The sequence below is a fragment of the Comamonas sp. 26 genome (genome assembly GCF_002754475.1).
GTDB lineage: Bacteria > Pseudomonadota > Gammaproteobacteria > Burkholderiales > Burkholderiaceae_C > Comamonas.
The window spans coordinates 1,140,626-1,198,296 of the sequence record NZ_PEFL01000001.1 but is presented as its reverse complement, the minus strand read 5'-3'; the positions used below and the strand labels follow the sequence as shown (position 1 = coordinate 1,198,296).

Here is a 57,671-nt window from a genome sequence, read left to right as displayed (position 1 = left end):
AACCCGGTCAGTCAACATTTGTCGCAGCTGCGCAAGCCCTTGCCCAGAGCGAGCACTGACAAACACACGCGGCACTGAATCGCCATCAAGCTCGTACATATCCTGCAACTCGGCAGGCATCCGTTCGGGATCAATCGCATCCAGCTTGTTGAAGACCAGAATCTGCGGCACATCATCGGCCCCGATTTCCGCCAGAACTTTTTGAACTTGTTGTATTTGTTCCGGAAAACCTGGGTTTGATGCATCCACGACATGCAGCAGCAGATCGGCGTCAATCGCCTCCTGCAAGGTGGCCTGGAAGGCATCCACCAGACCGTGCGGCAAATCGCGAATAAAACCAACGGTATCTGACAGAGACACTGATTCCTCAGCCTCGACCAGATACATCTGTCGGGTTGTCGTATCCAGCGTGGCAAACAGCTGATCCGCAGCGTAGGCACGAGCCTTCACCATGGCATTGAACAGCGTAGATTTGCCCGCGTTGGTGTAGCCAACCAGAGAAATATTGAAAACGTCACGGCGCGAGCGCTGACGGCGCTGCGTAGTACGCTGCTTTTTGACCTTCTTCAAACGCTCTTTGGTGCGCTTGATGGATTCGTCAATCATGCGGCGGTCCAGCTCAATCTGCTTTTCACCAGGGCCACCGCGGCCGCCGATACCCCCGGCCTGACGCTCCAGGTGACTCCAGCGACGCACAAGACGGGTGCTGATGTACTGCAGTCTGGCCAGCTCAACCTGCAACTTGCCTTCGTGGCTGCGCGCACGCTGGGCAAAAATTTCCAAGATCAGCATGGTCCGGTCGTTGACCGGCATCTGGATATGTCGCTCAAGGTTGCGCTGCTGCGCCGGGCTCAGGGACTGGTCAAACCAGACCTCCTTGGCGCCGTGCATCTGGGCCAGCATGCGGATTTCATCCGCCTTGCCGCTGCCCACAAACAGTGCTGGATCAGGAGCTTTGCGCTTGCAGGTCAAGCGCGCCACGGGTTGCAAGCCAGCAGTCTGAGCCAGCAGGCCCAGCTCTTCCAGCTCGTCGTCGAAATGGGGAACGCCAAAATCCACGCCGACCAGCAACACTGGCGCAGACGCGGAACGTTCAAAGGATTCAGAACTCAAATACCTGTCCCGTAGGGTAAGCCGCGCCGGGCAAGCCGGCGGGCGTTGACGCAAAGCAGCTTAAGAAGCAGTTGCTTCGGCGTCGTTATCAGCCGGAGTAGCGGCCGAGAAGTTCACGGCACGGCCGGGAACGATGGTGGAGATGGCGTGCTTGTAAACCATCTGGGTTACGGTGTTACGCAGCAGCACCACGTATTGGTCAAACGACTCAATCTGGCCCTGCAGCTTGATACCGTTCACCAGATAGATGGAGACCGGCACATGTTCACGACGCAGTGCGTTCAGGAACGGATCTTGGAGGAGTTGACCTTTGTTGCTCACGATATTCTCCGTGTTCGAGGAGTGTTGTTGTAAACCGACACGTTACCACACCCCCTGAGAAAACCAGTCAAAAAAGGGTTTTCCCTAGGGTTTCGCGACAACAGTTAATCCTTGTCGGCGTAAGGATTATGAGAGGTTTTCAAGTCGATGCGCAACGGAGTTCCAACAAGATTGAATTCCTTGCGGAAACGACCTTCCAGGAAGCGCTTGTACGCTTCGGTGACATGTTCCAGCGAGTTGCCATGAATCACGATGATGGGCGGATTCATGCCGCCTTGGTGGGCGTAACGCATCTTGGGACGGTACGCGCCAACCTTCTTGGGCGTCTGGAACTGAATAGACTCCAGCAGAATGCGCGTCAGCACAGGCGTAGGCATCTTGCAGGTGGCCGCACGGTGCGCCTGAATGATGGACTTCCACAGCGGCTCGATACCCTGACGCTTTTGCGCAGAGATGAAGTGCATGGGAGCGAACTTCAGGAAGGACAGTCGCGTCTCAATGGAGCGCTCCAGCATCTGGCGTTGGTAATCGTCCACGGCATCCCACTTATTGATGGCCAAAACCACCGAGCGACCGCTTTCGAGAATAAAGCCCGCAATGTGCGCATCCTGATCAGTCACGCCAGCCGTGGCATCAATCAGCAGCAGCACCACGTTGGCGCCTTCAATGGCCTGCAGTGTCTTGACCACCGAGAACTTCTCAATCGCCTCAAACACCTTACCCTTGCGGCGCAAACCCGCCGTGTCGATCAGCTCGAACTTCTGACCATTGCGCTCAAACGGCACAGTGATCGCATCACGCGTGGTGCCCGGCATGTCAAAGGCCACCAGACGCTCTTCGCCCAGCCAGGTGTTGATCAGTGTGGACTTGCCTGCATTGGGGCGGCCAGCTACGGCCAGGCGCACGGGGCGCTGATCGTCATCACCAAAAATTTCTTCTTCGGGTTCTGGCAGATTGAGCAGGCCCAGAGCCATATCAACTAGGTCACGAACACCTTGGCCGTGAGCGGCAGACACTGCCTGAACCTCGCCCAGACCTAGTTCATAAAACTCAGTTAGCTGGAGACCGTCCTTCATGCCTTCGGCCTTGTTGGCCACCAACAGCGTGGGCTTGCCCAGGCGACGCAGGTAATTGGCGATCTCATGATCCTGACCGGCAAGACCGGCACGGGCATCCAACACGAAGATCACCACATCGGCTTCGGCGACTGCCTGCTGCGTCTGCTTGGCCATCTCCTTGAAGATGCCGCGCGATGCGTCAGGCTCGAAACCGCCGGTATCGATGACGATGTACTCATGCTTGCCCTGACGACCCTGGCCGTAATGGCGGTCACGCGTCAGCCCTGCAAAGTCAGCGACGATGGCATCTCTCGACTTGGTGAGTCGATTGAACAGCGTCGACTTGCCCACATTGGGGCGCCCTACCAGGGCAATAACTGGCTTCATTCCAAAAACAATCTATCAATCAGGCTTGAAGCCATACACCGTGCCGCTACGGCTGACGACCACCAAAGTATTGGCGGCAACAACCGGCGACGTGGCGACTCCCGCCTTGTCAGTTTCCAAACGGGCCAGTGCAGAGCCATCTTCACGCGAGAGCATGTGCACTGTCCCAAAATCATCAGCCAGCAGCACCGAGCGGCCCAGCACCAGTGGTGCGGTCAGCTTACGGTACTGCAATTTGTCGATGGACCACAGGCGCTGACCATCATTGCGGCTCCACGCCTGCACCGTGCCATTGCTTTCAGCACCAAACACGGCCTGCGCATCGCCAGCCACGCCGTCGCTGCCTTTGGAGCTTTGAGTCCAGCGCACGTTGGCATTGCTGACATCCACACACCCGACCGACGCTTGGAACGCGCGAGCGCAGACGCTGCTGTCAACACGGCTGACGGGGCCGACCAGATCCACCAGTCGCTCCACATCGTTCGTGCCGCGCGGTGCGGCCAGAGGCGCCATCCAGCGAACGGAACCATTGTCAGGATCGACTCCGACCAGACGGCCAGAGACACCTACAACCAGATTATTACCAACAGCCTGCAAAACGCCGGGCTGTCGCAAAATAAGCGGTTCGTTGCTGGGGCCTTCAACCGACCACAACTCGCGGCCGGTATTGCCATCAAATGCGGCCAGCGAGCGATCAGCTGCCATCACAAACACGCGGCCACCGGCCACCAGCGGTGGCGTATAGACTGCGGCATTCAGCGTCTGCTTCCACAGTTGCTTGCCTTCAGCAAACACTATGAGCTGGTTGCTGCGTGTGGCGACAGCGGTGCGCTGGCCATCACTGCCCACGCCCGTGGTCAGCGCTTCGCCCACGTTGAACTTGCCCACATGGCTGCCCGTGCTGCCATCCAGCGTCGTGACGCTGCCATCCTTGGTCACCACGATCACGTTATTGCCCTGCACCAGAGCAGGCATGGCCAAAGGCACTTCACTGCCCAGCTTGACCGTCCATGCCTGATGCACCGCAATCTTGGCGGGGTTAGGACCCAAGTCCTGAGGCTTGGGCTTGTCCTTGCCGCTGAACATTGAGCAGGCGGCCAGCGATGCGGTCAACGCAGTCAACATCAGCACGCGGGCTGCAGATTTCGCTGCGGGAGCAGCCGATTTCATGGGATGGGCAAAAGTCTTCAAAATTATTTCTCCGACGACGTTGTCTTGACCAGAGTGGCCGCTTCAGGAGCAGCACCCAGCGCATTGAGCTTGAACTCCACCAGATGACGGTAGTCCAGCTCCTTGTCCATCGCCTTGTAGGCAGACTGGTACTGAGCGATTGCCTCAGTCTGCTTGCCCAGCGCGGCATACAGATCACCACGGCGATCAGCCTGCAGACCGGCAAAGGACTCGGGCATGGAAGCCTCAAGCACCTTCAGACCTTCGTCATAGTTTTTTTGCTCTTCCAGCACAGCCGACAGACGCAGGCGCGCCAGAGCCTTGTAGCCCTCGTCGCCCTTTTCCGCCACCCAGCTCAGTTGAGCCTTGGCATCATCGAGCTTACCCGCCTCTACCGAAGCCTTGGCCATCTGCAGTGCGGTTTGCGCAGCCTGGGTAGTGCCAGCGAACTTTTCCTTGAGCTCGGCAAAAGCATGGTCTGCACGCGCAGCATCCTTGGCGAGCAGCGCCTCATCAACCGCATACTCCAGCGCCGAAGCCTGAACGGCCTGACGCTTTTGCCAGTACTGCCAGCCATTCCAGCCAGCCAGAGCGGCGAAGACCACCACCAAAATGGCGGTGATCAGAGTCCCCCAGGAGTTCCAAAAATGCTTGAGCTGCTCAATTTGCTCTTGTTCTTCAAGATCTAGATGGTTTGCCATGGCTACTTTGGTTGAATGGAACGCTGGTCAGAAAACGAGAAGCGGAGAATCAAACCGCTGATTTTAGGCTGTCAGCCCACTGGGCCACATCCGCCAGCGATTGCTGGGATTGCTGGCCTTCGCCATCGCGCAGCGACTTGACGGTGACCTTGCCCTGGGCCAGTTCATCGCTGCCGAAGATCAAGGCAAAGCGTGCACCCGATCCGTCGGCCTTTTTGAACTGAGATTTCATCGAGCCCATGCCTTCAGCCGAGCCACCTGCGGCAGCATGCATCTGCACGGCCACGCCGGCGCTGCGCAGCTGCTGCACGGTCTTGAAGACCTGAGGCAGCGACGAGGCATCGGGAATGATGGCGTAAACATCGGCGGCAGGCGCGGGGATCTCGGTGCCAATTTCCTTGAGCACTTCCAGCACGCGCTCAACACCCATACCCCAGCCCACGGCCGGAGCGGGCTTGCCGCCAATTTCTTCAATCAGATAGTCGTAACGACCGCCGCCGCAGATGGTGCCTTGCGAGCCCAGCTTGTCGGTAATGAACTCGAACACAGTGAGGTTGTAGTAGTCCATGCCGCGCACCAGACGCGGGTTCAGCGTCCAGACCACGTCGTTCGCGTCCAGAATGTCCTGAACGGCCTTCAGGTGCGCCTTGGAGGCATCACCCAGATAGTCCACCAGCTTGGGTGCAGCGTTGACCATGTCCTGCATGGCTGGGTTCTTGGTGTCCAGAACGCGCAGCGGGTTGCTGTGCATGCGGCGCTTGGCCTCTTCGTCCATCACATCGGTGTGTTGTTCGAAGTAGGCAATCAAGGCTTCGCGGTGGGCCTTGCGCTCATCGGGCTGACCGAGGCTGTTGAGCTCCAGGCGCACATCATTAATGCCCAGCTCTTTCCACAGCTGTGCAGCCAGCAAGATTACTTCAGCATCTAGCTCAGGACCCGCAAAGCCCATGGCTTCAACACCGACCTGGTGGAACTGGCGATAGCGACCGCGCTGAGGACGCTCGTGACGAAACATCTGGCCGATGTAGAACAGGCGCTTGCCGCCTTCATACAGCAGATTGTTTTCAACCACGGAGCGCACCACACCCGCTGTGCCTTCAGGGCGCAGAGTCAGGTGCTCGCCATTGAGTTTGTCTTCAAAGGAGTACATCTCCTTTTCGACGATATCGGTCACCTCGCCCAGACCACGCACAAACAGGGCGGTGGGCTCCACGATAGGCGTGCGGATATTGCGATAAGCAAAGCGCCCCATAAGGTCGCGCACCTTGGATTCAAACCATTCCCAGCGAGCCGAATCGGGCGGGAGGATGTCGTTCATGCCTTTGACGGCAGTCAATTTTTCGTTCTTGGCCACGTGAAATCTCACATTGGGGCTACTAGCAAAACAAGAGCATATTGCGGTTGGCAATCATGCTTTTTGCCTAGAAACCTTATTCAAATCCATACAGATAGTGCGCGAGCAGCTATCAATTCCAAAGTCTCAACTCGCAGGCATTGTGCCAGCAAGCCCAATAACCAGCCGGTTTCAGGCCGCTATTGATGCGGCCCTGATCCCCGAGACTTACGCTTTCTGGCCGTAGCGGCGCTGCACATATTCCAGCACCAGCGTCTGAAACTCTTCGGCAATATGCTCGCCGCGCAGCGTCAGGGCTTTTTCACCGTCGATAAACACCGGCGCAGCAGGCGCTTCGCCGTTGCCGGGCAGGCTGATACCGATGTCGGCATGCTTGCTCTCGCCGGGGCCGTTGACGATGCAGCCCATCACGGCCACCTTCATCGCCTCCACACCGGGGAACTGGGTGCGCCACACAGGCATTTCACCGCGCAGAAAATCGTCGATCTTCTTGGCCAGCTCCTGGAACGTTGTGCTTGTCGTGCGACCGCAGCCAGGGCAAGCCGTGACGCTGGGCACAAACACGCGCAGACCCAGAGCCTGCAGAATTTCAGAAGCCACCACCACCTCTTGCGTGCGCGCTTCTCCCGGCAGAGGCGTGAGCGAGACACGAATCGTGTCGCCAATACCTTCTTGCAGCAGCACAGAAAGCGCAGCAGTCGATGCGACCGTGCCCTTGGTGGCCATACCGGCCTCCGTCAGACCCAGATGCAACGCATAGTCGCAGCGGCGAGCCAGTTCGCGGTACACAGAGATCAAATCCTGCACACCACTGACCTTACAGGACAGGATGATGTTGTCGGGGTTCAGACCGATGTTCTTAGCCAGCTCTGCGGAAGTGATGGCCGAGGTAATCAGCGCCTCGTACATGACCTGACGCGTTTCCCAGGGCTTGGTACGGCGCGAGTTCTGATCCATCAGCTCGGCCATGATTTCCTGGTCCAGCGAGCCCCAGTTCACACCAATGCGCACGGCCTTGTCGTACTTGGCAGCAATCTCGATCATCTGACCGAACTGCTTGTCCTTTTTGTCACCCTTGCCCACGTTGCCGGGGTTGATACGGTACTTGGACAGCGCCTGCGCGCAATCGGGGTAGTCCGTCAGCAGGCGGTGGCCGTTGTAATGAAAGTCCCCCACCAGTGGCACGTACTCGCCCATGCGATCAAGTTGCTCACGGATATAGGGCACCGCCGCCGCCGCTTCAGGCGTGTTCACGGTAATACGCACCATCTCCGAGCCAGCTTGCGCCAGCTGACGCACTTGAATAGCGGTCTCCACCGCATCCACGGTGTCGGTATTGGTCATGGACTGCACGCGAACGGGCGCATCGCCCCCCACAGTGACCACGTTGTTGCGCCACACCACTTTGGCCTGACGCGATTTGCGCGGCAGCGGGCTGGCGATGGCAATGCCCTGCTCGGCTAGCTGCTGCAAATTTTGAGAATCTTGCACTCTTGTTTACCTCGAATGGTTTACTTCACCTCGAAGCGAGCCACGTTGTCACGCGTGGTCGAAATATCGAGAGGTTCACCACGTACTGTTACTTGCGTGCCCTTGGCATTGCCCACGATCACGGTCAGGGGCACCTGGCCTTCAGCGGTCGCGGACTCATCCTTGGCCAATGTCTTTTCCAGCACCACCTTGCCCGTCGCATCCTTGACCTTGACCCAGGATTGACCGGTGTTCACCTTCAGGGCCAGCAATGCAACTGTGCTTGCTGCAGCTGGAGTTGCGCCTTCAGGGGCCACCGCAGCAGTGGCAGCCGCAACAGCTGGAGCTGCACCATTGGCCACGGGCTCAGTCGATGGCTCTGTCACCACAGACTCAGCATCGGCATTATTAGACGCCTGACCCAGAGGCACTGCGGCAGTCGGGTCTGAGGCATCAGAATGATTGCCCCCCTCGGACTGCACCGAGCCTGCGACACCACCTTCAGCACCATCCACCGACTGGTGGAATGGCACGAAATAGACAGCCGCAGCTGCGGCCAGCAGTACCAGCACACCCGCAACAATCTTGCGCGAGCTGCCACTGCCAGAGCCCAGCGGCGCGCCCGAAGACTTGAAGTTGCTGCGCACCTTCACCGTCTCGTTGATACCGGGGCCGGTCTTGGTCAGACTTTTCAGCGCTCTTTGCGGTAGCAGAGCCAGTACAGGCTCGGCATCGATATGCAGAGTTCGGCACATGCCCATGGCCAGAGCGCGCATGAATACATGATCCGGGAAGGACTCATAGTCATCGGCCTCCAGCGCCTCCAGCTTGCGCTGGGGCACTTTCAGTGTGGCTGCCATGGTGGGCAGTTGTATGCGGGCCGCTTCCCGCGCCTGGCGCAACATGGTCCCCGCTGTGGCATTGACCGGCGTTTGCACCTGCTCTTCGCTTTGCATAGTTTCCTCTTCCCCCGCACCGTCACTCATCGAAGGCTCCGCGTTCATAGGCCAACAACTGACGCGATTGCGGGAAGCGATCGCGCAGTTGATTGGCCTGTTGACGCACTCCAACGTCGTCGTGCAATGCCCTGTCTATCTTGATACCCAGCCAGAGGCTGTCTGCGCTGGCCTGGTTGCTATTGTTATTCAAGCGGTGGATGTAAAACTGGGCTTTTTTCAGATCACCCTTGAGCCAGAGCACATTTGCCAAGTTGTAGCCCGCTGCGGGATTGCCCACATCCATCTCATAGGCGCGAAACATGTTCTCGTAGGCCTGCTCCAGCTGCCCCGCCTGCTGGTAGCACATGCCCTTGGCCAGCAAGGTCTTAGGCTGCTCACGGTAGCCAGGGGCCTGCAAAGCCTTGTCAAACCACTGGTTGGCAATGTCAAAGTTTTTTTGCTGGCACTGCATCCAGCCGTAGTTGTGCAGCTGGTTGCCATCGCGCGGATTAAGGTCGATCGCCTTGCGCATGGCGATTTCGGCTTGCGTCCAGTCCCGGTTCTGCATGAGGATGAGAGCCAGCAGACCATAGGCATCGGCGTAATCAGGGCGGGCGCTCAAAGCCTGACCGACTTCATCCTGCGCGATATCAAGCCGCCCAGCCTGAAAGTAGCTGGCCGCCAGTTCAAGCCGGATTTGCGCACGGCGATGCGCATCCGCAACCTGAGATCCCCCGGTCCCGACCACCGAAGACTGAGGCACCGAGGTCGAAGATGTGGTTGTCGTCGTTGTCGTGGTACAGCCCATCAGCGCTGCAACCGCAACCGGTACTCCCCACCGGGCCATCAAGCCCCAATGTTGCCAAACCGATCGCTGTGCCACTGCCCGCATGTACTGTCCCTTTTTATTCAAAACTCCGTCAAGACACCTGCTTGAGCGGGATGATGCGCTGCTTGGCCATACGCTCAGCAGCGCGCGTTCTGTCTTTCACGTCACCGGCCAGCTGACCGCAGGCGGCGTCAATATCATCGCCACGGGTCTTGCGAACCGTCGTCACAATGCCAGCATTGCTGAGCATGGCAGCGAACTCGGTCACACGCGCCGAAGGCGAACGCAGCAGCCCCGACGCCGGGAACGGATTGAACGGAATCAGGTTGAACTTGCACCAGTTCTTGCCGTCGCCGCGCGCGCGCACCAACTCTATCAGCTGACGCGCATGCTCAGGCTGATCGTTAACGCCGTCGAGCATGCAGTACTCAAAGGTCAGGAAGTCGCGCGGCGCGAATTCCAGATAGCGCACGCAAGAATCCAGCAGCTCAGCAATCGGGTACTTCTTGTTCAGTGGCACCAGGTTGTCACGCAGCGGATCGTTGGGCGCATGCAGCGACACGGCCAGCGCCACAGCGCAGTCCTGCGACAGGCGATCCATCATGGGCACAACGCCGGAGGTGGATACCGTCACGCGGCGGCGCGACATACCATAGGCATGATCGTCCAGCATCACACGCAGCGCAGGCACCAGCGCGCTGTAGTTCTGCAGCGGCTCACCCATGCCCATCATCACCACGTTGGAGATGACACGTTCATCAATGCCCAAGCGCTTGCGCAGCGCATGCTCTGCAAACCATAGCTGGGCCAGAATTTCACCCGTGGTCAGATTGCGGCTAAAGCCCTGATGCCCGGTCGAGCAAAAGCGGCAGCCCACCGCACATCCAGCCTGAGACGAGACACACAAGGTGCCGCGGTCGTCTTCAGGAATAAAAACGGTTTCAACGGCATTGCCGTCACCCACATCAAACAGCCACTTCACGGTACCGTCGGTCGAGACATGCTCAGACACTACGGGCAAAGCGGTGACATGGGCCCGGCCTTTGAGCTTTTCGCGCAGGGACTTGGCCAGATCGGTCATCTGGGAAAAATCGGATGCGCCACGCTGGTGAATCCAGCGGAACAGCTGCGTTGCACGGAAACGCTTCTCCCCGAGCTGCTCGCAATAAGCGGTCAGTCCTTCGAGGTCAAAATCAAGCAAATTTGTATTCATATCGGCATGTGGCGAGGCGTCTTGCGAACGGGATTTGCCACGCCGTGGCCAGCAGCTTCAGATGCTGACACCGGCTTCGCATGAGCAAAGCACTGGCGTCAGCGAGAGCATGCTGTGAGGCTAGCGTGGAATTAACGTGTGTACACGTTCATGCCGGGGAAGAAGAAAGCGATTTCCACAGCAGCAGTTTCAGCAGCGTCAGAACCGTGCACGGCGTTGGCGTCGATGCTGTCGGCGAAGTCGGCGCGGATGGTGCCCTTCTCAGCCTTCTTGGGGTCAGTAGCGCCCATCAGTTCGCGGTTAGTCAGGATGGCGTTTTCGCCTTCCAGAGCCTGGATCATCACGGGGCCGGAGATCATGAAGTCCACCAGGTCCTTGAAGAAAGGACGGGCAGCGTGCACAGCGTAGAACTGTTCAGCTTCCAAGCGGGACAGGTGAGCCATCTTGGAGGCGACAACCTTCAGGCCAGCGCCTTCGAAGCGAGAGTAGATCTGGCCGATCACGTTCTTGGCAACTGCGTCGGGCTTGATGATGGAGAGAGTGCGTTCGATAGCCATGATGATTTTTCCTAGTCAGGGTTACTATGGGTTTTTGCCAAAAAAGCAAAACACTTGATTTTAGCGGTGCCGCCATAGACCTTGAAGCCCGGGCACCACTGAAATGCTTTCAGCCGTCGATTTAACGACCGCCGCGGCGACCACCGCCGCCGCCACTTGGGCGACGCTTGGCGTTCTGGCGCGCACGCGAAAGGCTGTCGCTACCGATATAGCTCACCGCAGTGCGCATTGGATCGGGCTGATTGCCGGCACCCTGCGGGCGATCACCTGAAGCCGGGCGGTTTGCACCCTTTTTGCCACGCTGACCATCACGGCCATCGCCAAAAATACCCGTTGGTGCGGGACGGTTGCCATCCCACTCACTACGGCGCTGACCACCACCTTCGCGGCGCCCCTGAGGTGCGGGGGGATTCGCCCCTTCACCGCGAGCGATGCTGCGACCGGTAGCACGAGCGCCGCCGCGGTTGTTGGCGCCACGGGCGCCGGTATTAGTGCGCTCAACAGGTGCGCGCTCCTTCATGCCGGCAGCCGACATCAGCGCCTTAATATCGGCCTGATCCAGCTCCACCCACGCGCCGCGCTTCAGACCACGGGGCAGCATCATGGCGCCGTAGCGAATACGGATCAGGCGACTGACCGCGTGACCGACGGCCTCAAACATGCGGCGCACTTCGCGGTTGCGACCTTCGGAGATGGTGACGCGGTACCAGCAGTTGGCACCTTCGCCGCCGCCGTCTTCCACTGCGCCAAAACTGGCTTCGCCGTCTTCCAGCTGCACGCCATCCAGCAGGCGCTGCTTTTCTTCCTTGTCCAGCTTACCCAGCACGCGGGCTGCGTACTCGCGCTCCAGACCGAAGCGGGGGTGCATCAGCGAGTTCGCCAGCTCACCGGAGCTAGTGAACAACAACAGGCCTTCGGTATTCAAGTCCAGACGACCCACCGACTGCCACTTACCGTGCTGAAGCTTGGGCAGCTTGCGGAACACGGTGGGGCGATTTTGAGGATCGTCATGCGTCACCACTTCACCCACAGGCTTGTGATAGGCAATCACGCGTGCGGGTGGTGGATCGATACGGAAGCGAATGGGCTCGCCATTGACCTTGACGGTATCGCCAAACTGAACGCGCTGACCCACGTGGGCTGGCTCGTTGTTGACCGAGATACGGCCTTCCAGAATGAGCTGCTCCATCTCCAGACGCGAGCCCATGCCGGCCTGCGCCAGCACCTTGTGCAGCTTGGGCGAATCAACTTGCGGAGCCAGCACGCGCTTGGCGGGCACTTCGGCGCCGTTTTCTTCTTCGTCGTCAAAGTCACCCGAGATCACATCGGAGAAATCGATGTTCTGACCCTTAGTGGATTTTTGCGCCACAGCGCCCACTGCACCTGCGTCATCAGCTACTAGTTCTGTAGCATCCTGCAGTTCCTCATCAGAGGCTTCCAGTGCTTGAGTGGCCTCAAATTCTGCAGCACGTGTTTCAGCACGCTTGCGGGCCAGCTTGGCCTCGGCAGCATTGGTCTTCTTTTTGCCTTGCTTGCGCGTCGCACCGGGCTTGGGCGCTTCAGCGACGGGCTTAGGCGCGCGGGGCTTGCGGGCCTTTTTGACCGGCTCGGCTTCAGGCGAAGCGTCTGCGGGTTCAGGCATCTGGTTCGATGTCTCGTTGTTCATTCCGGTTTTCCTTCGGGGATGACTTCATCGTCATCCTCCACAATTCGCTCGTTTGCTGGCTCGGCTTGCAATGCAACATCGAGCAGCGCAGTGTTCTTGTCTTCTACGGTCTCGTCTTCTTCGGCGCCGTAGTCATCATCGAGAAATGCCTTCAGCCCCACCCACTCAGGTCGGCCAGACTTCTTGGCCGCCGGCTTTTCCTCAGGCGTCGCCGCTTTGGCGGGCCTTGCAGGTTTGACCGGTCTGGCCTGGCGTGCTTTCACCAGCTCGGGCTCATCTCCCTCAGCAACTTCAATGTCGACCGCCTCAGTCTCAGGCGCTTCAACCTCTATCGTTTCAGTAGAAGCTTGCGCTTGTTCCTCAATGGCTTGGGGCTGATTTGACTCAAACTCTTGCACCTCAGACTTCGGCAACAGTTCGGCTTGCCCAACGTCGTCTACCGCAGGCTTTAGCACCTGCGTCAATGCATCAGCATCTACAGAGACTTCGGCATCAGCTTCCACCTCAGCAGTTATCTCTGCACCCGCGTCAACAGGGGCATCTGGCGCAAGTGCTTCCCCGCCCTCTTCGCCATCCAGCGCCTTGAACAGGCTTTGCTGGGCTTGGGTTTCTTCCAGCATGGGCAGCTGATCCAGCGACTGCAGACCCAGATCATCAAGAAACTGACGCGTAGTGGCAAACAACGCAGGCCGACCCACGGTTTCCCGGTGGCCAATCACTTCAATCCAGCCCCGGTCTTCCAGCTGCTTGATGAGCAGACTATTGACCGTGACGCCGCGAATATCCTCAATATCCCCGCGCGTAACTGGCTGACGATAGGCAATGATGGCCAGCGTCTCCAGTGTTGCACGGGTGTACTTGGGCGGCTTTTCGGGGTGCAGCTTGTCCAGGTACACGCGCATCTCCGGCCGGCTCTGAAAGCGCCAGCCTGAAGCCACCTGCACCAGTTCTACGCCTTTGAGGGCCCAGTCCTTTTGCAAGTCCAGCAGCAAATCCTTAACCGTGTCCGAGCCCAGCACATCATCAAAAAGTGAGCGCATATCCCGCAGCGTTACGGGCTGCGAGGCACAAATCAATGCTGTTTCAAGAACCCGCTTGGCATCTACCGTATTCATGGGCGCAGCGTTTCGGGAGCGGCTGCCGCACCAAGACTGGTGGGTCGCCTGTTTCTAAGAGAGTGGAAGCGCCCCATCAGTGCCATGCGAGTGATGGTCAGAGGCTTTCCGGGGTATTGTAACGCAGCCCCCATAAATCCAGTGCTGCAGCCATGTCTTGTGGCAGCGGGGCATACAGCACCAGTGGCTTCTTACTCACCGGGTGCTCAAACGCCAGCCTGAAGGCGTGCAGTGCTTGCCTTTCCAGCCCGCCCTCTTGCTGGCCACCATACAGCGTGTCGGCAATCAGCGAGTGGCCCAGCGATGCCATGTGCACCCGGATCTGGTGCGTGCGGCCGGTGTGCAGCGTGCAGCGCACCAGACTATGCGTAGCGTCACCATCCAGCAGATCAAAGTCGGTGCGCGCCTGCTTTCCGGGGTGCAAATTCAAATCGACCACCGCCATGCGCAGACGATTGCGCGGGTCGCGCCCAATGGGCGCGCTGACCTCGCGGTGCTTGCGGCTGCCCCAGTCTTTGTGCGCAATAGCCAGATACTGGCGACTCACATCACGCGCGGCAATCATTTTGATGAGCGCATCCATGGTGCTGCGGTTGCGCGCCACCACCATCAGGCCGCTGGTGTCTTTATCCAGCCGGTGAACAATGCCTGCACGCGGCACCTGGCGCGCTTTTTCATCGCGTGCCAGCAGACCGTTAAGCAGCGTTCCCGTCCAGTTGCCCGGCGCGGGATGCACGACCAGACCGGCAGGCTTGTTGATGATCAGCAGATCGTCGTCTTCATAGACCACCTGCAAATCCATCTCTTCCGGCTGGAAGGCCATGCTCTGCTGGGTGGGGCGCATTTCCACGCGCAACTGGTCACCCACGCTGACTTTGGCCGAGGGCTTACTCAAGACCTTGCCGTTTAGCGTGACAGCGCCATCGGCCAGCAACTGCTGCAGATAGCTGCGCGAGAACTCCGACACGCCCAGCGCCAGCACCTTGTCGGCGCGCTGGCCATGGTGCTCGGTGGTGGCGGTCAGCTCGCGCTGCTCGACTTCGGAGCCAGAGATCAGGTCTTCAGCCGCCTCATCCCAGCTTTGCTCGGGGGCGTCAGAAGACACAAGCCCCTGCGGGGCAGGGGCTTGTGAGGCTTTTTTACCTTGCGATGCCATGCTTAACGAGAGGGCAGGTAACGCGAAGGGTCGACAGGCTTGCCCTGACGACGCACTTCAAAGTGCAGCTTGACGCGGTCTGCATCAGTGCTGCCCATTTCAGCAATCTTCTGCCCCTTCTTCACGGACTGATCTTCCTTAACCATCAAAGACTGGTTGTGGGCGTAGGCCGTCAGATAGGTATTGTTGTGCTTCAGGATGATGAGGTTACCGTAGCCACGCAGGCCAGCGCCCGCATACACCACGCGACCATCCGCAGCAGCCACGACCGAGTCACCAGCCTTGCCGCTGATGTCGTAACCCTTGTTGCGCTGCTCATCAAAACCGGCAATCAGCGAACCGCTGGCTGGCCAGATGAAGTCCACATCATCAGCGCCCTTGGCTGCAGGAGCCGGGCTGCTCGAAGGAGTGGGTGCAGGAGCAGGTGTCGGGGTAGCAGCACTGCCACCACCCACCACCACAGGCACCACACCGCGACCACCACCCGTCGAAGGTGTGGAGGCCACATCACGACCTGGCGGCACCACGCGTACCACCTGGCCGACTTCGATCACATTGGGGTTGTCCAGATTGCTCCAGCGAGCGATGTCTTTCCAGCTCTGGCCGTGCTCCAGACCGACCTTGATCAGCGTGTCACCGGGCTTGATGGTGTAGTAACCAGGCTTGCCTGCGTTTTCTGCGCCGGGCAGAGACTTGACATCCACACTGGAAGAGGTGGAAGACGACGACTGTCCGCGATCTTCCACAGGAGCCCTGTTTGCCTGGGTGGAGCAACCAGCCAGGATGACACCTGCCAGCACAGCCGTTCCCCATGCACCAAGACTTCGCGATACCAACATAAGCTATTCCCTTCTAGGCGATCCCCGATTTTAGAGGGACAAAGTTAACTGCTTCTAAAACTGTTTGCGTAAAACCGTGTGAACTCTTGTCAATCACCAGCAGTGCCTGCTTACCAGAGCCCACAACAACGGGAGCCACAAGACGCCCGCCGATAGCCAGCTGATCGCACCAAGCCTGCGGCACGGTGTCTCCGCCTGCAGCAGAGATGATGCCCGCATAAGGCGCGCCACTGGCAAAGCCCACCATGCCATCACCCAGAATCAGGTGGACATTGGACAGGCGCATGGGCCGCAGATTGCTGCGGGCTTTTTCATGCAGGCCACGCAAACGCTCAATCGAATAAACCTCTTTGGTCACCATGGCCAGCACGGCGGCCTGATATCCACAACCCGTGCCAATCTCCAGCACACGACCCTGCCCGCTTCTGGCAGCGTCAGAGTCGAGCAGCAGTTCCATCATGCGCGCCACCACGCTGGGCTTGGAGATAGTCTGACCCAGACCAATCGGCAAGCTGGTGTCTTCATAAGCCTGATTGACCAAGGCGCTATCGACGAAGCGATGGCGCTCCACCGTCGCCATGGCCTGCAGCACGGCTGGGTTGCTGACGCCTGCCGCGCCAATGCGCTGGGCCATGCGTGCGCGCACTGTCGATGAATCAAGCCCTACCCCCACGGGCGAAGCCGCCACACCTAAGGGATTGATAGGCCGTGGAGCCACTGGCGAGCGCGCTGCGCTGACGCCGGTTTGCACGGAGCGGGCGATCCAGCCCGGCACCTGGGGAGAGCGGCGCTCGCTCACGATGCCACACCCGTCAGCTTGCTGGCGGTCTGTGCCCAGTAACCCAGACTGTCGTAATCGGTCAGATCCACCTTTAGCGGTGTCATGGCCACATGACCATGGGCCGTCGCGTGGAAGTCCGTGCCTTCGGAATCATCCTTGGCCGCGCCTGCGCTGCCGATCCAGTACATGGTCTCGCCACGCGGGCTTTGCTGCTGAATAGCCTGCTCAGCCGAATGGCGACGCCCCAGACGGCACAGCTTGATGCTCTTGAGCGCCTCCAGCGGCATATTGGGAATATTCACGTTGAGCAACCAGGGCGCAGTGCCAATCAGTTGCTGCGACTGCATGTCCTGCACCATCTGGCGGGCTGTTGCGGCTGCGGCTTCAATTTCGGCCCAGCCCTTGTCCACCTGCGAGAAAGCAATGGAAGGAATACCAAACAAAAAGCCTTCCATGGCCGCACCCACGGTGCCCGAGTAAATCGTGTCGTCGCCCATATTGGCGCCGTTGTTGATACCGGAGACCACCAGATCAGGCCGGTAGCCCAGCAATCCCGTCAGCGCGATGTGCACGCAGTCGGCAGGTGTGCCGTTCACGTAGCGAAAACCGTTATAGGCCTTGTGCACATACAGTGGCGCGTTCAGCGTCAGGGCATTGGACTTGGCGCTGTTGTTGTGCTCCGGGGCCACCACTTCAACGTCTGCCACGGTGCGCAGGGCGTCGTGCAAAGCCACGATACCGGGGGCCTGAAAGCCGTCGTCATTGCAAATAAGAATCTTCATGGATGAGCGGATTGTAGGCGGCTCCAAGGTCACGGCAGAGACACGCAGCATTCGCACCACACTTCTATCATCAGCGGGCATTTTTCACCCATAAAGATCAGGAGACACCTTATGCACGCTTGGCTTTGCACCACCCCCACCGGCGTTGAAACTCTGCAGTGGACCGAGCTGCCCACGCCCCAGCCCGGCCCCGGTCAGGTGCTCCTGGAGGTCAAGGCCGCCAGCCTGAACTTTCCCGACCTGCTGATCGTGCAGAACAAATACCAGATCAAGCCGCCGCTGCCCTTTGTGCCTGGCTCTGAATACGCAGGCGTGGTGCAGGCCGTGGGCGAAGGCGTCAAGCACCTGAAGGTGGGCCAGCATGTAGCCTGCCTGTCTGGAACTGGTGGATTTGCTACGCATACGCTAGCGCCTGCTGCAATGTGCATGACGCTTCCAGACAATTTTCCCTTTGTAGATGCCGCAGCGTTCATCATGACCTACGCCACCAGCCACCACGCGCTAATCGACCGGGGTCAGCTCAAGGCGGGAGAGACCGTACTGGTGCTGGGCGCTGCAGGCGGCGTGGGAACGGCAGCCATACAGATTGCCAAAGCCGCAGGCGCACGCGTGATTGCTGCAGCATCGACCGATGAAAAATGCGCACTCTGCAAAGCCCAAGGCGCGGACATCACGATCAACTACAGCCACGGCGATCTGCGCGAAGCCATCAAGGCTGCAACCGACGGCAAAGGCCCGGACGTCATCTACGACCCTGTGGGCGGCGACTTTGCCGAGCCCGCTTTCCGCTCCATCGCCTGGCGCGGGCGTTACCTCATCATCGGTTTTGCATCCGGTCCCATTCCGTCACTGCCGTTGAATCTGGCCTTGCTCAAGGGCGCATCGCTGGTTGGTGTTTTCTGGGGCGATTTTGCCAAGCGCGAGCCACACAACAACGCCGCCATGATGCAGGAGCTGGCCCAGTGGTACGACCAGGGCAAGATCAAGCCCGTCATTGACCGCACCATGCCCATGAGCGAGCTGTTTGCCGCCTACGAGCGCATGGGCTCGCGCCAGGTCCAGGGCAAGCTGGTGATGGTCAACCCGTAAATAAAGGGCACCATGGCGGTGTTCACAAAAACAAGATGAGCGGCGCGCATACTGCCAGCAGACCGTATTCATCTCACCGTCATGTCCGATCTGAAAAACGCCACCACCCTGCAGCGCCGCCGCTTCCTCATTGCCTCTGGCTTTGCCACAACGGCAGGCAGCCTGCCTGCATGGGCCCGCGCCAGCAGCACTTTGGGCTACAACCCCTTCACGCTGGGTGTCGCCAGCGGTGATGCCCAAAGCGACAACATTCTTATCTGGTCACGACTGACCGCCCCGCCAGAATCACTGGGCATGGAGGATGCGCCGCAACTGGTGCCCATGAAGGTGTACTGGGAAGTCGCGCATGACGAGCAGTTCCGCCAGATCATTGCCAGCGGCAGCACCACGGCCACCGCCGAATGGGGCCATAGCGTGCGCATACAGATCGATGGACTGGCACCCGACCGCTGGTACTTCTACAGGTTCATGCACGGCGATGCGGTCAGCACCACAGGCCGCGCCCGCACCGCTCCGCAGGTAGGGGCCGATGCTCGCCAGCTACGCCTGGCAGTAGCGTCCTGCCAGCGCTGGGAACACGGTTTTTACACCGCATGGCGGCAAGTCGCGCAGGATGCACCGGACATGGTTCTGTTCCTGGGCGACTACATCTATGAATATGCCCAGCCAGAAAAAGCCGAAGGACTGGCCCGCCCCCAGCCTTTGCGCACAGCCCGCACACTGCAGGACTACCGCGACCGCTATGCCCTGCACAAAAGCGATGCGCACCTGCAAGCCGCCCATGCCGTGTGCAACTGGTCCGTCATCTGGGACGACCATGAAGTAGAAAATGACTATGCAGCTCAATATGGACGTGGGGAGCATGCTCACTTTTTAGAAAGACGCATGGCCGCCTGGCAGGCCTTTTATGAAAACATGCCGCTGCGCCCCGCCATCATGCTGCGCAACCGACAAGGGCTGGCCCTGTACCGCACGCTGAACTGGGGGCGACTGGCACGGCTGCACATGCTGGACGGCCGCCAGTACCGCGACCTGCAAGCCTGCCGCACACCTGGCCAAGCCAGCACCGGCACAGTCGATACCGAAACCTGCACAGCCTTGCAAGATCCGGCGCGCAGCTTTCTGGGCTGGGAGCAAGAACGCTGGCTGGGCCAGCAACTGCAGGCCGATGCACGCAACGCGGCCACCGCACCGCGCTGGACATCGCTGGTGCAGACCACACTGTTCTCCCCACGCAGCTTCAAGAACGGCAAGCAATCCACCGACAGCTGGGACGGCTACCCACAAGCGCGCCAGCGTCTGGTGAGCCAGATCAGCCAAACCCGCCCGCGCAACACCGTGGTGCTGGGCGGCGACATTCACCAGAACTATGTCTGCGCCATTGCCCAGCAAAGCGCGCAAGCACCGGGACGCGATAACCCCATCGTCGCCAGCGAGTTCTGCGGCACCTCCATCAGCTCGCGCAGCGGCACCACGCAGGCCAAGGTCGATGCCATCGTCGCTCACAACCCGCAGGTGCTTTATGCCCGCAGCGAAGAGCGCGGCTACAGCCTGTTCAATATCACGCCGCAAGCCATGAGCTGCGAGCTGCGCGCCGTCACCAACCCCTTGCAGGCCGACAGCAGCATCTACAGCTTGGCCCGGTTTGTCGTGCAAGACGGCAGGCCCGGCCCCGAGAAAGTCGCCTGAGAGTTTCCTCAAAGTCATTGACAGGCCTGCGGCATACTGGCGCGATGCAATACACACAGGCCCTTCGCTCCGCACTTTCCCTGTGGCCCAGCACGGCCGCCTTGCTGATCGCGGGCCTGCTCACCGGCTGCAGCCTGCCGCCCATGCCCGAGCGCACCACCTCGCACTCACTGAGTACGGAAGCTGCAATCCAGTCACGACTCGGTCAAGCACTCGCCCCACTGCAGCAAGCGCACCCCAAGCTGAGCGGCATCCACCCGCTTAGCGATGCCTATGCCGCGTACGCCGCCCGCGCCCTGCTGGCCCGGGCGGCGCAGCACACGCTGGATGTGCAGTACTACATCTGGCGCAACGACACCACGGGCCATCTGCTGCTCAATGAACTGCTGCAGGCCGCCAACCGCAGCGTGCGCGTACGTCTGCTGCTGGACGACGGCGGCACCGCTGGCATGGACGCCACGCTGGCCGCGCTGGATCAGCACCCGAACATTGAAGTGCGCCTGTTCAACCCCTTTGCCGTGCGCACACCCAAGGTGCTGGGCTATGTCACAGAGTTCTCGCGCACCCAGCGGCGCATGCATAACAAGGGCTTTACGGCAGATAACCAGGCCTCCATCGTCGGGGGTCGCAATATTGGCGACGAGTACTTTGCCGCCACGGATGGCGTGCTGTTTGCCGACCTTGATGTAGTCGCTGTCGGCACCGTGGTACCCGATATTGGCCACGATTTTGATCGTTACTGGAACAGCCAGTCCGCTTACCCTAGCGCCAGCCTGCTGCCGCCGATGCCAGAGCAAGCCGTGCAGCAGGTCTATAGCAGCCTGCAGGCAGACACCCTGCGGCCTGAATCCCAGGCCTATATTCAGGCCGTACAGCAAAGTCGCTTCAGCCAGGATTTGCTCTCGGGCAATCTGCCGCTGGAATGGGCTGCCGCCACGCTGGTCAGCGACGACCCCTCCAAGGTCTTGAGTCAGTCTGGCAAAGAAGACTTGTTGCTGGCCCAGTTGCAACCGGCCATTGGCACACCAGCCCAGTCGCTGGATCTGATCTCGCCCTACTTTGTGCCCACGCAGGCCGGCATCAACGCCTTTGCACAAATGCGCGCACAAGGCATCAAGGTGCGCATTCTGACCAATAGCCTTGAGGCCACCGACGTAGCCGCCGTGCACGCTGGCTATGAGCAGTATCGCAAGCCCCTGCTCAAACTCGGGGTCGAGCTGTACGAAATGCGCCGCCAGATCAATCTGCAACCCCGCAATCCGCCCAAAGCCTATGGCGAGGCGCCATCGCCCGCTGCCTTCAGCGGCAGCAAGGGTGGAGTGGCTGGCAGCTCAGGCGCCAGCCTGCACGCCAAGACCTTTGCCATTGATGGGCAGCGCCTGTTTGTTGGCTCCTTCAATTTCGACCCGCGCTCGGCTCTGCTCAATACCGAGCAGGGGCTGGTCATACTGGATCCCAAACTGGCGCAAGAGGTCAGCCAGACTCTCGATCAGTACCTGCCCATGCTGGCCTACAAGGTACAACTGGATGCCAGCGGCAAGCTGCAATGGATCAGTGAAACAGGTCAGCCGCAAACCTTCAGCCACGACCCCGGCACCAGCTGGTTCAAACGCGCCATGGTGCGGGTGCTGAGCTGGCTGCCGATAGAAGGCTTTCTGTAATCAGGTCAGCGCTGCAAAAAGCCGCCCACTCAACCATGCAATCTGCAATTGCCAATATACGAAACGTATACCCGCAGTATGATGCGTGCCCATGGGAATCGTCAAAATTTCAGACCAATTGCACGACCAGATTCGTGTCTCCAGCGCGGCCCTTGGCCGCTCCATCAATGCTCAGGCCGAACACTGGCTGCGCGTAGGCCAATTGGCCGAGCATCACCCTCAGCTCAATTACGAAGGTATTTGCGCCCTGCTGCTGCAAGAGGCTGAACGCACGCTGCAACTGCAGCCGCTGACAGGCTACGAGGCGGATGCCTCTGCACGCCGCCCCCGCTCTGTGCGTCTGGTTGGAGGCATGCAATGAAGCGCGGCAAACAAAAAATGGTGCCGATTCACGACGCCTCCGACATTTTTCTCTCGCGCAAGGCCGGTGGCCTGGCCGCCCAGGTGCTGGCCATGCTCACGCCCCATGTGCAAGCCGGCGTCAGCACCGACCAGCTGGACAAAATCTGCCACGACTACATCGTCGATGAACTCAAGTGCACGCCCACCAATGTGGGCTACCACGGCTTTCCCAAGACCGTCTGCACCTCCGTCAACCATGTGATCTGCCACGGCATCCCGGATGCCAAGCAAATCCTCAAGGAAGGCGACATCATCAATGTCGACGTGGCCGTCACCACGCCCGAAGGCTGGATTGGTGACACCAGCCGCATGTACTACGTGGGCCAGCCCAGCAATCTGGCCAAGCGTCTGGTCAACACCACCTATGAAGCACTGGTCGCCGGCATTCACGCCGTCAAGCCCGGCGCCGCACTGGGTGATGTCGGCCACGCAATTCAAACCGTGGCGCAGCGCGAGCGCTTTTCCATCGTGCGTGAGTACTGCGGCCACGGCATCGGCAAGGTCTACCACGACGAGCCACAGGTGCTGCACTACGGCACACCCGGACAGGGTCTGGTGCTGGAGCCCGGCATGATCTTCACCATCGAGCCCATGCTCAACGCCGGCAAGGCCGCCACACGCGAGCTGGCGGACGGCTGGACGGTCATCACCAATGACAAATCGCTCTCCGCCCAGTGGGAACACATGGTGGTGGTGACGGAAACCGGCTTTGATGTGCTGACTCCCTGGCCCGAAGGCACAGGCAGCTACCCCGCGATCTAAGGTAACGACTGTGCACATCGCCCCGTGCTGGCGATGTGCGCACAGCCACCAAGATTTGGCAAGGCGGACCAGAGCCTGCACGGGGTTTTGACGCAGCGGGTGAAACAGGCAGGACTCACTCGCACTAAAGTGCCTGCCATGACAAATTACCTGTATCTGGGCCTGGCCATCATCTGCGAGGTGATTGCCACCTCGTTTCTCGCCAAGTCGGACGGCTTCACCAAACTAATGCCCACGGGCGTGGCGCTGGTCGGCTATGCCATCTCGTTTTACCTGCTGTCGATGACGTTGCGCACCGTACCCACGGGCGTGGCCTATGCCATCTGGTCCGGCGTGGGCATTGTGCTGGTATCGGCCGTGGCCTATTTCTGGCAAGGCCAGAAGCTGGATGCCCCCGCCCTGGCTGGCATGGCCATGATTGTGGGCGGTGTGCTGGTGATCAATATCTTTTCAAAAACCGCCGGTCATTGATCAGCGTCTGGGCCTTGCGCAGGCTCTGTCAAATCCTGCAGCCACTGCATGCTGGCCTTGAGTTCTTCCGGGCGAATTTCATGCGCACCCGGGTATTCGTGATACGTCAGCTGCATGGGCAAGGCAGCCAGCCTGTCCCGAATGGCACGAGCACTGGTCAGTGGAATCACATTGTCGTAAGTGCCGTGGCTCACCCAAGCTGACTTGCCCGCAAACGCAGCGGCGGGAGCATGCAGCGATGCAATCTCGGGCAACAGGCGACTGTGCCAGATCAATGCGGCGCGCAGTGTCTGCGGCTGGGTCAGCAGCTGGCTCAGACTCATGATGCCGCCTTGGCTAAAGCCGCCCAGCACCACACGCTCGGGCGGAATATCGAGCTGCTGCGCCGCCTGCTCAATCGTCTGCTGCACAAGCGTGCGCGCCTGCTGCTCCTGAGGCACGTTGATGTGGCGCGTGCCATCGGCATCCACGGTGAACTGAAACCAGGCATACGCCCCCATACCCATGGCAAATGGCGCGCGCAGGCTGATGACATGAAACTGCGGCGGCACATAGCCAGCGAGACCGAACAGGTCTTGCTCATTGCTGCCCACACCATGCATGAGCACTAGCAACCATGCGGGCTGACCTGCGACGGGTTGAGCGGACCGCTCCAGATAAGTCAAAGGCAGTGTGGTCATGAAAACTCCCAAGGGAGGCAAAAATAAGAGGAAAACCGCCTGTAGCGCTTTTGTATTCTGCGGCGGCAGCTATCAAAAAAACATAGCGCAGACCCGCAACGCGCTATTGTGTGGCGCAAATGGCCACGGCGCTGTCATCAAGGATTTTTTGATAGCTGCCAGCGCTTGCAGCCATTGCGATAGCGGCATAAAACAGCATCAATCCTGTACCCGGCCACGCAGCGCCTTGATGCCAGAGCGCACGCTTTTCCCCTGCAGCCGCCTTTGCTGCGAGCCCCATGTGGGCTTGGTGGCCTTGCGCGGCCGCGGCGGTCTTGCCACGGTAGCTACCAGCGCATTGAGCCGCTCCAGCGCATCCCACAGGTTGTGCTCTTGCGTGCGGTACTTTTGTGCCTTGATAACCAGCACGCCTTCGGTGGTGATGCGCGAATCGCCCAGCGCCAGCAGGCGCTGCTGCACATCTTCTGGCAAACGCGAGCCGCGAATGTCAAAGCGCAGGTGCACGGCGCTGGCCACTTTGTTCACGTTCTGACCACCCGGCCCTTGGGAGCGCACAGCGGTCCACTGCACATCGGTTTCCGTCAGCACAAAGGCTGCGGCGCCGGTCATGGCAAAGCCTGCTGCAACGCAGCGCAAAATTCCGCAGGACTCTCATGCTGCGCCCAATGGCCTGCCTCTTCCATCACCTGCCAGTTCAGCGGGCCTGCGCATTGGCGCTGCATCAGCGCGTGCAATTCAGGCAGACGACCGACGTAAAGCGGGTCATACCGGCCATAAATGGCAGCCACGGGTACTTGCACGCGGGTCAGCGCCTGTGCCAGCGCATCAGTGCGCGACAGGCGTCTGCGCGGCAAGCGATCACGCGCCACATTGAGCGCATGCAGTGCCAGTGTCTCGTCGTCAATCAGCGCTACGTCATGCAGCATCAGCTCGGCAATATTGTGGTGATGCGCCTGCATCTGCGCTTCAAGCCCGGGCAGATGGCGCCAGCCTTTGAGGCGCACAGTACGCCCCTCAGTCATACCCATACCCGGCGCGCCCACCATCACAAGGCGCTGCGCCAACTCTGGGCAGGCAGCGGCCAGTAAGCCTGCCGCCATGCCGCCAAAGGAAAAGCCCACCAAATCACAGACTGGACCTGCGCTTGCACCAGTACTTTCATTACCCAACAAATGCTTGATTCCATAAGCCAGCGGCTCCAGCATGGTGTCCACATCCATGCCACCGGGCACGCCGTCGGACTCACCAAAACCGGGCAGATCGGCCAGCCACAGGCTGTAACCGGCGGCAGTCAGGGGTTCGATCACGCGCAGCCAGTGGGTCCAACTGCCGCTACCTCCATGCAGCATCACCAAGGGCAGGCCGCGTTGCGCCACGCCCGCAGGGGGTTGCCAGCCATGCCAGACCATCTGGCCGCGACCCTCTTCTGCGCTGAGTGGGGTCACCACGCGCCGAGAGCGGGCCTGCAACTGCAGCATCAAAGGCGGCAGTTGCAGCCCCAGCTCCTGCGAGACTTGCTCAAGAGAGCAAGCACGCTCAGCACTGACCGCAATTACCACTGCGCCACCGCATCAATGGCCAGGCCATAGCCCGCCACGCCAAAGCCGCACATCACCGCACGGGCGGCGGCAGACAGGTAGGAGTGGTGGCGAAAGCTCTCACGCGCATGGACATTGCTGATGTGCAGCTCCACCAGCGGCACGGCCGTGCCCTTGACTGCATCCAGAATCGCCACGCTGGTGTGCGTATAGGCACCGGCATTCATGATGACAGCCGCCAGCTCACCCTTGGCCTGCAGGCGTCCGGCCTCATGCACCCAGTCCACCAGCTCACCTTCATGGTTGGTCTGACGGAATTCCAGCGCCAGGCCGTGGCGCTGGCAAGCGACTTCGCAGAGCTTTTTGACATCATCGAGCGTGGCCGAGCCATAAATAGCAGGCTCGCGCATGCCCAGCAGGTTCAGATTGGGGCCATTGAGGACGTAAACGGTTTTCACGGAAGCACTCTCCTTGTTCTATGACTGCCCCGGATTATGCGAGCGCTACACCTTTGCTGCAGGCATAAAAAACGGCTGCCTGAGCAGCCGTAGTTCTGTGAGCGTTGAGCGTAATGCCCAAAACACAGTTACCCATCAACGATGGTGATGGTGGTTGTGACGATGTCCGTATCTATAGCCATATCCGTAGCCACCGCCGTAGTAAACGGGTCCGGGCACCACCATGACGGGCGCAGGGCGGTACACAGGAGGTGGTGGTGCGTAATACACAGGAGGGGGAGGCGCATAGTACGCAGCGGGAGGGGGTGCGTAATACACAGGACGAGGCGGCATATAAACTGGAGCACCCACGCCCACAGCAACGCCGGGCACGCCCACGCCAATCGACCAGCTGACGCCGCCGCCATGCGCCTGAGCGCCCGAAGCCGCCATCAAGCCTGCGACAGCCATGGAACCAGCCGCCAGCCACTTGGCAATGCGGGGGAAGTGGTTTTGAACATCACAATCTCTCCTCTGTTTATGAGTCATCGAGGGCAGAGCTTGCAGATCTATGCTGAGTCTTCAGCCCTGAGGATATAACGCTTGTGACTCCGATTAGGTTGGCAGGTTCCCACAAGACATTGTGACCAAATGCACAGCAGCAGTGTCCGCAGGTCAACACGAGGTCATGGCAGCCAGCCTAAAATGGTGCAATGAGCTCTGTTGACGCCTCCAAATCCACCAACGCCGCCCCTGAGGCGGTCAAGCCCACCAACTTTCTGCGCCAGATCATTGAATCCGATCTGGACAAAGGCACCTATGCCACCCGCCACTGGGGCGGTACGCCCGGTGATGCCCAGCACCACCAGAGCGGTCAGGTCGATCAGGCCAAGATCCGTACCCGCTTCCCCCCTGAGCCCAATGGTTATCTGCACATTGGTCATGCCAAGGCCATCTGCCTGAACTTTGGTCTGGCCCGCGACTACGGCGGCGTCTGCCACCTGCGCTTTGACGACACCAACCCTGAAAAGGAAGAGCAGGAATATGTAGACAGCATCATCGATGCCGTCAAATGGCTGGGCTTTGACTGGAAAGATGCCAGCGGCAACGACAACCTATACTTCGCCAGCAACTACTTCGACTTCATGCACCGCTGTGCGGTCTACCTGATCGAGCAAGGCCTGGCTTACGTGGACGAGCAGTCTGCCGACGACATGAAGGCCAACCGCGGCGACTTCACCCGTCCTGGCGTCAACAGCCCCTTCCGCGATCGCAGCGTGGCAGAAAACCTGCAGCGCTTTGCCGACATGAAGGCCGGCCTGCTGGCCGATGGCGCTGCCGTGCTGCGCGCCAAGATCGACATGGCTGCGCCCAACATCAACCTGCGTGACCCCGCTATCTACCGCGTGCGCCATGCAGAGCACCACAACACCGGCAACCAGTGGTGCATCTACCCGATGTATACCTTCGCGCACCCTATTGAGGACGCGCTGGAGCACATCACCCACTCCATCTGCACGCTGGAGTTTGAGGATCAGCGCCCCTTCTACAACTGGCTGCTCGACCACCTGCGTGAAGGCGGCCTGATTGACTCGCCACAGCCACGCCAGTACGAGTTCTCGCGCCTGAACCTGACTTATGTGATCACCAGCAAGCGCAAGCTCAAGCATCTGGTGGACAACAACTTGGTCACGGGCTGGGATGACCCCCGCATGCCCACCGTGGTCGGCCTGCGCCGCCGTGGCTACACGCCCGCATCCATCCGCAACTTCTGCGAACGCATTGGCGTGACCAAGGACTACGCCTGGATCGACTACGGCACTCTGGACGGCTGCCTGCGAGAAGACCTGGAAAACAAGGCCCACCGCGCCATGGTCGTGCTGGACCCGGTCAAGCTCGAACTCAGCAACTGGGCCGAAGTGTTTGGCAGCGCCGACTATCTGGAGCCTTGCACCCTGCCTGCCCTGCCACACCCCGCTGAAGGCGAGCCTGTGACCGAGCGCCACTTCAGCATCGGCCGTGAAGTGTGGATTGAGCGCGAAGACTTTGTCGAAGAACCACCCAAGGGCTACAAGCGCCTGTTCCCCGGCAACAAGGTACGCCTTAAGGGCGGCTATGTGATCGAGTGCACCGGCTGCGAAAAAGACGCCGACGGCCACATCACCAAGGTGCTGGCCACCGTGGTGCCCGACACCAAAAGTGGCACGCCCGGTGCGGACAGCGTCAAGGTCAAAGCCGCCATCACCTGGGTGGGCGTGAGCGACGGCCTGCAAGCCGAAGTGCGCCTGTATGACCGCCTGTTCACCGACGCCCAGCCTGATGCGGGCGGCAAGGACTTCCTCGCATTGCTGAACCCCGACAGCCTGAAGGTGGTGACGGCCTATGTGGAGCCTTCGCTCAAGAGCGCCCAGCCCGATGACAAGTTCCAGTTCGAGCGCTTTGGCTACTTTGTGGCTGACCGCAAGGACCACAGCGCTGAAAAGCCCGTGTTCAACAAGATCACCGGTCTCAAGGACAGCTGGGGCAAGTAAAGCTGCTTGCGTTTAAACTTTGATAAAGGCTGCCGAGAATTTTCGGCAGCCTTTTTTATTTTCAAGCTGCCAGCATTGCATCCCAGGCACCTGAAATACAGACCTGAAGCACGGTTCTGAGTTTCCGCAGCCATACACAAAAATTGACTTTCTCCGAACCCAGATAAAAATCAAATACCAGCGGTATTTAAATTTTGTACTTTCAAAGCAGCGCCACAAAACTTTGTGAAATTGCTTAATTACGCCTTTTTCTTTCTAGAATCAATTTCTTTATATTAACTATCAAAGTTAATCAACTAATCCATTAAAAGCTTTTCATCAATCATCAAAGGGAAGAAATGAACAAGAAAGCAGGCATCGGTATTGCCGCGGCGGTGGCCGTGGTCGTCGCAGGCGCTCTGGGCACCAGTTATTACATGGGCGGCCAACTGCAGCAAAGATTTACTGAAGGCCTTGCCAAGGGCAGCGACTACGGCGTCAAGGTTCAGATCACCAGCTACGAGCGCGGAGCATTCTCCTCCACCGCCAAGACCATCTGGACGCTGGAAAATGACAATGAACCCACGCAATTCACTGCCGAGCACACAATCAGCCACGGTCCTTTGCCTCTGGGCCATGCTGCCGAAATTCATACTCGCTTCAATCTTCCCGATGATGTGGAACCCGCGCTGAAGACTGCGCTCAATGGTCGCTCGCCGCTAGAGGTCGCCACCAAAGTTGGCTGGGGCCGCAGCAGCTCCAGCGTCATGACTTCGCCCGCCGTAACAGCCAAGGTCAATGACAGCGATATGACCTGGGGCGGCATGAAGATCGACTGGGACATGCCCGCCAACCTGAAGGGCGCCAAAGGCACAGGGCATTTTGCAGGCCTGGAATTCAAGGATGCCGAAGGCAGCGCAACGATGGACAAGGCCGAGATTCGCTTTGACATCAAGCAGCCCGAAGGCCAGAAATTCTGGACCGGCCCGTTTGCCATGAATATTGCCAAATTTGCGACCAGCAAGATTGAAGACGGCAAGACCTCGGCCAGCCACTTCGAAGGCATCAGCATGGACTCGGACACCCTGCTCAAGGGTGATGTGGTTGAGATGACACTCAAGTCAGGCATCAAAAACGCCAAGCTGGAAGACAAGCAGGCCAACGATCTGGTGCTGGATATGGCCTTTAACAATGTCGATGCGGGCTGGATCAACCAGGCCATGGAGATGAGCAAGCGCATGCAAGCTCAACGCGCCGAGGGCGAAGAAGCAACGGACGATGAAGACGAAATGTCCGGCGATGACTTGCGCGAAAAAATGCTCAAATCGCTGACACAGGCTCTGGCGCGCCAGCCGTCGATTGAAATCAAGCGCCTGTCCATGCGCACACCCGAAGGCGTGAGCGAGTTTTCTGCAGCCGTTAAATATATGGGTGATGGCGAAAAAATGGGCAATCTGCTCAAGGACCTGAAGGTCAGCGTCAAGGCCGATATACCCAAGCCCCTGGTGGAAAGCCTGATCCAGTCGCGCAAGCGCGCCAGCCTGATCGCCAATCTGGACGATGAAAACGATTACAAGCCCGAAGAGATTGACTCCACAGCCAAGCTTCAGACTCAGGGCAGCCTGGAATTGCTCACGAAGGAAGGTATTTTTGAAGACCAGGACGGAAAAATTCGCACCGAAATTGTCTTTGCCCAGGGTGAAATTCAGGCCAATGGCAAGCCTCTGAGCCAGGAAGGCACGGCCATGCTGATGACCGAGGCCATGGAGTAAATGGCAAAAACCAAGGCATGAAGATGGTGACTTTAATCGCCATCGTGGCGGTGATTGCGATCATCGCCTTTCTCATCATGCGTTAAACATCCGGACAGTTTGGCCCTGCTGCGCACGCCCAACAAGCGCGCGCAGCTATTCATTAAGAGCAAATCTTCTGCACACCTCGGGCACCATCTGTGCTGACGGCGGCTTCCCCCGTGCTATCGTTCCTGTATCAGCCAGCGCTTGATAGATATGGGCTACAGCCCTTTTTTAATCAAAGATGAACATGAATACAGCTCTTGAACGCCGCCGCCTGCTGCAATGGATGGGCCTGACAGCAGGCATTGCCAGCGCCCCCGCATGGGCTGCCAAAGCCGCGCAAAGCGACAGGGTCTGGCCACAAGACAGCCGCGTGCCCGGCGGCGTTGCCCGCCTTTCGCTAGGCCCTGCATCGACCCGCCCCAAGTTCAGCTACAACGATGCGCCCGCGCTGGTACTTGGCGACATGATTGAGTGGACGGCGCTGATCGGCATTCCTCTGGCAACCGCACCCGGCGAATACACCCTGCCCGTGGAAATGGACGGCCAGTTGCGCGACAAGCGCCTCTCGGTGCAAGACAAGAAATATGTGGAGCAGCGCCTCAAGGTCTCTCCTAAGACCGTGGACCTATCTCCCGAAGACAACACCCGCTATGAACGCGAGGCAGCCCATCTCAAGACGGTGATGACCAGCCTGAGCCAGCCGCTGCCCATGGCTGCCAGCCTGCAAATGCAAGTGCCTGTGCCCGGCCGCCGCTCCAGCAGCTTTGGCCTGCGCCGCATCTTCAATGGCCAGGCCCGCAATCCGCACAGCGGCATGGACATTGCTGCACCTACGGGCACGCCGGTGAAGGCTCCGCTGCCCGGCAAAGTCATTGATGTGGGCGATTATTTCTTCAACGGCGGCACGGTCTGGCTGGACCATGGCGGCGGCCTGCTCAGCATGTACTGCCACCTGAGTCAGGTGAACTGCAAGGTCGGCGACATGCTGCAAACGGGCGACCCATTCTGCAAGGTCGGCGCTACAGGCCGCGTGACCGGCCCCCACCTGCACTGGAGCGTGATGCTGAACCGTGCCATGGTGGACCCGGCTCTGTTTATTTAAGCGGAACTCACAACCACAAAAAAGCGGCTTTTAAAGCCGCTTTTTGCTATGCATTTGATATAGGTACCGCAAACCCATCAAGCGCTGCAAGCCAATTCAGCCTCAAGGCACTCAAGGCGTTTCTTTGTCCTGCTTGAGATAGCTTTCCAGCAGCTCAAAAAAGCTGTCGTAAAAGCTGCGCCTGGAAATGGTCTCGCTGCCAATCTTGACCAGCGAGTCCGTGCTGGAAGAAAACGGCAGAGACAGCGAGCCCAGCGCACTCACACCCACACTGGCCGAGTTGGCGCTTTTCTTGAGTGTGTACCGATCTTGCAATGCCGTGGCAAAACCCAAACTGACCTGACCATCGCTGGTCTGCGGCACACAGACCACACGGAAGTTGATTTCCAGATTCGTCTCGACATTCGGCTGGAAGTTTTTGCGCCCCTCAATCAGCTCCTGAGTCCTGGCCGTAGCAATATAGCCTTGGCTCAGCAATGCCCGACGCGCCGCCTCGCAGGTCTGCGCAGGCGTCGCATCAAAACCGCGAGAGAACGTGGAGCTTGAATCAAAAGTCTCTTGCAGCGGCTCATGCACCGTTTGGGAGGTGCCGCAAGCGCTCAAAAGACCGACCAGCAAACTGGCAAGGCCCAGATTCAAAATACTCTTTGCAGACAAAGCAACTCCACCTAAGCGCACACAATTTCCTTGATACCGAGACCTGCGCGGTGCGCACCCTCAGCGCTCAAGGGTAGCAGCTTGACAAGTCCTTGCCCGGCGAATCGGTGCCGGAAATACGGATTTTTGCCATATTTACAGCGCCTTCACGACATGCACCAAGCTTGCTAACCGCCCCTATAGCCATCACCGCTGCATTTACTGACAATGTGAACGACTCAAATCGCCAAAGTGCTCACCGCATTCGGTTAAGGTCATAGAGGTACACGGGGAACTGATATCGTCAACACGACTCTGATGCCTCAGACGCAGCTTGCTGCCATCTCCCCCTATTTCACATTGAAGGAATCCTCATGAAATTTCGCTGGACCTGGTGCCTCCCTCTAGTTGCCTCCATGACGCTGGCCGCCTGCGGCACGACTAGCGGTGGTGGCGTCAGCAAGCCTGGCCCCAACGGCCCTGCTGGCGATGCCTCATCTCTGACGGCTTACCACTGGAAGCTGCAACAAGCTTTCACTCCCGCTGGTGCCGAAGACCAGAGCTGGTTTCTGAGCGGCAACCAGGCGCCTATCGAGCTGGAATTTGCCGACCAGCGCGTCATGGTCAAAAACCTGTGCAATGTCATCTCTGCAGGCTATAGCGTTGAAGGCCAGCGCCTGAACGTGCAACGCAGCGTCAGCACACTGCGTGCCTGCAACGACAGCCAGCTCATGATGCTGGAGCAAAAAGTCGCCCGCATCCTGCCCACGAGCAAGCAGTGGAATGTGCAATTGGGTGGAAGCACGCAAGAGCAGCCCCGCCTGACTGTTCAGTTCATCGACGGCACACGCTGGCAGCTCAGCGGCAAGCCCACCCCCCAGACGCAGTACGGCAGCGCGCCCGAACGCATCTTTCTGGAAGTGGCACCCGAGCGCAAAGCCTGCAGCCATGGTGTGATTAAGGATTACCAATGCCTGCAAGTGCGTGAAATCCGCTATGGCGAAAACGGCGTCAAGACCTATACCGGCCCATGGGAAAATTTCTACAGCGAAATTGAAGGCTACAAGCACGAAGCAGGCGTGAGCAACGTGCTGCGCATCAACCGCTTCAAGCGTCAGAACGTGCCTGCCGATGCATCCAGCTATGCCTATGTGCTGGACATGGTGGTCTCTTCCTCCATTGCCGACAAGCGCAAATAAACCAGCGCAGCCTGCACAAAAAGCCGACCACAGCGTCGGCTTTTTTTGTTTTTGGCAGCCGTTGAAGAGTGCCAATGTTTCACACCCCCTGTCTCAAGCTTGATTGATGCCCACATGGAGAAATTCTCCTTTGATCAAAGCGACTTAGCTAGTGCTGCGCAATCGATATCAGAGGCATAAGTAGCTCTACGGGTTATACCCAGTCACTGTGGAGCGTCCTGTGGACAAGCCCCTCTGGAACGCCGTAAACCCGCACCAGCACTGGCGCAAAGGCCTGCGATCAAAAATTACGCAGTGACGCACCTTTGTCCTCATGTTTCACGGACAAAAAAAAGCCGACACCTTTCGGATGCCGGCAAGAGAGGAGAGACACTGACCTCACACACAAAAACCAGTTCAGACCTCGCCGCTGCCACAAGGCTTTAGCGAGAGCCGAAAAATTCAACGCAGACGGAAGCGGCCTTCCACAAACATGGAAGAGCGATGACCTGTTTCACACTGCTCATCGGCGTAGGACCAGAAGGCCTGAACCGTGCCCTTGGCGGAGTCGATGACCTGGCTGACGGTAAAGCCGGTTTTTTCGATCCAGTTGAGGAAGTGCAGGTGATCGCTGAGCTGCAGATAGCTGAGCTTTTCACAGCCTTTGGATACATGGCCCTGGGAGTCCACCACGCGCCAGCGCATCTGCCCCTTGGCGGTGTAGCGAACTTCGGCATGACTGTCCGGGAATTCAATGACTGCTTCGCGCCCCAGAAGCGTTCCGGCGTATTGCATCGAAAGCATGGACATGATGGGACTCCTTGAATGAAAACGTTATCAATCGCAACGCCAGTCTTTTTGCATATAGCTATGGTGAATCTCCGGCGTTTTTCCAGTTGTGGGAAAGACGCTCATGCCACCGTCGGAAAATATTTTTAACAAACTGCGGGATTTCACCCCCTCCGTTTTCTCATCATTTCGCGGCTTTCAGATCTGGTCATCACAAGGCTGACAGTGATCACTTCCTTGCCCATGACTTCTGCAAAGCACAGGGCAATCGCAGATACTCTGCTGTCTGATTTTTTACATTGCTCGGCAGGCGCATCAGCGCAGATCGGCACTGGCCGCCATTCCGGAATTCATCTTGCCAAGTCCCTCGCCTTCCCCTGAATCTGTGCCTAATGCACCCAGTGCTACACCACTACGCGACCCCGCTTTTCTGAGTTTTGTACTGGCGCGCATGCTGACCATGTTTGCGCAGCAGATGCAGGCCGTCGTAGTGGCCTGGCAGGTTTATGACATCACGCGCGAGCCGCTGTCGCTGGCCTATGTGGGGCTGGCGCAGTTCCTGCCCATGATGTGTTTGCTGATACCGGCTGGCGACCTCAGCGACCGCATGAGCCGCAAGCGCCTGCTGACCATCAGCTGGCTGCTGGCTTCGGTCTGCTCGTGCCTGCTATGGCTGCTGTCCCAGAGCGGCACGCAGGATGTGAACTGGATTTACGCGGTGCTGGTGCTGTTCGGCTGCAGCCGCGCCTTCAGCGGCCCGGCGCTGCAAAGCCTGCTGCCGCAAATCGTGGCCCGCGAGCAGCTGGCCAAGGCGCTGGCGACCAACAGCATGCTGATGCGCATTTCAGCCATCGCCGCACCGGTGTTGGGCGGCCTGCTTTATGCGCTGGGCGGCGGTGTATTGACCTATGCGGTCTGCGGTATCAGCCTGATTCTGGGTGCTGCTTTGCTGAGCCAGGTGCCCGTGCGCTTTGCCAACCTCAAAGCGCCCAGCGCTGATGACCAGAGCACCATGTGGCAGCGCTTTGCCGAAGGGCTGCACTTTATGCGCACAAGGCCCATCATTCTGGGCACCATCTCGCTGGACCTTTTTGCCGTACTGCTGGGCGGTGTGATTGCGCTGCTGCCCGTTTATGCGCATGAGGTGCTCAAGGTCGGCCCGCAAGGGCTGGGCCTGCTGCGTTCATCCATGGCCGCGGGCGAGGTGTGCATGGGTCTGTGGCTGGCTTCGCGCCCCATCAACCGCAGCGTGGGCAAGGTGATGTTTGCGGCCGTGGCCGTGTTCGGTCTGGCCAATCTGGTGTTTTCTCTTTCGCACTGGTTTGTGCTGTCCATGCTGGCGCTGGCCGTGGCCGGTGCGGCCGATATGGTCAGCGTCTATATCCGCGGCGCGCTGGTGCAGTTTTCCACGCCAGACCATATGCGTGGCCGCGTGAATGCGGTGAACATGCTGTTCATCGGCTCATCCAACGAGCTAGGCGAGTTCCGTGCGGGCAGCAGCGCATCGTGGTTTGGCGTGATGCCTGCCGCCATTCTGGGCAGCCTGTGCACGCTGGGCGTGGTGGGTGCGTGGATGACACTGTTCAAGCCCCTGCGGGATGTGGACAAGCTGGAAGATGCAGCGCGCGTGGGCACCGGCAAGGAATCCTGATTTGATAGCTGCTTGCACTTAATAGAAAAGCGCTGCAGCCATTTTTCATATAAAAAGCCTCGCAATATTTGCGAGGCTTTTTGACTGAAGGCGCTGAAGACTTACAGCAGCTCAGCGCGCAGCTCGGCAGCGCTCTTGGGCGACAGCATGCCAGGAGCCACGTCAAACACCGTCTTGCAACCATGCTGGCCGGCCTGGGCCATGCGGTGCACGGCACGGGCGTAGGCCACGAGCACGCTGGAGGTGAACTCGGGGTTGCTATCCAGCTGCAGGCGGTACTCGATGACCTGCTTGTTTTCGGCGCTGGTATTGCCGCTGCGAATCACAAAACCGCCATGGGGCATGGCAGCGTGGTCGCGGGCCAGTTCTTCGGCGCTGATGAAGTTGACCGTGGTGTCGTACTGGTCGAAGTAATGAGGCATTTCCACAATGGTCTTGCGCACGGCTTCGGCGTCCGCACCGTCTTTCAGCACCACATGGCATTCGCGCTTGTGCTTTTCACGGGTGCTCAGCTCGGGGCGCACGCCAGAGCGCACCTTGTTCACCGCATCTTCCACAGGGATGGTGTACTGCACGCCGCCAGCCACGCCGTCCACACGGCGGATCGCGTCGGAGTGGCCCTGGCTCAGGCCCTTGCCCCAGAAGGTGTAGGTGGCGCCATCGGGCAGCAGGGCTTCGCCCATCACGCGGTTGATGGAAAACATGCCGGGGTCCCAGCCGGCCGAGATCAGCGCGGTGCACTGACCGCCCTGAGCGGCCTTGTCCACATTGGCAAAGTGCTCGGGGATGCGGGCGTGGGTGTCAAAGCTGTCGATCAGGTTGAAGTGGGCTGCCAGCTCGGGGGCTTGCTTGGGCAGGTCATCCTTGGAGCCACCGCAGAGAATCAGCACATCGACCTGGCCCTTGTGGGACAGCAAAGCATCCATGGCGTGCACGGGTGTGCCGACATTCAGAGGCTGGAACTGCGAAGGGTCGCGACGTGTGTAAATCCCCGTCAGCTGCATGTCGGGGTTCTTGGCGACGGCGGCTTCCACGCCGCGCCCCAGATTGCCGTAGCCAACAATGCCAATGCGAATGGGGGATGTGGTCGATGCCATGACGAGCAATTCCTTCAAAGAGACAAAGAAGCAATTATTGCCGCCAGCGCACCAAATTGGGGCAACGACTGCCTTCATCTCAGTGAAGCCTGTGTGAACGCCCACGCCATAAATGCCAGATGCCATCGCCGATCAGCAAGCCCACGGCGGCAAAGATCAGGACATAAGTCAGCACCTGCTGCGGCGCAATGCTTTCGCCCAACAGCCATGCAACGACGACCAGCAGGGCTGGTTCAACATACGACAGTAGGCCGAACAGGCCCATGGGCAACCAGCGGCTGGCAATCATGTAAAGCGCCAGCGCCACGGCGCTGACCACGCCCAGCACCAGCAGCAAAGGCCACAGCGCCTGGTGATCTGCCACCAGCGGCCAGCTATTGGGTGCGCGCAGCGTAAAGACAATGGCTGCGGGCAGCAGCAAGGCCATATCGACCCAGTGCCCGGCCAGCGTATCGGTGTGCAGCCAGCGGCGTAGCGAAAAATAGACGGTGTAGCCCAGCGCGACAACCCAGGTCTCCCACGACATGCTGCCGGCCTGCCAGATTTCATGGCCCACACCCACGGCCGCCACCAGCGTAGCCAGCGTCTGGACTCGCGTCAGCCGCTCGGCAAACAGCAAACGCCCCGCCACCACCATCACCAGTGGCAGCAGAAAGTAGCCCAGCGACACAGGCAGCGCGCGCCCGTTCATGGGTGCCCACATAAAGAGCCAGAGCTGCACCCCCAGCAATGCCGCGCTCAGCAGCAGTTGCAAGGCAAACACAGGCTGCTTGAACGCCCGCGTCAGCAGCGCACGCACGGCAGCGGCCTCTTTGACCACGCAGAGCAATGCGGTGGTGAAGGGCAGCGTAACCAGCACGCGCCAGCCAAAGATCTGCTCACCATCCAGCGGGGCCAGAAAGGGCGAGAGGTAATACAGAGATGCGAACAGCGCGCACGACAGAACCGAGACGACAACGCCCTTGAAGATCACAGCAAAATACCAAGAAAAAAACGCTTCTAACGCTTATCAATAAAGCGCTAGAAGCTATGAATAAAGAAGCATGACAGCCCATGCAAAATGCCTGCGCCGACCCGCAGCCATTGTCCGCCAGTCCTGCTCTCACCCAAACCGTACGCGGCGCATGACTGCTGCAACTGGCAACACACAAAGCCCGCCAAGGCAAATTCTGCGGTGCTGGGTTAGAGTGCGGCTCGCCCTGTTTTCGCCCTCTGTGACCCGTTGATCTGCCATGACCGAAACCGCCCTGCCCGTCCATCCCCCGCTGCATATCCTTTGGCAGGACGAGCATATGGTCGTGGTCTACAAGCCCGCAGGCTGGCTGGTGCACCGCACAGGGCTGGATGCGCATGAAACCCGGTTTGTGATGCAGACGCTGCGCGACCAGCTGGGTCGCCATGTCTGGCCCGTGCACCGCCTCGACAAGGGCACTTGCGGCGTACTGGTGATGGCACTGCACAAAGAAGCTGCGCAGGCGCTGGCCGCCAGTTTTGCGGCGCACGCAACACGCAAGGAATATCTGGCCGTGGTGCGCGGCTGGCTACCCGCTGCGCTGGAAGTCGATCACGCCCTGAAACCCGACGACGCTCCCGAAGACGCTCCCGTGCAAGAAGCCCACACCGCGCTGCGCTGCCTGTCGCAGCTGTCATGGCCCGAGAGCTATGACGGCCGTCATGCAGAAACCCGCATCAGTCTGGTACAGGCCCTGCCCACTACGGGCCGCAGGCACCAGATTCGCCGCCACCTCAAACACGTGGCTCACCCTATCATTGGCGATGCCACCCATGGCAAAGGCCCGCTGAACCGCTGGTGGGCAGAACGACTGGGCCAGCAGCGGCTGTGGTTGCACGCCAAGGCGCTGGAGATTGCCCACCCCATGAGTGGCGAGCCGCTGCGCTTTGAAGCCGACTGGTCTGCACTTAGCCATGTCCCAGAAGCGCAGAACTGGCAAAAACTGCTGGCCTTGCCGGGCTGGCAAGCCATCGCCTGAAAATTGCATAAAAAAACAGCTTCCAGCGCTTATCCATAAAGCGCTGGAAGCTATGATTTTTTATGAATTAAAGCGCAGCCTTGGGCGTTTCGCGAATCCACTTGCCTTCTTCATCAAACTGCAGGCTAGGCGCAGCGACAAACTCGTACTCGGTTTCGAGATCGGCCCTGAGCCCGCCTTGCAGCAGCTCGACCAGACGCTCATTGGGCATCTTGAAGCCGCAGGCCTGTGCGTGGCCGCCGCCGCCAAAACTCTCGGCCAGCGGGATGCAGTTGAAGTCCGAGCGCGAACGCAGGCCCACCTTGGTGCCCTTGTGATTGGCATGCCACATCAGGGCAAAGCTGCCGCTCTTGCGTGCCAGCAGGTCACCCACCTGGCTGTGGAACATGCCGGGGCAGTTGACCATCAGGCCCTGCTTGCCGTTGAAGACCAGCACCTGAGCACCGTCTGCAATGTCGGCGCACAGCTTCTGAAACTTCTCGTCCATGGCACCGCCACGGGCCATGTAAACGGCTTCCTGCTCGGGCGTGAAGGCGGCAATTTCGGCCCAGCGCTCAAAGCTGCGCACCGGCTCCATGTCCAGCGCGGCGAGGAAGGCTGCGCTTTCGGCAAATTCCCACTTCCAGATATCGCGGTCTTCGATATAACGAATCAGGCCAGGCACAGGCTTGTCGGACTGGAAGAACTCCCAGCCCAGACGCGCGCCAGACTTGTTCATGTCAAAGTGCACCACACCGCAGCGGCACTGGTAGCCGCTGAGCTTTTCAGCCGCGCTCTTGTGGTGATCCAGCAACACGAGCTTGGCCACGCGGGACTCGATCTCGGCCATCAGCACGGGCTCAAAAGCGAAGTCCAGCACGTACACGGCGCGGCCTGTCAGATCGCCCAGATCATCGGCGGTCTGAATCTCACCATGATCGAGACCCCGGAACTCGGCCTGACCTTCATAGAACAACCAGGCAGCCAGCGCTGCACCAAAACCATCGGGGCAGCGGCGGCCATGATAAAGAATGAGTGGATTGGGATCATTGCGATCAGGGCGCACCAGCAACTGCTGGAAAAGGGGGAGTTTGGCGTTCATGGCGGTCATATCCGCCTATTTTCGCCGTTTGCCGTGCAGCGCGGCATTGCGCGGGCTTTGCCGAGGCCAACGCGGGCGCTTCTTAGAGCCAAAAATGGCATGCGTTTTTTAGTAAGTCACCGCTTGCTACTGGCTTGGCTAGCACACGCCTTGAATCCCCTGATGTCGGTATCTACCTAAGCCCCCAGCCTTCGCATACGCCTATGATGGGGGTCTTGCTATTGAAATGCTGCGGTCACCGGCAGGCCCGCCTCGCTCGCTTGCCATGACAGTTATAGCGCTGGGTGCTCCGCGGCCCCTGTATGCGATCTACACCCGATATCACTCCTCACCTCGGCACCCTGCTCAGCTTCCGTCGCGATCTGCACGCAAATCCTGAGCTCAAGTACGAAGAGCACCGCACAGGCGACAAGATCGCCGCATACCTCACCGCCCTGGGCCTGACGGCGCACCGGGGCCTGGGACAGACTGGCATCGTCGCCAGCATTTACGGTAAGGGCCGCAGCAAGGACAACCCCGGTCGCAGCATCGGCATCCGCGCCGACATGGACGCCCTGCCCGTCACGGAAATCAACACCTTTGGCCATATCAGCCAGAACAAGGGCCGCATGCATGCCTGCGGTCACGACGGTCACACCACCATGCTGCTGGGCGCCGCCACGACGCTGGCTCAGCACCCCGACTTTGACGGCACGGTACACCTGATTTTCCAGCCCGCAGAAGAAGGCGGAGCAGGCGCCAAGGCCATGATGGACGACGGCCTGTTCGAGAAATTCCCCTGCGAGGCCGTGTTTGCGCTGCACAACTGGCCTTCGCTTCCCGCAGGGCAGATGGCCGTGCGCGTGGGCCCCATCATGGCCTCCACGCTGCGCTTTCAGATCAAGGTCCACGGCAAGGGCGGCCACGCCGCCATGCCCCACACCACGCTGGACCCGATTCCCGTGGCCTGTGCCATCGTGACCCAGCTGCAGACTTTGGTGTCCCGCAGCACCGATCCGCTGGACTCGGCCGTGCTGACCATTGGCAAGATCACCAGCGGCACCGTGGAAAACATCATTCCCGATGACGCCATCATTGCCGGCACAGTGCGCACCCTGAAAAAGGAAACGCGCAAAATGTTTGTCGAAGGTCTCAAGCGCATCAGCAGCCATGTGGCCGCCGCCCATCTGTGCACGGCCGAGTTCACGCTGCGTCCCGGTGCGTACCCCAACACCACCAACCACGCCAGGGAAGCCAAGTTCATGGCCGCCGTGATGCGTGAAGTGGTCGGCAATGACAACGCGTTTGACGACGTGCTGCCTGCCATGACCTCCGAAGACTTCGGCTTCATGCTAGAAGCCGTGCCCGGTGCCTATGGCTGGATTGGCAATGCCAAAGGCGATCAGCCCGGCGTGAGCCTGCACAACCCGGCCTACGACTTCAACGATGACAACATCGGTCGCGGCTCCAAGTTCTGGGATTTGCTGGCACGCCGCTACTTTGAGCAGCCTGCCGCCTAAGGCATTTAGCCCACTACGCTATTCATAGCTTCTAGCCCGCATCCAGCAATGGATACGGGCTTTTTTGCGGGCTTTTCATGTCTTTTCAGCGGCATGTTGAACACCGCCTTGGTCAACGCCCAGCACCTGGGCCAGCCACTGCTGCTCTGGCAGCGGCTTGCCCAGCAGCATGCCCTGCAAAACAATGTCCGGGTTCCACTGGATGAGCTGCAGCGCCTGCTCAGACAACTCCACCCCTTCAGCCACAACCCGCAGTTGCAAGCGACGCGCCATCAGCAGCATGGCCTCAACCAAGGCAGCATCTTTCTCTGATCGGTGGCTACCGCTCACAAAGCTCTGGTCAATCTTGAGTTCATGAATCGGCAGACGCTGCAAGCTATACATGCTGGAGTAGCCTGTACCAAAGTCATCCAGAGAACTCTCTATGCCCATGCGAGTCAATGCCTCGATGCGAGTGCGTGCCTGGTCAAGATCACGTACCACCGCGCCTTCGGTAATTTCCAGCGTCAGCTGGTGCGGATTGGCACCCGTCTCTTGCAGCACCTGCTCCAGCGATGACATGAAGTCCTCATGCCCAAACTGAAAAGCGCTGACGTTGACCGACAGCCGCAGTCCGCGCCCTGCCAGTGCGGGCGTTGCCAGCAGCAGGCAAGCCTGGCGCAGAACCCAGTCACCCAGCCGCACAATCAGCTCAGACTCCTCGGCCACTGGAATGAACTCCGCCGGACTGACAAGCCCCCACTTCGGGTGCTGCCAGCGCACCAGTACCTCAGCCCCCACGCAGCGACCGCGTGCATCGGCCTGGGTCTGCAGATACATGCGCAACTCACCCTGCGGAATGCCGTTGTGCAAGTCTTTGGCGATGCGCACGCGGCGGCGCACATCCTGCGCCATGCGGGGCTCAAACAGCACCAAACTGCCCGGCCCTTTTTGCTTGGCCTCATGCAAAGCCACGCTGGCAAAACGCAGCGCGTCATTGCCACCGCGGCTGGCGGGCTCCAGTACTACCCCACCCATACAGCAGCTGACCAGCTCGGTTTCCACCCAGCTATTGAGGCTGAAGGGCTTTTGCAAGGCCTTCTTCAAGGTGTGCGCATATTGGCTCAGCTGCTCTTCCACACCCTCTGCATGCGGGTGCAAGCTAGCAAAAACAATAGCAAACTCCGCAGCCGCAATACGTGCTATCCAGGTATCGTCGGGCAAAACCTCCACCAGCCTAGCCCCCATCAGCTGCACCAGCTCATCACTGTGCTGCATGCCATGCACATCGTTGAACACCGAGAAGCGGTCCACGTCCAGCAACAGCAGGCCATGGCAGTCGCCCTGCTGGGTATGGATAAGCTCGCGCAGGTGCAAGGTCAGCGAATGGCGGTTGGGCAGACCGGTAAGCGAATCCAGATAGACCAGATCGTGAATGTGGCGCTCTGCCAGCACGCGCTCAGACAAGTCGCGCTTGAGTTCCACGTAGTTGACCACCTCGCCCTGCGGCGTGCGAATGGGCGCGACCAAAACGGATTCACGCAGCGCCTCGCCATTGCTGGCGCGATTGGTCATCTCTCCGCGCCAGACGCTGCCCGCCGCCAGTTGCTTCAGCGCGCGCTGGCGGTGGCTTTGATCCAGACCCATGGTCGAGACCAATTCGGTCGACTGGCCCAGCACCTGCTCGCGCACATAGCCCGAACGGGCCAGAAACGCCTCGTTGACATAGACCACCTTCAGTTCGGTGTCGGTGATGACAATGCTCTCGGGGTTCTGCTCCACCGCACGGTAGAACTTGCGCAACTCGTTCTGGCTGGCCTCCAGGGTCGCCAGCATCGCCTGGCCTTTTTGCACCCTGCGCCCCAGGCTGATGCGCGCCTGCAGACTGATCATCAACACCAGCGCCATCATGCCCGGCACATGAACCAGGCTCAGAAGAGCGGCCGTAGTCTGCATGGCGGGCGACAGACTGAGCACCGGAAAAGACCACCAGAAAACGCCCAACACCGCCACCGATGCCACCAGCATCAACAAGGCAGGGCGCAAGCCCTGCACCCAGACCGTGACCATCAGCCAGGCCGGAAAGGCAATCACCGCCGGACTGTAAAAACCGCCCGCACGCCAGACCAGCAGCAGGGTCAGCAGCCAGTTGCCCCAGACAAAACAGCGCACCACCCAGTCCCACTGCTTGGCACGCGCCAGTCCCATGCAGCCCAGTGACAGCAGCATGATGCCAACCGTAGCGGCCAGTCCCAGCTCGTCCATGGACGGCCCCAGCAGCCACACCAGCGTCATCAACGCCCCGACACCCAGCATCAACAAGCAGCCCAGCCACACCATGCGCCGCATGGGTAACCGGTATCTGGCCTCGACAAAATGACGCTGCATGCAAACCCTTTGGCTGTCGGATCAATTGATGAATGCTAAGGGCTGTTGCCCATTAGTTCAATCCGCCAATCAGGCTTTGCACTCTCAAGCCCTGGTTTCAGGGCCAGATCTCAGGCGCGTGGCTTGCCGGGCTTGAGGCCCTTGCTCGCCTTGGGCGCTGCGGGCTTGTCGCCTGCCGCTTCGCGTGGCTGGCGACGCGCGCTTTTACGCGCCTGGGCCAGCGCATCCTTCTTGGCCTGACGCTCGGCATCCTTGAGCTGGCCCGCAGCCAGCCAGACTTCAAACTCGGCAGGCGTTTCCAGCGTGATGCGGCCAATGGTCACATCACGGAAATCGGTCAGTACCAGCTCGGCCGCTTTTTGCAGGTTCACACGGCCACCGCTCATCACAGCGCCGCGCTTTTTGCCAATCAGGGTCAGCAGCTCATCGTCGTGCAGCGCTGCAATCTCCTCGTCATCCAGGCCCAGCTTGTAGCGGGCGGCCAGCATACCGGCGTAGTTTTTCTGGAGATACAGCAGCAGCTCCAGCACCACCAGCTCTTCATCGTAGGCATTGCGGCCCACGGCACCACTGGCCGCCAGGTTGAAACCGCTTTTCTCGACGATGATGCGCGGCCACAGCATGCCTGGCGTATCCCACAGATAAAAGTCATCGGCCAGCACAATGCGCTGCTCCAGCTTGGTCACGCCAGCCTCGTTGCCGGTCTTGGCCTGGGTCTTGCCGCTCATGGAGTTGATCAGCGTGGACTTGCCCACGTTGGGCACGCCGCAAATCAGCACGCGCATGGGCTTGGCCAGGCCGCCGCGTGTGGGTGCCAGCAGCTTGCACTGCTCGATCAGGCGCTTGGTGGGTGCCAACTCAGAGGCATCAAGCCCGATGGCACGCGTTTCGCTCTGAGCGTTGTACCAGTCAATCCAGGCCTTGGTCTGGGTGGCATCGGCCATATCCTGCTTGTTCAGGATCTTCAGGCGAGGTTTGTGGCCTGTCATTTCCTGCAGCAAAGGGTTGGCGCTGGAGCCCGGCAGGCGCGCATCCAGAACCTCGATGACCACATCAATATCCTTGACGCGCTCCGTGATGGCCTGACGCGTCAAATGCATGTGACCGGGGAACCATTGGATGGCCATAAGCGGAGATCTTTCTTTATGGTGGGCGTAAGGAACAACAGTCAGCGCGCCGCGGCTGCGGTTCGCCTGATTTGCGCAAACACCCTTTTATGTCAGTGAATTCAGGCGCGCAAGGATAATCTCCTCCTGCTTTTCTGACCTGCCAGCTCGTTTATGCCCCTGCCCTCCGCCCCCCAAAAATCCAAAGCCCGCAACGAAATTCTGATCAAGGGTCTGACGATTGCATTGATCGGCATCATTATTTTGCTGGCCCCCGTATTCAAGCCTGAAAGCGGCATTGCCCAGTTGTTTGCCCAGTCGCATATCGTCGGCTGGTTTGCGTTGGTGCTGGGCCTGGCCTTTATCGGCCAGCATCTGTGGGTGCGCTTCAAAAAGTGAGCACCGAGGCTTTGCTTCAACCTCTGACCCAGGCCCGCAGCCAGATTGCGCTCTGGCAAGGCCGGGCAACTCAAGCGTCAGTCACACTGCGCAACCCGCCGCCCGAGCCTACGAGCTGCTGCGGGCGCGGCTGCAACGGCTGCGTGTGGGAGGGTTATTACGGCGCTTTAGACTTCTGGCTGGAAGATGCGGCCGAGGCTCTGGCGGCCGTCTGAGCCCCCATCCAATCAAGCCATTTCAGGCTGTAGCGCAAGCAGGGCATGCGCCTGACCATCATTGTCCATAGCACCTAAAACATATTCCAGATGCGCCAGATCGTCGATGCGAAAACGCCCGGCTCCTGCCTCCAGCCTTTGTGCCTGATGGAATAGCTCGCGTGCAGCGGCGCTGGACTCGGCAACCAGGCCAGCGTTCTGACTGGTCATGTGATCGAGCGCCTGCACGGCATCGCTGATCTGGGCGATGCCCTGATTCTGGGCCTGTGCAGCCTCGGTGATCGACGCAATCAAGCCACTGACGGTACGCACATCGCGCACGATATGCTCCATGCGCTGGCCGGCCTGCAGCGCCAGCGACTGGCCAGACTTCATTTGCTTGGTGGAGTTCTCCATGAGCTGGCGGATCTGCTTGGCCGCCTCGCTGCTGCGCTGGGCCAGCTCCCGTACCTCGGCTGCCACCACGGCAAAGCCACGACCTTGCGATCCGGCGCGTGCGGCCTCGACGGCAGCATTAAGCGCCAGGATATTCGTCTGAAACGCGATACCGTCGATCACGCCCACAATCGCCGCCACCTGCTGGCTGCTTTGCGCCATGTGCTCCATATTGCGTACAACTTCCTGCACCACACTGCCGCCGCTGGCTGCGGCCTCGGCGGCGCTGCGTGCGCTCTGATCGGCATGCCGGGCGCTGTCGGCTGCATGCGTGACCAGGGTGACCATGTTCTCAATACTGCTGACCGTGGCCTTGAGCTGCACCGCCGCATGGGCGGTACGGTCCGACAGATCGCTGTTATCCTGCGCCATCTGGCTGGATGCTGCCGCTACGGCTTCCACCCCGCCCTGCACCTCGCCCACCAGTCCGCGCAGCTGCTGGGTCATCTGCGCCAAGGCCTGCATGAGCTGGCCCAGTTCATCCCTGCGCACACTTTGCGGTGCATAGCTCAAATCTCCCGCGGCAATGGTCTGCGCCAGCTGCACGGCCTCGCCCAAGGGCGTGGTGATGGAGCGAATCGTCGCCAGCGACAGCAGCGCGCCCAGCAATCCCACGCACAGACCCACGCCTGCAGCCATGCGCTTGGCAATGGCACTTTGCTCACGCCCCTGCTGCTCTGCGCTCAGGCGTTGCTGCTGCTGGGCAGCAATGAAGGCATCTTGTGCCTGCACATAGCGCTTAGCCGCGGGTATCAGTTGCTCATCCACCAGTTTCTGCGCTTCCCAGGCCTTGCCCAGGTCGCGTGCCTGATAGGCCTGTTTATAAATTTCCAGCACGGCCTTGCGCTCCTGCTCCACCGTGGCGAGCCCGTCACGGTCCAGCGCGGTCTGGGCATCGGCCTGTACCTGCTGCTGCAAGCCGCTGGCCTGCTCCATCAGTCCGCGCGCCTTTTGCGATAGCTGGGCAATCAAATGCTCTTCCGAGGAGAGCACGCTGGCCAGGGCCGCCTCTACGCTTTGCAGCGTCAGGGCCTGCCAGCGCAGGGCCAGGTTGATGCGCTTGTCCGTAGCCTGCACAGCGGCGCTGACGCGCTGCTCAACATTCTGCAAATAGCCAAACAGCCCGCCTGCCACCAGCACGCTGCACAACAGCAAGCCTACAAACAAGGCCCACATCTTGTGCGCCACGGAAAGATTCTGGAAATTTTTCAAAGACATGCCATATCGCTCATCAAACGCGGGAGCCTGTCGCTACCCGTCAATGGTTACGATATGAAACACAGATGACATCGCGATGACACGGCTTCACCATCCATCAAGAAAAAGCGCCTGCAGCCCAGAGACTGCAAGCGCTTTTTGCTATCAATTGAATGGATTAACGCAGGCTGGCCGGGTCCATATAGCGCTGGCGCCATTCTTCAAAAGTCAGCGTGTCGGCAGCTTCAATGCGCTGCTGCGCGGCCACAGACTCTGCGCTCATCTGCTCAAAACGTGCCTGCTGCTCAGCCGTCCAGGGCATGGCCAGCAAGGTATCGCGCGCCTTGGCGGACTGAGTGGTCATGAACTCGATAAAGCGGCTGTCGTAGCCATCCGCCAGCTCTTGCAGCACATGGGCCGAAGGCGTGGTCTGCGCGTTCTGCACACGGGCCAGCGCCTGCTCCAGCGCAGCCGTGTAATCACCGCTGTTGTGGGCGGCATCCAGCGCCTGTGCATAGGGGCGGCATTGCTGCAGCACTTCAAGTGCCCAGTCGGTCAGCAGCACCTGCTGGCCATTGCGCTCCAGCGTCAGGCCGGGCTCGCGGCCTTGCTCGGCGGCCAGGTGCTGGTTGTGCTTTAGAGCATCAATCTCCTGCGGCGTGTCGTCCGGGCTGTCTGTGTGCAGGCAGTGCAGCAAGAAGACGTCGATCATGCGCATGGTGGCCGGGGCAATGCCCACGGTTTCATACGGGTCGATGTCCATCAGCCGCACTTCCACATACTCCACGCCGCGCTCGCGCAGGGCGTGCAGCGGGCGCTCGCCGCTTTTTACGGTGCGCTTGGGGCGAATGGTGCCGTAGAACTCGTTTTCAATCTGCAGCAGGCCGGTGCCCAGCTGGTTGTAGTCGCCACCGGGGTTGCGCACGCCCAGTTGCTCATAAGCAGCGTAGGGGCGGGTCAGCGCTTCGTGCAGCGAATCGGCATAGCCATCCAGCCCGTTGTAGCTGACGCAGATGGTGGACTGGGCGTCGCTCTGATAACCCAGTCGTCCCATGCGCAGCGATGTAGCGTAGGGCAGATACAGCGCGTCCTTGCCATCACCGAGCGGCTGCAGGCGGTGCTCGCGCCCTTCCACAAAGCTGGGGCACAGCGCGGGCGATGCACCGTACAGGTACAGCAGCACAAAGGCATTGCGGCGGAAGTTGCGAATCAGCGCAAAGTACTGATCGCTAGTCACACCGGGCAGCGACCAGTTGTAGTGAATGCCCGAAATGGTCTGCATGCGGCGGCCATAGCGGTGGCCCAGACCCATTCGGTACACGCTCTTGGAGCGGCCCGAGTGCGAGCTGCCATAGCGACCCAAGGGAATGGTTTCATCCGTGGGCAAGCGGCAGGGCATGCTGGAGTTCCACATCAGCTCGCCGCTCTCGCTCAAATTGCGCAGCACAAACTGGTGGACTTCGGTCAGCTCATCCAGACACTCCTGCACGCCCAGACGCGCGCCGGTAATGAGTTCAAGCTGCGACTCGCTGTAATCGGTGGTGATGTGGGGGTGCGTGAGGGCCGAACCCAGCTCGGCCGGGTGCGGCGTCAGGGCCAGCGAGCCTGTACCTAGCGCCCGCAATCCCTCTTTCTCGATACCGCGACGAATGCCCAGCAGCCGCTCGGCTGAAGGCATGTCCACGGTGGCCTGCGATGTCTTCATTCTTGTTTACCTTATTGGTGAAGACGCTGACGACAAACTTCGTCTGCCCAATCGCGCCCAGTCGGCGAATGATAGAGAAACCGGACCAAACGCGATGGCAGCTGGCCGCTTAACCACGTTTTTCGGCCTGTTGAAGGCGCATAAAGCATGCGCACGAGCCAGTAAATTGTCAGTTTAATCAGCACCAAAATGAAAGCACTCGCTCACTCTCAGACAGAAAAAGCCCTCGCGAGAGGGCTTTTTTCAGCTGTGCTAATCGACAATCCACGCACTTCTTACGCAGCCAACGCACGAGCACAGCGGCACAAACCGGCTCAATGACCATGCGCCTTCATGGCCTTGCCCACTTCAACTTGCCCCTGCACAGCGCCACTGCCCGGCACTTGCTGGCCTTCGCTGGCTGTGACTTCGGCCAGACGCGCAGCCAGCTCCTCGGGTACCTGATCGCCCATGCCCAGGTAGACGCCCTCGGTCATGGTGATGTGCGCAGCCTCAAACCCACCCGCACCGGCACAAAGAATGGTGCGCGTGGGCGCAGTTTCATGGGCCAGCACCAGCATGGCGGGCACCACGGCTTCGGGCTTCAGGGCTTCAAGCACGGGCTCTGGCAGCAGGCCCGCCGTCATGCGCGTGGCCGCCGTGGGGGCCAATGCATTGACGCGAATATTGTTCTTGGCACCTTCAATAGCCAACGTCTGCATCAAGCCCACCTGCGCCAGCTTGGCCGCACCGTAGTTGGCCTGACCGAAATTTCCATAGAGGCCTGTCGATGAGGTCGTCATCACGATGCGGCCATAGTTCTGCTCTTGCATATAGGACCACACGGCCTTGCAGCAGTTGGCAGCGCCCATCAGGTGCACATCGACAACGAGGCGGAAGTCCGCCATGTCCATCTTGGCAAAGCTCTTGTCGCGAAGAATGCCGGCGTTGTTGACCAGAATGTCGATGCGGCCCCAGGCCGTGATAGCCTGCTTGACCATGGCCTGCACGGCGTCAAAGTCCGTCACCGATGCCGCATTGGCAATCGCCTCGCCGCCCGCGGCGCGAATTTCATCGACCACTTTTTGCGCTGCAGTGGCCGAGCCACCCGAGCCATCGACTGCACCACCCAGATCGTTGACCAGCACTTTGGCACCGCGCCGGGCCAGCGCCAGCGCATGCAAACGACCCAGACCACCACCCGCACCCGTCACGATAGCTACACGACCTTGAAAATCCATTGCCATGATGTCCTGCTCCTTGATCAAACCATTGCTTTTAGAGCTTCAATGTACGCGGGCATGTTGCAGCGCAACGTAGCCTTTGCGACTGCTTGCGGGTAAGTCAGGAGACTGCTATTCATTTCAGAGCTTCTTGCACCTGCATTACCTGCACTTCAGATAGAAAACTCATTGGAAACCATCAAAATCAAGCGCAAGCAGCTTTGAAATAAATAGCAAAAAAGCGCTCACTCACTCCCGCTATTCCGGGTAATTAAAGTCGTAAACGCGGGCCTAGCATCCATGCGGCTTGCGAGACCGCTAGCTTCATCGCATCCGCAGCTAATGTCGTAAACCCTCGCGCAGTCGTCAATGGAGCGCAGGCTTAAGGCTCTGCTCGCTTGAGACCAAAAAGCAGGTCAATACACTTCATGTGCGCCACAATGATTACTGTTGCCACAATTTGAGCTCCTAACATACATCTAGTTCTTCAAGGCGTAACTCACATTTTCAACACCTTGTGCCGGAATTCTTCTGCAAGCTCTTTGTTTCGGCCATACCCTTCCATCAAGTCAAGGTATTGAATAAAGCGGCTTGAGAGGTGTAAGTCTGCTCTATCTTGGCATTCATCACGAAACATAAGAGAGCCCCCTACACTCTCCACCATCACGATGTTGGCACCCATGTCAGCTGGTTTGAAATTCATTTCTTTGCTCCATAACAGACCGCATCCTAGGGCCCGTCATCAAATTAGCCAGATGACGGCAGCAGCCAGATGAATTCCACCTAAAAACGCTGCAGCCGTCTTGTCATACCTCGTTGCAATGCATCGGTACTGCTTTAACCGTGCAAAGAAGTTCTCGATCAGATGGCATTCTTTGTAAACGTGCCTGTCATGCACTCGGCTCTCTTTGCGACCCAGGCGGCTTGGAATGACTACCTGCTTGCCTTTCGCTAGCAGGGGCTCAATCACGTGCTCTTGGGCGTCGTAAGCTTTATCTGCGACCACAGCACCAGCTTGGATACTGGCCAGAAGCACATCTGTACCCTCCAGGTCCGAGGCTTGCCCTGGCGTTAAATAAAAGCCAGTTGGGTTGCCCAGCGCATCAACCGTAGCGTGAATCTTGGTGCTCAAGCCTCCTCGGCTGCGTCCGATGGCATGCTTTTGAATCCCCATTTTGCGCCAGCGCTGTGCTGATGAGCGCGCATGATGGTTGCATCGATCATGGCGTATTCGTTGTCGGCTTGGGCGCTGAGCGTTTCAAACACAGGCTGCCAAACACCAGAACGGCTCCAGCGCATATGCCGCGTATGAATGACGCGGAAATCACCAAAGCGCTCAGGCAGGTCTCGCTAGGCGATGCCTGCGCGATAGCGGTAAAGCACCGCGTCTACGAAGAGGCGGTTGTTTTTTTCTGTGAGCACCGACGTGTCTTGCTCTCCCGGGCAGAAGGTTTTTTATGAAATCCCATTGGGTATCTGTCAGGGCATATCTACGAGTCACACTATCAATAACTCAGCAGCTATCAGATTCGATGACACGCCCTAGCAGAATAGGAATGCAATGCTCAGTCTGACGGGGGCTGATCTTGGCTTATTTCAGCGACGCCATGCGACCTATAGCCGTTGTTCACGCATTCGAGAAAGAAAGTGCTGACGATCAACGGACTACGCGTCACTATGAGCCACTAGCTGCACCCAACAGGACGCCAAAAATGATTAAGAGTCCGCCGAAGGATCGGTCAATCCAGTGGCGCACGCCGAGCAAACGCTCACGCATGGTCCCTTCCGAGAAGCAGAGCGCTAGCAACGAAAACCATGCCATGTGTGCCATAGCAATGAAAAGCCCATAGCCAACTTGCACGCTCACAGGTGTACCTGGGCGCACCACCTGTATGAAGAGACTCACGATAAACACCGTGGTCTTGGGGTTCATTGCGTTGGTCAGAAATCCGATGCGCAGGGCCGCAAGGTCTGACATCGGTGCCATTCTCGTATCGTTCAAGTCGCCTACGGACTTGGATCTGAGCATCTTCACGCCAAGATAGATCAGATAGGCTGCCCCCAGCCATTTGATGGCATTAAACAACCACAGAGACTGCTGGATCAGAAGACCCACACACAGCAACGTGTAGGTGACATGGAGCAGTACACCCAGCCCGATTCCCAGGGCCGTCAGTACACCGGCACGCCGGGAAAGCAGCAGGCTATTGCGGGTAACCATCGCAAAGTCAGGTCCAGGACTTGCTACGGCGAGCAAAGTTATTGTGATAACAGCTATCAGTTCAGTCATTCAGAATAAATTCGTAGGAATAAAGATATAACCAATCCTATTGACCTTCGAGATAGATGAATAACGATGTTTTCTGACACAGTTAGTGAGTCTGGCTCACCATTAGATGATTCGCGATTGCCTTCTCTCCTCGCACTGCGCTGCTTTGAAGCCGCAGCACGGCTAGAGCATTTCAGTCGTGCTGCTGATGAATTGCATCTGACACATGGGGCTGTCAGCCGAGCCGTGCGTCTGCTTGAAGATGAATTAGGTGTTGCTCTTTTTGAACGGCGCAGTCGGCGGGTTCATCTAACGAGCGCGGGGCGTACTCTCGCTCAAGCTGTCACTGGTGGTTTTAACCTCATGCGAAACGCTGTCAGCGAGTTGCGCACGAGCGCACAACGAGAGCGACGCTGGGTCCTTTCTTGCGAGCCCACGCTACTTATGCGCTGGCTCATTCCACGGTGGCCGGACTTCCAAGCACGCCATCCAGAAATCGATGTCCATCTCGTTGCTGGAGGCGGGCCATTTTCGTTCGCCAACGGTATCGACCTCGCCATCCGTCGGGACGATTTCGTGTGGCCTTCAAACTATCACGCTCAAGCACTTTTTGCTGAAAGAGTCGGGCCGGTCTGCCGCCCCGAAAAAGTGACAACGTGGTGTACCGCAAAGGGGAGCAATGCAACGCTCGGCCCGAACGCACATTTACTGCACACGCGCACTCGGCCGGATGCATGGAAAAACTGGGCAGCTGTCACGAATAGAACCTTGGCCGTTGAAACAGGACAGAGCTTCGAGCACTTTTACTTTAGCCTTCAAGCGGCGGTCGCGGGCCTTGGTGTCGCTATCGGCTCTTGGCACATGGTTCGGGACGATCTCGACAATGGCTTGCTGGCTGCTCCATGGGGCTTTGTAGAAGACGGTTCACACTACTGCCTCTTTTCGCCGAATTCTTTATGTGACCACAGTCCCCAGGCATCATTGCTTGAATGGCTCAAGGAAATGGCGAAAAAACACCCATCTGAAATGCCAGGGCAGGTAACCAGGTAAATATGACGGTTCTTGGCCGTTTGCGGCTGTCACTATTCGAGCCAATCTAAACCTATGCCGTTGCATTGAGGCACTGGGTCTATGTGGGTAATTGCCTGGGCGAGAGCTCTGTTCGCCCAAGGACTTGTTCAACGAAACTCGAAGTGCTCCCTGTGCAGTTGCCAGGAATCCACTGGCAACGATTGCTTGAGCGCTTGCTCCAATTGCTTGCCCATTGCAGCGGGACCACAGAACCACACCCGCAGTGGTTTGTCGGCTTGATAACGTTGGAGCACCTCTTCGGGACTCCAGCGACGGCCATCAGCAAAAACATCCAGGTGCACATTGGGATTCAGCGATGCAGCCCTTTTCAGAGCTTGAGCTAGAGGATCGTCCGCATGCTGGCATGCGTACTGCAGCCAAGCCTGAGGAGCAAGGCCTTCATTGTGAAACTCTCCCAGCCAAGATAGAAAAGGGGTAGCGCCGACGCCGGCTCCAATCCAGACATTCACGGAGTCATCATCGTGACCAGAAGGCACGAAGCGACCGTAAGGGCCGTCCAGCTCCACAACCATGCCGGGATGTAGACGTGCGGGCAAACGGCGTGTCCAATCGCCCAGTTGCTTGATGTGAAAGCGCACAACGTGATTTTCCTGGTTCGCATCGGATAGTGTGAACGGGTGAGCCTCCTGCTCCCCCGCCAAGCGTAAAAAGGCGAATTGCCCCGCAGCATGGCCCGGCCAGGAATCATCCATGCGGCATTGCACTTCCAGTACATCGCCGAGCTGCGTGAGCGATAGCACGGTTCCCGCATGCGGATAACGTGGCCGCAGGTCACGCTTCAGTTGAATCAATGCAGCCGCGATGCCGAGAATCATTGTCAACGCCAGCAACCAGCCGCCTACACCACTCCAATAGCCAGGAGGAGTCAGCACCATGCCATGGAACACGAGTATCAGATATGCCAGAGGCATGAATCGATGCAGCCAATACCAGCGTTTGTAGGGCACTGCCCGGCGCGCAAGCGTGATGATCAGCATCAGGATCAGTGCATAGAAGGTCCACTCGCCCAAGATTTTGGCGTAAGGCTTAAGGACACTGACCCACTCGGGCACGGGCACTTTGGCCAACCGGCCTGCGCTGCCAATTGCCGTTGCGATGAGAGGCTTTGCCTGCTTGGCCAGCCAATGCGCCAAGCTCAAAGCAATGGCAATGATGCCCAGCCACTTGTGCAGTCGGTAGGCTTTATCCATGCCACCCAAAGGCGTCTCCACCCAGCGAGGGCGCAAGGCCAAAACCATGATGGCCGTCATGGCCCCCAAAGCCAGGATACCAGTGAGCAGCATGCCTTCCTGCCGCATCACCCACAGCAGATCGCCAGGTGGCGACGGTGACAGCCAAAAAGCCTCCACTGCCCAGATCAAAAAGAACGAAGCTAAGACAAGAAGAATGGAACGGCGCAAGACAACACTCCAGTTTGCTCGATTGCCGACAAAACCAGAGTGCGGAAACAGATACAGGCAGTAGCGCTGGATCGTTCACCGCAGACAGCTTCAACACATTCGAGCCTGTTCAAGACTGATCGAAACAAGGCTAACATGTCACTCGCTAGACGCTATCAATGCCTAGCCAATTCGCACAGAAATACTGCCGTTTGTCTGGACAACGATAAGGACCGCTTCTGGCCGGAAGTGCTAGTTCGGCCCGGCAGCGCTTTGCAGTCGTTGAAGGCGGCCACCCGACCGCAGCTTCCGGGGCGGCCGTCAGAGTAACTTCAAATCTCCGTCTGTTCAGAAATCTCAAGGGCATCGTCGACCTCGATGCCCAGGTACCCCACTGTCGACTCCAGCTCGGAGTGCCCGAGCAGCAGTTGCACAGCGCGCAGGTTCTTGGTCCGGCGATAGATCAGTGCCGCCTTCGTCCTGCGTATGGAGTGCGTCCCATATTCCATGCGGTCCAAGCCTAGCTCACAGACCCAGTGACCAAGGATCCGGGCGTACTGCCGCGTCCCAGATGCTGCGAATCGTGTAAGCGGCTTGGAAACAGGAAATCCTCTGGCTTCAACCCAGCTTGCTTGATCCAGACTTGCAAGGCGTCACGGGCAGCCTGCGTGATCTCAAACTGCACCGGACGCTGAGTCTTGTGCTGCATGACGATTGCGCGCGATGCGATCTGGTCCCCATGGCATACGTCCCGGACCTTGAGGGCTACGAGGTCACATCCTCGCAACTTGCTATCGATACCCAAATTGAAGAGGGCAAGTTCGCGCACGCGGCCTTCCATTTGAAGCCTCACACGCAGCGACCAGATGTCCTTGAGCTTGAACGGCACCTTCTGCCCGACGATCCTGCCCTTGTTCCAAGGATCACGATGAGCGGTATTACCTGTGGTTCCAATGATGGTCTCCCATCGAGTTGAGGGAGACACAGAATGCGCTCTTAAGCGGAGCGCCACCAACTCACCTGAGCCATCAGCGACAGGAAGCTGCCACAGTCTTCTCACGGTCAGCTTCCTGGTAGCGCTACCAATTCACCCTCCCGGCCAGAAGCAGTCTTAAAGGCATTCCGTCAGGTGACTGCTTCAGGATGGTCTGAGTCGTTCCCGACTCCGGCGTCCCTTTAAGTCGTTGTCAAATTTCGTGATTACTCTGAAACTTGCCCCGCACTGGCTTGTACCAAGAGAAATCATGTCTTCTTCTGAAGGCAATAAGCCGGCAGGGTAAGCGCCCAAGAGATCGAGAAACCGCGATCGGCACCCCTGGCCCTATGCCTCAAGCCGTTGCATTCATCAATGTGTTGATGCCGCTACGCAGTGACTCACTTGCGCACAAAGGCCACCACGGTCGACAGTATCGGGGCTATCCAGTCCAGGGGCCGAGCCAGGGCGGCAACGGTCGTCACGTGGCCAATGTTGTCAAAAAGCCGCATATCCACCTCGTTACCCCAAGCCCGTAACCGGTTCGCCAGACCGACGGTGTTGCGTTGCGCATCCACCACTGTGTCGTTGCGTGCGGCCAGCAGCAAGGTGCGGGGGGCTTTGGCGTTGGCGTAGAAGATGGGCTGGGAATTCGCCGGGGTTTGCGGCCAGCCAAAAGCAACCCGTACCTCAGGGTCGCCAATCGGCAAAAAGTCGTACGGCCCGGCCAGACCAATCCAGCCCGCAAGGCGACTGGGTGTTAAGCCTAAAGGCGCCAGCCAACGCGGGTCCAATGCCAGCATGGCGGCGTTGTAAGCCCCGGCGGAATGGCCCATCACCATCACCCGCGCAGGGTCGCCGCCCAGGCTGGCTGCATGCGACAAGGTCCACTGCAGGGCCAAGGCGCAATCGCCCAGAAAGCCGTCGTAGTGCACGTGGGGGCTCAGCCGGTAGTCGGCCACCACAGCGATGATGCCGTTGGCTGCCAGGGCTTCGCCCACGAAACGATACTCGGCCCGCTCGCCGCGCGTCCAGTTGCCGCCGTAAAAAAATAGCACCACTGGTGCATTGCCAAGCGCCGTGCCGGTGTCGGGCTGGTACACATCCAGCAGATGCCGCGGATCGTCCCCGTAGGGCACCCCCGTAGGGCCGTGGTAGGTGTCATGGGCCACTAGATGGTCCAACAGCTGGGCACCAGAACAGCCGGACACCAGGGCTGTGATGGCGGAACCGATGCCCATGAGGCCTAGGCGGCGGTTCATAGGGGTGGAAAGTTTAGAAAAAAATGGCATGTACTCTATACGCCACTAAACGCCTTTTGGATTCATATGCGTACTTCAACCTGGCGCTACTGCAAAAACCGAAACATTGAACGGCCGGCTCTACATACCGCCACCGACAACTCTTGGCTAGATGCGGAAGTCCACGGCAGACGCTTCAGTGACTGCCATCGCTGCGAAACCGCCGCTTAACAGCACGTTAGATCTCAAGTTTTCCCCTGCAATGTCTAACTTCCATCTTTATCAAATGCACCAACAAAAAAACGCTCCTTCGGAGCGCTTTTTTGTAGCATTGAAGCCATTACGGGCCAATACTTTGCATAGATTTCATCGACCAAAATCACCCAAATTGCTTGAGCAGTTTTTACGACTTTAATTACCCAGAACACTTTCACCTACCTTGTCCCCATTTTTCAGCAACAAGCCTGTGGAAAAGCCTGAATAGCTTTGGCAACAAAGGCTCAAGCCATTGATCTGGCTGGTCTTTTTTGAATCGCCTATTTTTTAATCAATTTTTTCTACCAAAGCGCTACTTATCCC

At 59.1% G+C, this 57,671-nt stretch carries 53 protein-coding genes and 3 pseudogenes (1 of these 56 cut by a window edge); 17 read left to right on the top strand and 39 right to left on the bottom strand.

The window, feature by feature from the left end; genetic code table 11:
- The 17 genes from hflX to surE all read right to left on the bottom strand — a co-directional run.
- Positions 1–1,074: the 5' portion of a GTPase HflX gene (hflX, locus tag CLU84_RS05500; RefSeq protein ID WP_099736323.1), read on the bottom strand. It extends 90 nt beyond the left edge of the window; 1,074 of the gene's 1,164 nt are visible here — the first part of the coding sequence; the start codon lies at positions 1,072–1,074; the stop codon falls past the left edge of the window.
- A 99-nt stretch (positions 1,075–1,173) separates the two neighbouring features.
- Positions 1,174–1,434 (bottom strand): RNA chaperone Hfq, encoded by a 261-nt coding sequence (hfq, locus tag CLU84_RS05495; protein WP_099736322.1) that lies wholly within the window; start codon positions 1,432–1,434, stop codon positions 1,174–1,176.
- A 104-nt stretch (positions 1,435–1,538) separates the two neighbouring features.
- Positions 1,539–2,879 (bottom strand): ribosome biogenesis GTPase Der, encoded by a 1,341-nt coding sequence (gene der / locus CLU84_RS05490; protein WP_099736321.1) that lies wholly within the window; start codon positions 2,877–2,879, stop codon positions 1,539–1,541.
- Positions 2,880–2,894: 15 nt separating this feature from the next.
- Positions 2,895–4,070 (bottom strand): outer membrane protein assembly factor BamB, encoded by a 1,176-nt coding sequence (gene bamB / locus CLU84_RS05485; protein WP_099736320.1) that lies wholly within the window; start codon positions 4,068–4,070, stop codon positions 2,895–2,897.
- Positions 4,071–4,072: 2 nt separating this feature from the next.
- On the bottom strand, positions 4,073–4,750 hold the full coding sequence (locus CLU84_RS05480; RefSeq protein WP_099736319.1) for a tetratricopeptide repeat protein: 678 nt from the start codon (positions 4,748–4,750) through the stop codon (positions 4,073–4,075).
- 49 nt (positions 4,751–4,799) lie between these two features.
- Positions 4,800–6,068 (bottom strand): histidine--tRNA ligase, encoded by a 1,269-nt coding sequence (gene hisS / locus CLU84_RS05475; RefSeq protein WP_233210084.1) that lies wholly within the window; start codon positions 6,066–6,068, stop codon positions 4,800–4,802.
- A gap of 243 nt (positions 6,069–6,311) precedes the next feature.
- Complete coding sequence (ispG, locus tag CLU84_RS05470) at positions 6,312–7,595, bottom strand: flavodoxin-dependent (E)-4-hydroxy-3-methylbut-2-enyl-diphosphate synthase (RefSeq protein WP_099736317.1); 1,284 nt, start codon at positions 7,593–7,595, stop codon at positions 6,312–6,314.
- A gap of 20 nt (positions 7,596–7,615) precedes the next feature.
- Positions 7,616–8,560: a helix-turn-helix domain-containing protein gene (locus CLU84_RS05465; RefSeq protein WP_099736316.1), complete on the bottom strand. Its 945-nt coding sequence runs from the start codon at positions 8,558–8,560 to the stop codon at positions 7,616–7,618.
- Positions 8,553–9,359 carry a type IV pilus biogenesis/stability protein PilW gene (pilW, locus tag CLU84_RS05460; protein ID WP_099736315.1) on the bottom strand — a complete coding sequence of 269 codons (807 nt, stop codon included), beginning with the start codon at positions 9,357–9,359 and terminating at the stop codon, positions 8,553–8,555. Before pilW ends, CLU84_RS05465 begins: the two co-directional genes overlap by 8 nt.
- A gap of 73 nt (positions 9,360–9,432) precedes the next feature.
- On the bottom strand, positions 9,433–10,554 hold the full coding sequence (rlmN, locus tag CLU84_RS05455) for a 23S rRNA (adenine(2503)-C(2))-methyltransferase RlmN (RefSeq protein ID WP_099736314.1): 1,122 nt from the start codon (positions 10,552–10,554) through the stop codon (positions 9,433–9,435).
- A gap of 131 nt (positions 10,555–10,685) precedes the next feature.
- Positions 10,686–11,111, bottom strand: a complete 426-nt coding sequence (gene ndk / locus CLU84_RS05450; RefSeq protein WP_099736313.1) for a nucleoside-diphosphate kinase — start codon at positions 11,109–11,111, stop codon at positions 10,686–10,688.
- Positions 11,112–11,232: 121 nt separating this feature from the next.
- The gene (locus tag CLU84_RS05445; RefSeq protein WP_099736312.1) at positions 11,233–12,777 is read right to left on the bottom strand and encodes a pseudouridine synthase; all 1,545 of its coding nucleotides are present in this window, start codon (positions 12,775–12,777) and stop codon (positions 11,233–11,235) included.
- Positions 12,774–13,892, bottom strand: a complete 1,119-nt coding sequence (gene scpB / locus CLU84_RS05440) for an SMC-Scp complex subunit ScpB (protein WP_099736311.1) — start codon at positions 13,890–13,892, stop codon at positions 12,774–12,776. Before scpB ends, CLU84_RS05445 begins: the two co-directional genes overlap by 4 nt.
- 97 nt (positions 13,893–13,989) lie before the next feature.
- Positions 13,990–15,048, bottom strand: a complete 1,059-nt coding sequence (locus CLU84_RS05435; RefSeq protein WP_099736310.1) for an RluA family pseudouridine synthase — start codon at positions 15,046–15,048, stop codon at positions 13,990–13,992.
- Between the two features lie 2 nt (positions 15,049–15,050).
- Entirely contained in the window at positions 15,051–15,887 is an 837-nt protein-coding gene (locus CLU84_RS05430) for a peptidoglycan DD-metalloendopeptidase family protein (protein WP_099736309.1), read from the bottom strand.
- 13 nt (positions 15,888–15,900) lie between these two features.
- The gene (locus CLU84_RS05425) at positions 15,901–16,686 is read right to left on the bottom strand and encodes a protein-L-isoaspartate(D-aspartate) O-methyltransferase (protein ID WP_099736308.1); all 786 of its coding nucleotides are present in this window, start codon (positions 16,684–16,686) and stop codon (positions 15,901–15,903) included.
- Positions 16,683–17,450: a 5'/3'-nucleotidase SurE gene (gene surE, locus CLU84_RS05420; protein WP_099737880.1), complete on the bottom strand. Its 768-nt coding sequence runs from the start codon at positions 17,448–17,450 to the stop codon at positions 16,683–16,685. Before surE ends, CLU84_RS05425 begins: the two co-directional genes overlap by 4 nt.
- Before the next feature lie 111 nt (positions 17,451–17,561).
- Here surE and CLU84_RS05415 point away from each other — a divergent pair, with 111 nt between their 5' ends.
- The 6 genes from CLU84_RS05415 (at position 17,562) to CLU84_RS05390 (ending at position 23,524) form a co-directional block, all read left to right on the top strand.
- Complete coding sequence (locus CLU84_RS05415) at positions 17,562–18,539, top strand: NADPH:quinone oxidoreductase family protein (protein ID WP_099736307.1); 978 nt, start codon at positions 17,562–17,564, stop codon at positions 18,537–18,539.
- A gap of 81 nt (positions 18,540–18,620) precedes the next feature.
- Positions 18,621–20,228: an alkaline phosphatase gene (locus CLU84_RS05410; protein WP_099736306.1), complete on the top strand. Its 1,608-nt coding sequence runs from the start codon at positions 18,621–18,623 to the stop codon at positions 20,226–20,228.
- Between the two features lie 44 nt (positions 20,229–20,272).
- A complete protein-coding gene (locus tag CLU84_RS05405; protein ID WP_099736305.1) occupies positions 20,273–21,889 on the top strand; it encodes a phospholipase D family protein in 1,617 nt (538 codons plus the stop codon).
- A 91-nt stretch (positions 21,890–21,980) separates the two neighbouring features.
- Entirely contained in the window at positions 21,981–22,250 is a 270-nt protein-coding gene (locus CLU84_RS05400) for a ParD-like family protein (RefSeq protein WP_099736304.1), read from the top strand.
- Entirely contained in the window at positions 22,247–23,053 is an 807-nt protein-coding gene (gene map / locus CLU84_RS05395; protein ID WP_099736303.1) for a type I methionyl aminopeptidase, read from the top strand. The genes CLU84_RS05400 and map overlap by 4 nt, the downstream gene beginning before the upstream one ends.
- 138 nt (positions 23,054–23,191) lie before the next feature.
- Positions 23,192–23,524, top strand: coding sequence for a multidrug efflux SMR transporter (locus tag CLU84_RS05390; protein WP_099736302.1), 333 nt, complete (start codon positions 23,192–23,194; stop codon positions 23,522–23,524).
- Here the strand turns inward: CLU84_RS05390 and CLU84_RS05385 are convergent.
- The 5 genes from CLU84_RS05385 to CLU84_RS05365 form a co-directional block, all read right to left on the bottom strand.
- Positions 23,518–24,204 carry an alpha/beta hydrolase gene (locus CLU84_RS05385; protein ID WP_099736301.1) on the bottom strand — a complete coding sequence of 229 codons (687 nt, stop codon included), beginning with the start codon at positions 24,202–24,204 and terminating at the stop codon, positions 23,518–23,520. The two genes, CLU84_RS05390 and CLU84_RS05385, sit on opposite strands and share 7 nt — an antisense overlap.
- A gap of 198 nt (positions 24,205–24,402) precedes the next feature.
- A complete protein-coding gene (gene arfB / locus CLU84_RS05380) occupies positions 24,403–24,813 on the bottom strand; it encodes an alternative ribosome rescue aminoacyl-tRNA hydrolase ArfB (RefSeq protein ID WP_099737879.1) in 411 nt (136 codons plus the stop codon).
- Positions 24,810–25,682 carry an alpha/beta fold hydrolase gene (locus CLU84_RS05375; protein WP_099737878.1) on the bottom strand — a complete coding sequence of 291 codons (873 nt, stop codon included), beginning with the start codon at positions 25,680–25,682 and terminating at the stop codon, positions 24,810–24,812. Before CLU84_RS05375 ends, arfB begins: the two co-directional genes overlap by 4 nt.
- 74 nt (positions 25,683–25,756) lie before the next feature.
- Positions 25,757–26,200, bottom strand: a complete 444-nt coding sequence (aroQ, locus tag CLU84_RS05370; protein WP_099736300.1) for a type II 3-dehydroquinate dehydratase — start codon at positions 26,198–26,200, stop codon at positions 25,757–25,759.
- Between the two features lie 135 nt (positions 26,201–26,335).
- Positions 26,336–26,728, bottom strand: coding sequence for a hypothetical protein (locus tag CLU84_RS05365; protein ID WP_233209931.1), 393 nt, complete (start codon positions 26,726–26,728; stop codon positions 26,336–26,338).
- Positions 26,729–26,892: 164 nt separating this feature from the next.
- Here CLU84_RS05365 and CLU84_RS05360 point away from each other — a divergent pair, with 164 nt between their 5' ends.
- From CLU84_RS05360 to CLU84_RS05350, 3 genes are all read left to right on the top strand, one after another.
- The gene (locus CLU84_RS05360) at positions 26,893–28,710 is read left to right on the top strand and encodes a glutamine--tRNA ligase/YqeY domain fusion protein (protein WP_099736299.1); all 1,818 of its coding nucleotides are present in this window, start codon (positions 26,893–26,895) and stop codon (positions 28,708–28,710) included.
- Positions 28,711–29,048: 338 nt separating this feature from the next.
- On the top strand, positions 29,049–30,461 hold the full coding sequence (locus tag CLU84_RS05355; protein ID WP_099736298.1) for a YdgA family protein: 1,413 nt from the start codon (positions 29,049–29,051) through the stop codon (positions 30,459–30,461).
- Positions 30,462–30,726: 265 nt separating this feature from the next.
- Positions 30,727–31,590, top strand: coding sequence for a peptidoglycan DD-metalloendopeptidase family protein (locus CLU84_RS05350; RefSeq protein WP_369826803.1), 864 nt, complete (start codon positions 30,727–30,729; stop codon positions 31,588–31,590).
- A 111-nt stretch (positions 31,591–31,701) separates the two neighbouring features.
- On the opposite strand, the gene CLU84_RS05345 is transcribed toward CLU84_RS05350, so the two are convergent.
- Complete coding sequence (locus CLU84_RS05345) at positions 31,702–32,208, bottom strand: DUF2242 domain-containing protein (RefSeq protein ID WP_099737875.1); 507 nt, start codon at positions 32,206–32,208, stop codon at positions 31,702–31,704.
- 392 nt (positions 32,209–32,600) lie between these two features.
- Between CLU84_RS05345 and CLU84_RS05340 the strand changes: the two genes are divergently transcribed.
- Complete coding sequence (locus CLU84_RS05340; protein WP_099736297.1) at positions 32,601–33,425, top strand: META and DUF4377 domain-containing protein; 825 nt, start codon at positions 32,601–32,603, stop codon at positions 33,423–33,425.
- 441 nt (positions 33,426–33,866) lie between these two features.
- On the opposite strand, the gene CLU84_RS05335 is transcribed toward CLU84_RS05340, so the two are convergent.
- Entirely contained in the window at positions 33,867–34,214 is a 348-nt protein-coding gene (locus CLU84_RS05335; protein WP_099736296.1) for a hypothetical protein, read from the bottom strand.
- A 310-nt stretch (positions 34,215–34,524) separates the two neighbouring features.
- Here CLU84_RS05335 and CLU84_RS05330 point away from each other — a divergent pair, with 310 nt between their 5' ends.
- Positions 34,525–35,844, top strand: a complete 1,320-nt coding sequence (locus CLU84_RS05330; RefSeq protein ID WP_369826852.1) for an MFS transporter — start codon at positions 34,525–34,527, stop codon at positions 35,842–35,844.
- Positions 35,845–35,945: 101 nt separating this feature from the next.
- Here CLU84_RS05330 and CLU84_RS05325 read toward each other — a convergent pair whose 3' ends face one another.
- Both CLU84_RS05325 and rarD read right to left on the bottom strand, forming a co-directional pair.
- The gene (locus tag CLU84_RS05325) at positions 35,946–36,941 is read right to left on the bottom strand and encodes a diaminopimelate dehydrogenase (RefSeq protein WP_099736294.1); all 996 of its coding nucleotides are present in this window, start codon (positions 36,939–36,941) and stop codon (positions 35,946–35,948) included.
- Between the two features lie 79 nt (positions 36,942–37,020).
- Positions 37,021–37,911, bottom strand: a complete 891-nt coding sequence (gene rarD / locus CLU84_RS05320; RefSeq protein ID WP_099737874.1) for an EamA family transporter RarD — start codon at positions 37,909–37,911, stop codon at positions 37,021–37,023.
- A gap of 32 nt (positions 37,912–37,943) precedes the next feature.
- Between rarD and CLU84_RS22625 the strand changes: the two are divergent.
- Both CLU84_RS22625 and CLU84_RS05315 read left to right on the top strand, forming a co-directional pair.
- Positions 37,944–37,988, top strand: a pseudogene (locus CLU84_RS22625) (hypothetical protein); the annotation flags it as partial.
- 185 nt (positions 37,989–38,173) lie between these two features.
- Positions 38,174–38,932 carry a pseudouridine synthase gene (locus CLU84_RS05315; protein WP_099736293.1) on the top strand — a complete coding sequence of 253 codons (759 nt, stop codon included), beginning with the start codon at positions 38,174–38,176 and terminating at the stop codon, positions 38,930–38,932.
- 67 nt (positions 38,933–38,999) lie between these two features.
- On the opposite strand, the gene CLU84_RS05310 is transcribed toward CLU84_RS05315, so the two are convergent.
- A complete protein-coding gene (locus CLU84_RS05310) occupies positions 39,000–40,022 on the bottom strand; it encodes a DHH family phosphoesterase (protein ID WP_099736292.1) in 1,023 nt (340 codons plus the stop codon).
- Positions 40,023–40,315: 293 nt separating this feature from the next.
- Between CLU84_RS05310 and CLU84_RS05305 the strand changes: the two genes are divergently transcribed.
- Positions 40,316–41,512, top strand: a complete 1,197-nt coding sequence (locus CLU84_RS05305; RefSeq protein ID WP_099736291.1) for a M20 aminoacylase family protein — start codon at positions 40,316–40,318, stop codon at positions 41,510–41,512.
- Positions 41,513–41,587: 75 nt separating this feature from the next.
- On the opposite strand, the gene CLU84_RS05300 is transcribed toward CLU84_RS05305, so the two are convergent.
- Together CLU84_RS05300 and ylqF are read right to left on the bottom strand one after the other, a co-directional pair.
- Positions 41,588–43,879 (bottom strand): bifunctional diguanylate cyclase/phosphodiesterase, encoded by a 2,292-nt coding sequence (locus CLU84_RS05300; RefSeq protein WP_099736290.1) that lies wholly within the window; start codon positions 43,877–43,879, stop codon positions 41,588–41,590.
- Between the two features lie 110 nt (positions 43,880–43,989).
- Positions 43,990–45,006 (bottom strand): ribosome biogenesis GTPase YlqF, encoded by a 1,017-nt coding sequence (gene ylqF, locus CLU84_RS05295; protein WP_099736289.1) that lies wholly within the window; start codon positions 45,004–45,006, stop codon positions 43,990–43,992.
- A gap of 153 nt (positions 45,007–45,159) precedes the next feature.
- Here ylqF and CLU84_RS05290 point away from each other — a divergent pair, with 153 nt between their 5' ends.
- Positions 45,160–45,384: a hypothetical protein gene (locus CLU84_RS05290; protein ID WP_099736288.1), complete on the top strand. Its 225-nt coding sequence runs from the start codon at positions 45,160–45,162 to the stop codon at positions 45,382–45,384.
- Positions 45,381–45,599 carry an oxidoreductase-like domain-containing protein gene (locus CLU84_RS05285; protein ID WP_099736287.1) on the top strand — a complete coding sequence of 73 codons (219 nt, stop codon included), beginning with the start codon at positions 45,381–45,383 and terminating at the stop codon, positions 45,597–45,599. The genes CLU84_RS05290 and CLU84_RS05285 overlap by 4 nt, the downstream gene beginning before the upstream one ends.
- A gap of 12 nt (positions 45,600–45,611) precedes the next feature.
- Here CLU84_RS05285 and CLU84_RS05280 read toward each other — a convergent pair whose 3' ends face one another.
- From CLU84_RS05280 to CLU84_RS05255, 6 genes and pseudogenes are all read right to left on the bottom strand, one after another.
- Complete coding sequence (locus CLU84_RS05280) at positions 45,612–47,252, bottom strand: methyl-accepting chemotaxis protein (RefSeq protein WP_233209930.1); 1,641 nt, start codon at positions 47,250–47,252, stop codon at positions 45,612–45,614.
- A 157-nt stretch (positions 47,253–47,409) separates the two neighbouring features.
- Complete coding sequence (gene gshA, locus CLU84_RS05275) at positions 47,410–48,936, bottom strand: glutamate--cysteine ligase (protein ID WP_099736286.1); 1,527 nt, start codon at positions 48,934–48,936, stop codon at positions 47,410–47,412.
- Positions 48,937–49,250: 314 nt separating this feature from the next.
- Complete coding sequence (locus tag CLU84_RS05270; protein ID WP_099737873.1) at positions 49,251–50,162, bottom strand: SDR family NAD(P)-dependent oxidoreductase; 912 nt, start codon at positions 50,160–50,162, stop codon at positions 49,251–49,253.
- Between the two features lie 475 nt (positions 50,163–50,637).
- The gene (locus CLU84_RS05265) at positions 50,638–50,841 is read right to left on the bottom strand and encodes a hypothetical protein (protein ID WP_099736285.1); all 204 of its coding nucleotides are present in this window, start codon (positions 50,839–50,841) and stop codon (positions 50,638–50,640) included.
- A gap of 39 nt (positions 50,842–50,880) precedes the next feature.
- Positions 50,881–51,639: pseudogene (locus CLU84_RS05260) on the bottom strand (IS5 family transposase).
- Between the two features lie 174 nt (positions 51,640–51,813).
- Entirely contained in the window at positions 51,814–52,428 is a 615-nt protein-coding gene (locus CLU84_RS05255; RefSeq protein WP_099736284.1) for a LysE family translocator, read from the bottom strand.
- A 66-nt stretch (positions 52,429–52,494) separates the two neighbouring features.
- Between CLU84_RS05255 and CLU84_RS05250 the strand changes: the two genes are divergently transcribed.
- A complete protein-coding gene (locus tag CLU84_RS05250) occupies positions 52,495–53,457 on the top strand; it encodes a LysR family transcriptional regulator (RefSeq protein WP_099736283.1) in 963 nt (320 codons plus the stop codon).
- A gap of 128 nt (positions 53,458–53,585) precedes the next feature.
- On the opposite strand, the gene CLU84_RS05245 is transcribed toward CLU84_RS05250, so the two are convergent.
- The 4 genes and pseudogenes from CLU84_RS05245 to CLU84_RS22005 all read right to left on the bottom strand — a co-directional run bounded on the left by CLU84_RS05245 (position 53,586) and on the right by CLU84_RS22005 (position 57,526).
- The gene (locus CLU84_RS05245; RefSeq protein ID WP_099736282.1) at positions 53,586–54,899 is read right to left on the bottom strand and encodes a ferric reductase-like transmembrane domain-containing protein; all 1,314 of its coding nucleotides are present in this window, start codon (positions 54,897–54,899) and stop codon (positions 53,586–53,588) included.
- 311 nt (positions 54,900–55,210) lie between these two features.
- Positions 55,211–55,833 (bottom strand): annotated as a pseudogene (locus tag CLU84_RS05240) (tyrosine-type recombinase/integrase).
- 419 nt (positions 55,834–56,252) lie between these two features.
- Positions 56,253–57,113: an alpha/beta hydrolase gene (locus tag CLU84_RS05235; protein ID WP_099736281.1), complete on the bottom strand. Its 861-nt coding sequence runs from the start codon at positions 57,111–57,113 to the stop codon at positions 56,253–56,255.
- A 245-nt stretch (positions 57,114–57,358) separates the two neighbouring features.
- Positions 57,359–57,526 carry a hypothetical protein gene (locus tag CLU84_RS22005; RefSeq protein ID WP_158235170.1) on the bottom strand — a complete coding sequence of 56 codons (168 nt, stop codon included), beginning with the start codon at positions 57,524–57,526 and terminating at the stop codon, positions 57,359–57,361.
- Positions 57,527–57,671 lie beyond the last annotated feature (145 nt).

Bases quoted from the DNA above. Each gene is read 5' to 3' on its own strand.
- CLU84_RS05465 (WP_099736316.1), bottom strand. From the start codon at position 8,560: ATGAGTGACGGTGCGGGGGAAGAGGAAACTATGCAAAGCGAAGAGCAG.
- rlmN (WP_099736314.1), bottom strand. From the start codon at position 10,554: ATGAATACAAATTTGCTTGATTTTGACCTCGAAGGACTGACCGCTTAT.
- CLU84_RS05445 (WP_099736312.1), bottom strand. From the start codon at position 12,777: ATGAACAACGAGACATCGAACCAGATGCCTGAACCCGCAGACGCTTCG.
- pilW (WP_099736315.1), bottom strand. From the start codon at position 9,359: ATGGCCCGGTGGGGAGTACCGGTTGCGGTTGCAGCGCTGATGGGCTGT.
- CLU84_RS05390 (WP_099736302.1), top strand. From the start codon at position 23,192: ATGACAAATTACCTGTATCTGGGCCTGGCCATCATCTGCGAGGTGATT.
- CLU84_RS05430 (WP_099736309.1), bottom strand. From the start codon at position 15,887: ATGTTGGTATCGCGAAGTCTTGGTGCATGGGGAACGGCTGTGCTGGCA.
- der (WP_099736321.1), bottom strand. From the start codon at position 2,879: ATGAAGCCAGTTATTGCCCTGGTAGGGCGCCCCAATGTGGGCAAGTCG.
- CLU84_RS05410 (WP_099736306.1), top strand. From the start codon at position 18,621: ATGTCCGATCTGAAAAACGCCACCACCCTGCAGCGCCGCCGCTTCCTC.
- CLU84_RS05365 (WP_233209931.1), bottom strand. From the start codon at position 26,728: ATGACTCATAAACAGAGGAGAGATTGTGATGTTCAAAACCACTTCCCC.
- CLU84_RS05325 (WP_099736294.1), bottom strand. From the start codon at position 36,941: ATGGCATCGACCACATCCCCCATTCGCATTGGCATTGTTGGCTACGGC.
- CLU84_RS05415 (WP_099736307.1), top strand. From the start codon at position 17,562: ATGCACGCTTGGCTTTGCACCACCCCCACCGGCGTTGAAACTCTGCAG.
- CLU84_RS05385 (WP_099736301.1), bottom strand. From the start codon at position 24,204: ATGACCACACTGCCTTTGACTTATCTGGAGCGGTCCGCTCAACCCGTC.
- CLU84_RS05480 (WP_099736319.1), bottom strand. From the start codon at position 4,750: ATGGCAAACCATCTAGATCTTGAAGAACAAGAGCAAATTGAGCAGCTC.
- CLU84_RS05350 (WP_369826803.1), top strand. From the start codon at position 30,727: ATGAACATGAATACAGCTCTTGAACGCCGCCGCCTGCTGCAATGGATG.
- hisS (WP_233210084.1), bottom strand. From the start codon at position 6,068: ATGAACGACATCCTCCCGCCCGATTCGGCTCGCTGGGAATGGTTTGAA.
- arfB (WP_099737879.1), bottom strand. From the start codon at position 24,813: ATGACCGGCGCCGCAGCCTTTGTGCTGACGGAAACCGATGTGCAGTGG.
- CLU84_RS05265 (WP_099736285.1), bottom strand. From the start codon at position 50,841: ATGAATTTCAAACCAGCTGACATGGGTGCCAACATCGTGATGGTGGAG.
- CLU84_RS05290 (WP_099736288.1), top strand. From the start codon at position 45,160: ATGCCCCTGCCCTCCGCCCCCCAAAAATCCAAAGCCCGCAACGAAATT.
- surE (WP_099737880.1), bottom strand. From the start codon at position 17,450: ATGAAGATTCTTATTTGCAATGACGACGGCTTTCAGGCCCCCGGTATC.
- CLU84_RS05250 (WP_099736283.1), top strand. From the start codon at position 52,495: ATGTTTTCTGACACAGTTAGTGAGTCTGGCTCACCATTAGATGATTCG.
- CLU84_RS05305 (WP_099736291.1), top strand. From the start codon at position 40,316: ATGCGATCTACACCCGATATCACTCCTCACCTCGGCACCCTGCTCAGC.
- CLU84_RS05255 (WP_099736284.1), bottom strand. From the start codon at position 52,428: ATGACTGAACTGATAGCTGTTATCACAATAACTTTGCTCGCCGTAGCA.
- CLU84_RS05360 (WP_099736299.1), top strand. From the start codon at position 26,893: ATGAGCTCTGTTGACGCCTCCAAATCCACCAACGCCGCCCCTGAGGCG.
- CLU84_RS05315 (WP_099736293.1), top strand. From the start codon at position 38,174: ATGACCGAAACCGCCCTGCCCGTCCATCCCCCGCTGCATATCCTTTGG.
- CLU84_RS05400 (WP_099736304.1), top strand. From the start codon at position 21,981: ATGGGAATCGTCAAAATTTCAGACCAATTGCACGACCAGATTCGTGTC.
- ndk (WP_099736313.1), bottom strand. From the start codon at position 11,111: ATGGCTATCGAACGCACTCTCTCCATCATCAAGCCCGACGCAGTTGCC.
- CLU84_RS05310 (WP_099736292.1), bottom strand. From the start codon at position 40,022: ATGACCGCCATGAACGCCAAACTCCCCCTTTTCCAGCAGTTGCTGGTG.
- gshA (WP_099736286.1), bottom strand. From the start codon at position 48,936: ATGAAGACATCGCAGGCCACCGTGGACATGCCTTCAGCCGAGCGGCTG.
- CLU84_RS05280 (WP_233209930.1), bottom strand. From the start codon at position 47,252: ATGTCTTTGAAAAATTTCCAGAATCTTTCCGTGGCGCACAAGATGTGG.
- CLU84_RS05300 (WP_099736290.1), bottom strand. From the start codon at position 43,879: ATGCAGCGTCATTTTGTCGAGGCCAGATACCGGTTACCCATGCGGCGC.
- CLU84_RS05270 (WP_099737873.1), bottom strand. From the start codon at position 50,162: ATGGCAATGGATTTTCAAGGTCGTGTAGCTATCGTGACGGGTGCGGGT.
- CLU84_RS05355 (WP_099736298.1), top strand. From the start codon at position 29,049: ATGAACAAGAAAGCAGGCATCGGTATTGCCGCGGCGGTGGCCGTGGTC.
- CLU84_RS05335 (WP_099736296.1), bottom strand. From the start codon at position 34,214: ATGTCCATGCTTTCGATGCAATACGCCGGAACGCTTCTGGGGCGCGAA.
- CLU84_RS05435 (WP_099736310.1), bottom strand. From the start codon at position 15,048: ATGGCATCGCAAGGTAAAAAAGCCTCACAAGCCCCTGCCCCGCAGGGG.
- CLU84_RS05405 (WP_099736305.1), top strand. From the start codon at position 20,273: ATGCAATACACACAGGCCCTTCGCTCCGCACTTTCCCTGTGGCCCAGC.
- ylqF (WP_099736289.1), bottom strand. From the start codon at position 45,006: ATGGCCATCCAATGGTTCCCCGGTCACATGCATTTGACGCGTCAGGCC.
- scpB (WP_099736311.1), bottom strand. From the start codon at position 13,892: ATGAATACGGTAGATGCCAAGCGGGTTCTTGAAACAGCATTGATTTGT.
- CLU84_RS05235 (WP_099736281.1), bottom strand. From the start codon at position 57,113: ATGAACCGCCGCCTAGGCCTCATGGGCATCGGTTCCGCCATCACAGCC.
- map (WP_099736303.1), top strand. From the start codon at position 22,247: ATGAAGCGCGGCAAACAAAAAATGGTGCCGATTCACGACGCCTCCGAC.
- CLU84_RS05375 (WP_099737878.1), bottom strand. From the start codon at position 25,682: ATGCTGCAGTTGCAGGCCCGCTCTCGGCGCGTGGTGACCCCACTCAGC.
- CLU84_RS05340 (WP_099736297.1), top strand. From the start codon at position 32,601: ATGAAATTTCGCTGGACCTGGTGCCTCCCTCTAGTTGCCTCCATGACG.